The 55,114-nt window shown below is 66.9% G+C and carries 56 protein-coding genes and 1 riboswitch (1 of these 57 cut by a window edge); of the genes, 33 read left to right on the top strand and 23 right to left on the bottom strand.

Annotation, left to right across the window (positions count from 1 at the left end):
* On the top strand, window positions 1-2,144 hold the 3' portion of the coding sequence (locus tag K225_RS0106615; RefSeq protein WP_026435682.1) for a bifunctional diguanylate cyclase/phosphodiesterase. It extends 289 nt beyond the left edge of the window; only the last 2,144 of its 2,433 coding nucleotides appear in the window; its start codon lies beyond the left edge, outside the window; the stop codon is at window positions 2,142-2,144.
* A gap of 77 nt (window positions 2,145-2,221) precedes the next feature.
* On the opposite strand, the gene K225_RS0106610 is transcribed toward K225_RS0106615, so the two are convergent.
* From K225_RS0106610 to K225_RS0106600, 3 genes are all read right to left on the bottom strand, one after another.
* Window positions 2,222-3,037 (bottom strand): sulfite exporter TauE/SafE family protein, encoded by an 816-nt coding sequence (locus K225_RS0106610; protein WP_026435681.1) that lies wholly within the window; start codon window positions 3,035-3,037, stop codon window positions 2,222-2,224.
* A 336-nt stretch (window positions 3,038-3,373) separates the two neighbouring features.
* A complete protein-coding gene (locus tag K225_RS0106605) occupies window positions 3,374-3,733 on the bottom strand; it encodes a cell division protein ZapA (RefSeq protein ID WP_026435680.1) in 360 nt (119 codons plus the stop codon).
* Window positions 3,730-3,951, bottom strand: a complete 222-nt coding sequence (locus tag K225_RS0106600) for a cell division protein ZapB (RefSeq protein WP_026435679.1) — start codon at window positions 3,949-3,951, stop codon at window positions 3,730-3,732. The genes K225_RS0106605 and K225_RS0106600 overlap by 4 nt, the downstream gene beginning before the upstream one ends.
* Before the next feature lie 35 nt (window positions 3,952-3,986).
* Window positions 3,987-4,224, top strand: a riboswitch (cobalamin riboswitch).
* Window positions 4,225-4,304: 80 nt separating this feature from the next.
* Between K225_RS0106600 and K225_RS0106595 the strand changes: the two genes are divergently transcribed.
* Genes K225_RS0106595 through cobT form a run of 15 tightly spaced genes read left to right on the top strand, consistent with a single transcriptional unit; the run spans window position 4,305 to window position 21,997 of the window.
* Complete coding sequence (locus K225_RS0106595) at window positions 4,305-6,212, top strand: TonB-dependent receptor domain-containing protein (protein WP_026435678.1); 1,908 nt, start codon at window positions 4,305-4,307, stop codon at window positions 6,210-6,212.
* A 12-nt stretch (window positions 6,213-6,224) separates the two neighbouring features.
* Window positions 6,225-7,592 (top strand): cobyrinate a,c-diamide synthase, encoded by a 1,368-nt coding sequence (locus K225_RS0106590; RefSeq protein ID WP_026435677.1) that lies wholly within the window; start codon window positions 6,225-6,227, stop codon window positions 7,590-7,592.
* On the top strand, window positions 7,589-8,182 hold the full coding sequence (locus tag K225_RS0106585) for a bifunctional adenosylcobinamide kinase/adenosylcobinamide-phosphate guanylyltransferase (RefSeq protein ID WP_026435676.1): 594 nt from the start codon (window positions 7,589-7,591) through the stop codon (window positions 8,180-8,182). Before K225_RS0106590 ends, K225_RS0106585 begins: the two co-directional genes overlap by 4 nt.
* A 4-nt stretch (window positions 8,183-8,186) precedes the next feature.
* Entirely contained in the window at window positions 8,187-9,122 is a 936-nt protein-coding gene (locus tag K225_RS0106580; RefSeq protein WP_026435675.1) for an ABC transporter substrate-binding protein, read from the top strand.
* Window positions 9,119-10,204, top strand: a complete 1,086-nt coding sequence (locus K225_RS0106575) for an iron ABC transporter permease (protein ID WP_026435674.1) — start codon at window positions 9,119-9,121, stop codon at window positions 10,202-10,204. Before K225_RS0106580 ends, K225_RS0106575 begins: the two co-directional genes overlap by 4 nt.
* 21 nt (window positions 10,205-10,225) lie before the next feature.
* Entirely contained in the window at window positions 10,226-11,023 is a 798-nt protein-coding gene (locus tag K225_RS0106570; protein WP_369794840.1) for an ABC transporter ATP-binding protein, read from the top strand.
* Window positions 11,020-11,487: a hypothetical protein gene (locus tag K225_RS0106565; protein WP_026435672.1), complete on the top strand. Its 468-nt coding sequence runs from the start codon at window positions 11,020-11,022 to the stop codon at window positions 11,485-11,487. Before K225_RS0106570 ends, K225_RS0106565 begins: the two co-directional genes overlap by 4 nt.
* The gene (locus K225_RS0106560; protein ID WP_026435671.1) at window positions 11,484-11,846 is read left to right on the top strand and encodes a DUF2149 domain-containing protein; all 363 of its coding nucleotides are present in this window, start codon (window positions 11,484-11,486) and stop codon (window positions 11,844-11,846) included. The genes K225_RS0106565 and K225_RS0106560 overlap by 4 nt, the downstream gene beginning before the upstream one ends.
* On the top strand, window positions 11,843-16,048 hold the full coding sequence (gene cobN, locus K225_RS0106555; protein ID WP_026435670.1) for a cobaltochelatase subunit CobN: 4,206 nt from the start codon (window positions 11,843-11,845) through the stop codon (window positions 16,046-16,048). The genes K225_RS0106560 and cobN overlap by 4 nt, the downstream gene beginning before the upstream one ends.
* A 29-nt stretch (window positions 16,049-16,077) precedes the next feature.
* Window positions 16,078-16,647, top strand: a complete 570-nt coding sequence (cobO, locus tag K225_RS0106550; protein WP_026435669.1) for a cob(I)yrinic acid a,c-diamide adenosyltransferase — start codon at window positions 16,078-16,080, stop codon at window positions 16,645-16,647.
* Window positions 16,647-17,369 (top strand): 5,6-dimethylbenzimidazole synthase, encoded by a 723-nt coding sequence (gene bluB / locus K225_RS20460; protein WP_034711947.1) that lies wholly within the window; start codon window positions 16,647-16,649, stop codon window positions 17,367-17,369. Before cobO ends, bluB begins: the two co-directional genes overlap by 1 nt.
* Window positions 17,366-18,352 (top strand): adenosylcobinamide-phosphate synthase CbiB, encoded by a 987-nt coding sequence (cbiB, locus tag K225_RS0106540; RefSeq protein ID WP_155885238.1) that lies wholly within the window; start codon window positions 17,366-17,368, stop codon window positions 18,350-18,352. Before bluB ends, cbiB begins: the two co-directional genes overlap by 4 nt.
* The gene (locus tag K225_RS0106535; protein ID WP_026435667.1) at window positions 18,349-19,404 is read left to right on the top strand and encodes an aminotransferase class I/II-fold pyridoxal phosphate-dependent enzyme; all 1,056 of its coding nucleotides are present in this window, start codon (window positions 18,349-18,351) and stop codon (window positions 19,402-19,404) included. The genes cbiB and K225_RS0106535 overlap by 4 nt, the downstream gene beginning before the upstream one ends.
* A 32-nt stretch (window positions 19,405-19,436) precedes the next feature.
* Complete coding sequence (locus K225_RS0106530; protein WP_026435666.1) at window positions 19,437-20,879, top strand: cobyric acid synthase; 1,443 nt, start codon at window positions 19,437-19,439, stop codon at window positions 20,877-20,879.
* A 44-nt stretch (window positions 20,880-20,923) separates the two neighbouring features.
* Window positions 20,924-21,997: a nicotinate-nucleotide--dimethylbenzimidazole phosphoribosyltransferase gene (gene cobT, locus K225_RS0106525; RefSeq protein ID WP_026435665.1), complete on the top strand. Its 1,074-nt coding sequence runs from the start codon at window positions 20,924-20,926 to the stop codon at window positions 21,995-21,997.
* 140 nt (window positions 21,998-22,137) lie between these two features.
* On the opposite strand, the gene K225_RS22725 is transcribed toward cobT, so the two are convergent.
* The 10 genes from K225_RS22725 to K225_RS0106475 form a co-directional block, all read right to left on the bottom strand.
* On the bottom strand, window positions 22,138-22,311 hold the full coding sequence (locus K225_RS22725; protein WP_255346461.1) for a TPMT family class I SAM-dependent methyltransferase: 174 nt from the start codon (window positions 22,309-22,311) through the stop codon (window positions 22,138-22,140).
* Window positions 22,312-22,377: 66 nt separating this feature from the next.
* On the bottom strand, window positions 22,378-23,718 hold the full coding sequence (locus K225_RS0106515) for a (Fe-S)-binding protein (protein ID WP_026435664.1): 1,341 nt from the start codon (window positions 23,716-23,718) through the stop codon (window positions 22,378-22,380).
* Window positions 23,715-24,392, bottom strand: coding sequence for a hypothetical protein (locus K225_RS20455; protein ID WP_034711940.1), 678 nt, complete (start codon window positions 24,390-24,392; stop codon window positions 23,715-23,717). The genes K225_RS0106515 and K225_RS20455 overlap by 4 nt, the downstream gene beginning before the upstream one ends.
* 424 nt (window positions 24,393-24,816) lie before the next feature.
* Entirely contained in the window at window positions 24,817-25,539 is a 723-nt protein-coding gene (locus tag K225_RS20450; RefSeq protein ID WP_034711937.1) for a DUF1461 domain-containing protein, read from the bottom strand.
* A gap of 51 nt (window positions 25,540-25,590) precedes the next feature.
* The gene (locus K225_RS0106500) at window positions 25,591-27,111 is read right to left on the bottom strand and encodes a DASS family sodium-coupled anion symporter (RefSeq protein WP_026435663.1); all 1,521 of its coding nucleotides are present in this window, start codon (window positions 27,109-27,111) and stop codon (window positions 25,591-25,593) included.
* Between the two features lie 133 nt (window positions 27,112-27,244).
* Entirely contained in the window at window positions 27,245-28,375 is a 1,131-nt protein-coding gene (locus K225_RS0106495; RefSeq protein ID WP_026435662.1) for a GGDEF domain-containing protein, read from the bottom strand.
* A gap of 205 nt (window positions 28,376-28,580) precedes the next feature.
* On the bottom strand, window positions 28,581-29,501 hold the full coding sequence (locus K225_RS0106490) for a dioxygenase (protein ID WP_026435661.1): 921 nt from the start codon (window positions 29,499-29,501) through the stop codon (window positions 28,581-28,583).
* 44 nt (window positions 29,502-29,545) lie between these two features.
* Window positions 29,546-30,535 carry a tripartite tricarboxylate transporter substrate binding protein gene (locus K225_RS0106485; protein ID WP_026435660.1) on the bottom strand — a complete coding sequence of 330 codons (990 nt, stop codon included), beginning with the start codon at window positions 30,533-30,535 and terminating at the stop codon, window positions 29,546-29,548.
* A 32-nt stretch (window positions 30,536-30,567) separates the two neighbouring features.
* Window positions 30,568-30,843 carry a muconolactone Delta-isomerase gene (gene catC, locus K225_RS0106480; RefSeq protein WP_026435659.1) on the bottom strand — a complete coding sequence of 92 codons (276 nt, stop codon included), beginning with the start codon at window positions 30,841-30,843 and terminating at the stop codon, window positions 30,568-30,570.
* Window positions 30,844-30,854: 11 nt separating this feature from the next.
* Window positions 30,855-32,039 carry a muconate cycloisomerase family protein gene (locus K225_RS0106475; RefSeq protein WP_026435658.1) on the bottom strand — a complete coding sequence of 395 codons (1,185 nt, stop codon included), beginning with the start codon at window positions 32,037-32,039 and terminating at the stop codon, window positions 30,855-30,857.
* A 152-nt stretch (window positions 32,040-32,191) separates the two neighbouring features.
* On the opposite strand from K225_RS0106475, the gene cynR reads away from it, so the two are divergent.
* Window positions 32,192-33,094, top strand: coding sequence for a transcriptional regulator CynR (cynR, locus tag K225_RS0106470; RefSeq protein ID WP_026435657.1), 903 nt, complete (start codon window positions 32,192-32,194; stop codon window positions 33,092-33,094).
* A 127-nt stretch (window positions 33,095-33,221) separates the two neighbouring features.
* Here cynR and nth read toward each other — a convergent pair whose 3' ends face one another.
* Window positions 33,222-33,860 carry an endonuclease III gene (gene nth, locus K225_RS0106465; RefSeq protein WP_026435656.1) on the bottom strand — a complete coding sequence of 213 codons (639 nt, stop codon included), beginning with the start codon at window positions 33,858-33,860 and terminating at the stop codon, window positions 33,222-33,224.
* Window positions 33,861-33,974: 114 nt separating this feature from the next.
* Here nth and K225_RS0106460 point away from each other — a divergent pair, with 114 nt between their 5' ends.
* The 5 genes from K225_RS0106460 to K225_RS0106440 all read left to right on the top strand — a co-directional run bounded on the left by K225_RS0106460 (window position 33,975) and on the right by K225_RS0106440 (window position 37,120).
* On the top strand, window positions 33,975-35,165 hold the full coding sequence (locus tag K225_RS0106460) for a PLP-dependent aminotransferase family protein (protein ID WP_026435655.1): 1,191 nt from the start codon (window positions 33,975-33,977) through the stop codon (window positions 35,163-35,165).
* Between the two features lie 11 nt (window positions 35,166-35,176).
* Complete coding sequence (locus K225_RS0106455; RefSeq protein WP_026435654.1) at window positions 35,177-35,395, top strand: SlyX family protein; 219 nt, start codon at window positions 35,177-35,179, stop codon at window positions 35,393-35,395.
* Between the two features lie 15 nt (window positions 35,396-35,410).
* Complete coding sequence (locus tag K225_RS22135; protein ID WP_155885237.1) at window positions 35,411-35,569, top strand: hypothetical protein; 159 nt, start codon at window positions 35,411-35,413, stop codon at window positions 35,567-35,569.
* Between the two features lie 105 nt (window positions 35,570-35,674).
* Entirely contained in the window at window positions 35,675-36,670 is a 996-nt protein-coding gene (locus tag K225_RS0106445; protein WP_026435653.1) for an aldo/keto reductase, read from the top strand.
* Between the two features lie 93 nt (window positions 36,671-36,763).
* A complete protein-coding gene (locus K225_RS0106440) occupies window positions 36,764-37,120 on the top strand; it encodes a DUF6172 family protein (RefSeq protein WP_026435652.1) in 357 nt (118 codons plus the stop codon).
* Window positions 37,121-37,142: 22 nt separating this feature from the next.
* Here the strand turns inward: K225_RS0106440 and K225_RS0106435 are convergent, their stop codons facing one another.
* Entirely contained in the window at window positions 37,143-38,399 is a 1,257-nt protein-coding gene (locus K225_RS0106435; RefSeq protein WP_026435651.1) for a DEAD/DEAH box helicase, read from the bottom strand.
* 168 nt (window positions 38,400-38,567) lie between these two features.
* On the opposite strand from K225_RS0106435, the gene K225_RS0106430 reads away from it, so the two are divergent.
* From K225_RS0106430 to K225_RS20445, 3 genes are read left to right on the top strand one after another with little or no spacing between them, the layout of a single operon-like run.
* The gene (locus K225_RS0106430; protein ID WP_026435650.1) at window positions 38,568-39,047 is read left to right on the top strand and encodes a DUF2721 domain-containing protein; all 480 of its coding nucleotides are present in this window, start codon (window positions 38,568-38,570) and stop codon (window positions 39,045-39,047) included.
* A gap of 10 nt (window positions 39,048-39,057) precedes the next feature.
* On the top strand, window positions 39,058-39,426 hold the full coding sequence (locus tag K225_RS0106425; RefSeq protein ID WP_026435649.1) for a translation initiation factor Sui1: 369 nt from the start codon (window positions 39,058-39,060) through the stop codon (window positions 39,424-39,426).
* A 2-nt stretch (window positions 39,427-39,428) separates the two neighbouring features.
* The gene (locus tag K225_RS20445) at window positions 39,429-39,692 is read left to right on the top strand and encodes a DUF3820 family protein (RefSeq protein WP_051248747.1); all 264 of its coding nucleotides are present in this window, start codon (window positions 39,429-39,431) and stop codon (window positions 39,690-39,692) included.
* Between the two features lie 50 nt (window positions 39,693-39,742).
* Here K225_RS20445 and K225_RS0106415 read toward each other — a convergent pair whose 3' ends face one another.
* Window positions 39,743-40,678, bottom strand: coding sequence for an HTH-type transcriptional regulator ArgP (locus tag K225_RS0106415; RefSeq protein ID WP_026435648.1), 936 nt, complete (start codon window positions 40,676-40,678; stop codon window positions 39,743-39,745).
* A gap of 70 nt (window positions 40,679-40,748) precedes the next feature.
* Here K225_RS0106415 and K225_RS0106410 point away from each other — a divergent pair, with 70 nt between their 5' ends.
* Together K225_RS0106410 and K225_RS0106405 are read left to right on the top strand one after the other, a co-directional pair.
* A complete protein-coding gene (locus tag K225_RS0106410) occupies window positions 40,749-41,384 on the top strand; it encodes a LysE/ArgO family amino acid transporter (RefSeq protein WP_026435647.1) in 636 nt (211 codons plus the stop codon).
* Window positions 41,385-41,430: 46 nt separating this feature from the next.
* The gene (locus K225_RS0106405; RefSeq protein WP_155885236.1) at window positions 41,431-41,613 is read left to right on the top strand and encodes a hypothetical protein; all 183 of its coding nucleotides are present in this window, start codon (window positions 41,431-41,433) and stop codon (window positions 41,611-41,613) included.
* 60 nt (window positions 41,614-41,673) lie between these two features.
* Here the strand turns inward: K225_RS0106405 and K225_RS20440 are convergent, their stop codons facing one another.
* Together K225_RS20440 and ytfE are read right to left on the bottom strand one after the other, a co-directional pair.
* The gene (locus K225_RS20440) at window positions 41,674-42,144 is read right to left on the bottom strand and encodes a group III truncated hemoglobin (RefSeq protein WP_238323199.1); all 471 of its coding nucleotides are present in this window, start codon (window positions 42,142-42,144) and stop codon (window positions 41,674-41,676) included.
* Window positions 42,135-42,872 carry an iron-sulfur cluster repair protein YtfE gene (ytfE, locus tag K225_RS0106395; RefSeq protein WP_026435645.1) on the bottom strand — a complete coding sequence of 246 codons (738 nt, stop codon included), beginning with the start codon at window positions 42,870-42,872 and terminating at the stop codon, window positions 42,135-42,137. The genes K225_RS20440 and ytfE overlap by 10 nt, the downstream gene beginning before the upstream one ends.
* A 91-nt stretch (window positions 42,873-42,963) precedes the next feature.
* Between ytfE and K225_RS0106390 the strand changes: the two genes are divergently transcribed.
* A complete protein-coding gene (locus tag K225_RS0106390; RefSeq protein ID WP_026435644.1) occupies window positions 42,964-43,452 on the top strand; it encodes an Rrf2 family transcriptional regulator in 489 nt (162 codons plus the stop codon).
* A 177-nt stretch (window positions 43,453-43,629) separates the two neighbouring features.
* Here the strand turns inward: K225_RS0106390 and serB are convergent, their stop codons facing one another.
* The 3 genes from serB to mfd form a co-directional block, all read right to left on the bottom strand.
* Window positions 43,630-44,346 carry a phosphoserine phosphatase SerB gene (gene serB / locus K225_RS0106385; protein WP_026435643.1) on the bottom strand — a complete coding sequence of 239 codons (717 nt, stop codon included), beginning with the start codon at window positions 44,344-44,346 and terminating at the stop codon, window positions 43,630-43,632.
* Between the two features lie 131 nt (window positions 44,347-44,477).
* The gene (locus K225_RS0106380; protein ID WP_026435642.1) at window positions 44,478-45,137 is read right to left on the bottom strand and encodes a hypothetical protein; all 660 of its coding nucleotides are present in this window, start codon (window positions 45,135-45,137) and stop codon (window positions 44,478-44,480) included.
* Window positions 45,138-45,206: 69 nt separating this feature from the next.
* Entirely contained in the window at window positions 45,207-48,671 is a 3,465-nt protein-coding gene (mfd, locus tag K225_RS0106375) for a transcription-repair coupling factor (protein ID WP_026435641.1), read from the bottom strand.
* Between the two features lie 94 nt (window positions 48,672-48,765).
* On the opposite strand from mfd, the gene K225_RS0106370 reads away from it, so the two are divergent.
* Together K225_RS0106370 and ispF are read left to right on the top strand one after the other, a co-directional pair.
* Window positions 48,766-49,608, top strand: a complete 843-nt coding sequence (locus K225_RS0106370) for a 2-C-methyl-D-erythritol 4-phosphate cytidylyltransferase (protein WP_026435640.1) — start codon at window positions 48,766-48,768, stop codon at window positions 49,606-49,608.
* 25 nt (window positions 49,609-49,633) lie between these two features.
* On the top strand, window positions 49,634-50,113 hold the full coding sequence (gene ispF, locus K225_RS0106365) for a 2-C-methyl-D-erythritol 2,4-cyclodiphosphate synthase (RefSeq protein WP_026435639.1): 480 nt from the start codon (window positions 49,634-49,636) through the stop codon (window positions 50,111-50,113).
* Between the two features lie 42 nt (window positions 50,114-50,155).
* On the opposite strand, the gene K225_RS0106360 is transcribed toward ispF, so the two are convergent.
* Together K225_RS0106360 and ompR are read right to left on the bottom strand one after the other, a co-directional pair.
* Window positions 50,156-51,685, bottom strand: coding sequence for a sensor histidine kinase (locus tag K225_RS0106360; protein ID WP_051248740.1), 1,530 nt, complete (start codon window positions 51,683-51,685; stop codon window positions 50,156-50,158).
* 7 nt (window positions 51,686-51,692) lie between these two features.
* Window positions 51,693-52,424, bottom strand: a complete 732-nt coding sequence (gene ompR / locus K225_RS0106355; protein ID WP_026435637.1) for a two-component system response regulator OmpR — start codon at window positions 52,422-52,424, stop codon at window positions 51,693-51,695.
* 216 nt (window positions 52,425-52,640) lie between these two features.
* On the opposite strand from ompR, the gene K225_RS0106350 reads away from it, so the two are divergent.
* The 3 genes from K225_RS0106350 to K225_RS20435 form a co-directional block, all read left to right on the top strand.
* A complete protein-coding gene (locus K225_RS0106350) occupies window positions 52,641-53,354 on the top strand; it encodes an SIMPL domain-containing protein (RefSeq protein WP_026435636.1) in 714 nt (237 codons plus the stop codon).
* Window positions 53,355-53,730: 376 nt separating this feature from the next.
* On the top strand, window positions 53,731-54,624 hold the full coding sequence (locus K225_RS0106345; protein WP_026435635.1) for an AraC family transcriptional regulator: 894 nt from the start codon (window positions 53,731-53,733) through the stop codon (window positions 54,622-54,624).
* Between the two features lie 152 nt (window positions 54,625-54,776).
* The coding region (locus tag K225_RS20435; protein ID WP_034711932.1) for an IS110 family transposase at window positions 54,777-55,114 on the top strand (338 nt) is incomplete at its 3' end.

Raw genomic sequence — 55,114 nt, 5'->3', positions numbered from 1 at the left:
TACAGCACGACGGCGCTCCAGCGGTTTTGATGCTGACGATGCTGGACCGCAGTGCCCAGGAGGCTAGCCAGCAGGAACTCGAGGCCCTGCCGTCCGAGTTGCGCTCCACCCTGGATTCCGCAGCCGATGGCATGCTGGTATGTGGGCTTGACGGACGTGTGCGCGCCTTCAACCAGCGGCTGGTGCACATCTGGAGCATCCCCCGCGAACTGCTGTTGCAGCGCAATGACACGGCGGTGCATGACCACCTGGCCTCCCGGGTGGTGGATCGCAAGCACTACCAGGAACGTCTGAGTGCCATTGAGCGCGATCCGCTGCTTGAGAGTACCGACATCTTCCAGTTGCACGGCGGCATGACGGTGGAGCGTCGCGTTGTTCCGCAGCTTCACCAGGGCCACCCCGTGGGGCGCGTTTATTCTTTTCGGGATATCACCCGGCAGGCCGAAGCGCAGGCCAGCTTGCGCCTGGCGGCGCGGGTTTTCGATTCCAGCCTGGATGCCATTTTCATTGCAGACAGCAGGCACCATCTGATGCGCATGAACCCGGGTTGCGAGCGATTGCTGGGCCCTTGCGCAGCCGCTTTGGAGGGGTCCATGGCCGCGTCTCTGTTCGGCAGTGGTTCGGACGCCTCCTTCATGGAGCAGGTGCAGGCGGGATGGGAAAGCGATGGTTTCTGGGAGGGTGAGCTCTGGCTGCCCCGTGACAACGGTGCTTACTGTGCCGTGCATCTGTCGTGGGTGGCCCTGCGCGATGACGAAGGCCGGCTGATACAGAGCATTGGTTTCATGCGTGACCTGACGCAGCAGCACGCGGCCAAAAAACGCATCGAGGAACTGGCGTACAGCGATGTCCTGACCGGTTTGCCCAATCGGCTGCTTCTTTCTCAGAGGGTGGAAACCGCGATCCAGGGTGCTCGCGCCAGCGATACGGGCTTTGCCATCCTTTTCCTGGATCTGGACCGGTTCAAGATCGTCAATGACTCGCTCGGCCATCACTTCGGTGATCGCGTATTGCAACTGGTCGCCGAGCGTCTGCAGGCTTGCCTGCGGCAGACGGACATGCTGTGCCGGCTTGGCGGCGATGAGTTCGTGATTTACCTGCATGGCGCCGACGCTGTCGTGGCCGAAAGCGTGGTGCGCCGGATGCTGGAGGACATGCTGAGCCCCTTCTTGCTGGATGGCATGGGCTTTTCCATCCAGTGCAGCATTGGCATGGCGCTGTATCCGCAGGACGGCACCACCCTGGACGAACTCATCAAGCAGGCTGATACGGCCATGTACCGTGTCAAGGAGCGGGGGCGTGGCAGCTATGGCTTCTACCAACCGCAGATGAACGCCAACCTGCTGTCGCGCATGAAGCTGGAGCACGCCATGCGCCAGGCGCTGGGCGAGCAGCGGATGGCCGTGCACTATCAGCCCCAGGTGAACCTCGCTACCGGCCGGATCGTCGGCGCGGAAGCGCTCATCCGATGGACCGACCCCGAGTTTGGCGTGGTATCTCCCACGCAGTTCGTGCCGCTGGCGGAGGAGTCGGGCTATATCGTGACGCTGGGGGCGTGGGTCATGGAGCAAGCCGTGCGGGAGGCGGCGCAGTGGATGCACGAGGGCATGCCCATTGTGGTGTCCGTCAATGTGTCTGCGCTGGAGTTTCGCCAGGCCGATTTCGTCGAGCGCCTGACGCGCCTGCTGGCTGTGCACCAGTTGCCGCCGACCTTGCTGGAGCTGGAGCTGACCGAAACCATCCTGCTGCAGGATGCGCAGGAAATGGAACTGCGATTGTTCTCCCTGGCTGCGCTGGGTGTGGGCCTGGCCATTGACGACTTCGGCACAGGCTACTCCAGCCTGGCCTATCTGAAGAAGCTGCCCATCGACAAGCTCAAGATCGACCAATCCTTCGTGCGGGGATTGCCGGAGGATGACGGCGACCGCGCCATTGTCAGCGCCATCGTCAGCATGGGGCATGCGCTGCATATCGAAGTGGTGGCCGAGGGCGTGGAAACCCTTGGACAGCGCGCCATGCTGCAACAGCTGCAGTGCGGGCATTTTCAGGGATTCCTGTGCTCACCGGGCTTGCCAGGCGCCGAGTTCCGTCAATTGCTGTTCAACTCCAGCCACGGGCTGGCGCAGTTTGCGCCGGTCGAATAACCGGGGTTCACCGGTGGTGTCAGCGGCGGGTGGCACGCTGACCTCGTTTGCCTCGGAGGGGCATCGTAAACAGGCTCTCAGAAAGCCGCCACGCCCTTCCAGAGCATGTAGGCCGCCAGCATCAGCAGCAGGCTGGCAAAAACCCGTTTGAGTTGTTTCACCGGCAGCTGGTGCGCCGCCCGCGCACCCAAGGGCGCGGTCAGCACACTGCAGGTGGCAATGGCGGCCAGCGCAGGCAACCAGATGTACCCCAGCGAGCCCGATGGCAGTCCTGCCACAGACTGACCGCCCACCGCATACCCCACCACATTCGCCAGGGCAATGGGAAAACCCAGCGCGGCGCTGGTGGCAACGGCGTTGTGAATGGCCACGTTGCACCATGTCATGAACGGCACGCTGACAAAACCACCGCCCGCGCCCACCAGGCCAGACAGAAAACCAATCACCCCCCCGGCCGCCAGTTGTCCGCTGGTTCCCGGCATCTGCCGGGACGGCGCAGGCTTCTTGTCCAGAAACATCTGAAAGGCCGAGAAACTCACGAAAAGCCCAAAGAAGATCGCAAGAAACGCCCCCTTGAGCAACGCAAAAACGCCCAGGCTCGCCACCAGCCCGCCGATCACGATGCCTGGTGCCAGCCTGCGCACGATGTCCCAGCGCACGGCACCTCGCTTGTGGTGTGCGCGAACGCTGGAAACGGAGGTGAACATGATGGTGGCCATGGAGGTGGCAATGGCCATCTTGACCGCCAGGTCGGGGGGCACTTGCTGGTGACCCAGAATGTAGGTCATGAAAGGCACCAGCAGCATGCCGCCGCCAATGCCGAGCAGGCCTGCAAGAAAGCCGGTGCCCAGACCGAGGATTGCGAGTTCAACAACCAGAAGGGGTTCGAGCATCATGCCAAGAGGTCCGGGGGGACTGAGTGCGCCGCATCTGCACAGGGCGTGCCCGCGCCGACGGAAGGGAAAAGAGGGTGTCTGCAAGTGCCACCGGACCGGCATCCTGAACCGGGGGTTCAGGTGGGCGAGGGCAGCCAGGCGTTGGGTTCATCTGACGCGAGATGATCACGCTCACCGGGCGATGTACCAAGCCCGTGCTCAGTGAGCATTGGTTCAAGGAAATATAAAGCCCGGCAGCACCGCAGACCCCTCTATTGTAGGCGTTGGCCGCTCGGACTGCCGGCACTGCCCGATGCCAGGGTGGCAACAGAGGGCGCGCTGCACGCCCGTTCCTCAGAGCAGGCGCCCGTCTTCGCCCAAGGCGTCATCCAGGCGCTGCACGAGTGTCTGCAGTCGCAGGGCATCCGCGCCTGCGTTGAAGGGCTGGCTGGCGGGTTCGCTGGGGTGGGGCAGGGTGGCTGGATGCATGTGCGCAGCCGCCAGGTCGGCAGCTTCCCGATCGGCAATATCAAATGCCAGGTTCAGCGCCGCCAGCACGGCAATGCGTTCGCGTGCCCGCACCTTGCCGGCATCGCGGATGCGCGTCATGGCGGTGTCCACGCGCTCCACCGCTTCCAGCAATCGCGACTCGTGCCCCTCGGGGCAGGACAGCAGATAACTTTGCTGCAGTATCTGCACCTCGATTTGCTTCATTCGACGTCCTTGGGAGGGGGGGATGGGGGCAGGCGTTCGAGCAATGCGTCCACCCTGGCGCGGGCGGCGCTCAGGCGCGATTTGAGGGAGTCGCGCTCCTGCGTGAGGGCTGACACTTGGCTTGCCAGCAGGGCATTGGTGCGTTGGAGTTCCGCGTGGCGCAAGAGCAGGCGTTCAACGCGGTCGGCGATCTGGTCGATGGTGGAGGGGGCGTCCATACAGCGCACGATTGTAGAGGGCCGCACAGAAACCCCCTTAAAATCCTGCTGTTGGTGCTCGCGGTGTGGTTCACATACCGCAGTTCAACGGGAAGCAGGGAGGTTGCACCAGCCATGGTGCGCCCAGCCTGCGCTGCCCCCGCAACGGTCAGCGGACGAATCACTTGATTCCCTCTCCATTCACAAGCCACTGGGCGCCTTGAACAAGCACCTGGGAAGGCATTGGAGGGCGCTCCGCCAGCCCGGATACCGGCCAACACGGTGGTTTTGCGCGCCTATGGAGGCGTGCCATGCCTTGTCTCCCACATGCTGGCGGGGAAGCCGGCTCGGGTAGTTTGTTGACGATGATTCCTATGAAAATCCGTACCCCTAGTGCGCGCCGTGTGCGTCATATCGCGCCGCTGTGCCTGCGCCCCTGCGTGCTGGCTGTCCTTTCCTTCGTGTCCGCCCATGCGGCGCAGGCGCAGCCACTCGCAGCGCCCGTGCTGCTGGCACAAAACACACGCATGCCTTCGCTGCAAGAAACGGTGGTGACCGCCACGCGCACCGAGCAGCCCCTGGCCGATCTGGTGGCCGACGTGTCGATCGTGGACCGCGAAACCATTGAAGGCAGTGGTGCCACGGGCCTGGCTGATGTGCTGGCGCGCCTGCCGGGTGTCGAGATTTCTCGCAACGGGGGGGTGGGCAATGCCAGCAGCGTTTTTCTGCGGGGCGCCGAGTCGCGCTTCACGGCGGTCTATATCGACGGCGTGCGCATTGACTCGCAATCCACCGGTGGTGCGCAGTGGGAACAGATTCCGCTGTCGCAGATCGACCGCATCGAAGTGCTGCGCGGCCCCGCCGCTGCGGTGTACGGCTCCGACGCCATCGGCGGCGTGATCCAGCTTTTCACCCGCCGGGGCGAAGGCGCGGCCAAGCCGTATGTGGGCGTGGGCGTGGGCAGCCAGGGCACCCGCAAGATCGAGGCCGGCGTGAGCGGCGCGGCTGGACAAGACGGTGCGTTCGATTACTCGCTGGGCATTGCGCGCGAAATCAGCGACGGCTTTGATGCCAAGGTCAGCGGTTCCCACAACCCCGACCGCGACAACTACCGCAGCACCTCGGGCAATGCCCGGCTGGGTTTTCGCATCAATGCCCGGCACCGCCTGGACGCCACGCTGCTGGCCAGCCGCATGAACGCGGGCTATGACAACTCCTCGTACAAAGCGGCCAAGCCGGTGGATGACCGCAGCCTGAACCGCCTGCGCACGGCAGGGCTCACCTGGGCGGCGCAATGGTCGGATGCCTACAGCACGCGCGTGTCGGTCACCGACTCGGTCAATCGCTACGAAACCACGCCATCGCCTTACCTGACCGAGACAAAGCTGCGCGGTTACCTCTGGCAGAACGATTTCCGCTGGGGAGACCATCGCTTCAGCGCGGCCCTGGAGCGCCGTGAAGACGCATTGCAGAACAAACCCATTGATCGCGACCGGTCGCAGGATGCGCTGGCGCTGGGCTATGGTTACCACGCCGGTCGCCATACCCTGCAGCTCAACGTTCGCCATGATTCCGACAGCGAGTTCGGTGGTAAGGACACCGGCAGTGCGTCCTACGGCTACGCCTTCGCTCCGCACTGGCGCGCCACGGCATCGGTGGGCACGGCGTTCCGGGCACCCACCTTGTACCACCGGTTCAGTGAGTACGGTGTGGCCACGCTGCAGCCCGAAAGCAGCCGCAACGCCGAGTTGGGCCTGCGCTACGCGCAAGACCGCAGCAGCTTCTCGGTGGTGGCCTACCGCAACCGGGTCTCCAACCTGATCTCATTCGTGGGTGCGGGCACCTGTGCATCGGCCTTCGGCTGCTATGCCAACACCGCCCGCGCGCAGTACGAGGGAGTCACCTTTGCAGGGTCTTACCACCTGTCGGGCGTGCAGCTTCATGGCTCGATCGACCTGCAAAATCCGCGTGACCTGAACACGGGCAAGCAACTTGCCCGCCGCGCCAAGCGCCATGCCACCCTGGGGGCGGACACACGCATCGCGGACTGGACGCTGGGCGCCGAGGTGCAAGCCTCGGGTCGCCGCTTTGACACCGTGGCCAACACCAACGTGCTGGGCGGCTACACGTTAGTCAACCTCTACGCCAGCACCCGTATCGCCCGCGACTACACCTTGCTGGCCCGCGTCGACAACCTGGCCGACAAGGACTACCAGCTGGCCCGCACCTATGCCACGCCCGGCCGGACGCTGTATGTCGGCGTGAAGTGGGCACCGCAGTAAATGCCGGTTGCCATGTCTGCCCCCGCCCGCTGCCCCGCGCTCCTGGTCGCCGCCCCCGCCTCGGGCCAGGGCAAGACCACGGTGACTGCCGCCCTGGCGCGGCTGTATACGCGCAAGGGCCTGAAAGTGCGGGTGTTCAAGTGCGGGCCGGATTTTCTCGACCCGCACTGGCACCAGCTCGCCAGCGGTGCGCCGGTGCACCAGCTCGACCTGTGGATGACCGGCGAGGCTGACTGCACCCAGCGCCTGCACGCGGCAGCGCAGGAGGCTGACCTCCTCCTCATCGAGGGCGTGATGGGCCTGTTCGACGGCGATCCCAGCGCCGCCGACCTGGCCCAGCGCTTCGGTGTGCCGGTGCTGGCGGTGGTGGACGCCTCCGCCATGGCCGGCACCTTTGGTGCACTGGCGTTTGGCCTGCAGCATTACCGCCCGGGTCTGCCCTGGGCGGGCGTGCTGGCCAACCGGGTGGGCAGCGTGCGCCACGCCGACATGCTGCGGTCGGGCCTTCGGGCACCCGAAGACTGGCTGGGTGCGCTGATGCGGGTGACTGCCAGCGCCGATGCGGGCGCTGCCCGGTCTGCAGGGGCCCTGCTGCCCGAGCGGCACTTGGGCCTGGTGGCGGCGCACGAGCTGTCCGACAGCCAGCAGCGCCTCGATGCCGCTGCCGACGCGCTGGAGGCCACGCCGCTGGGGCAGATGACCGCCCAGGAGCTGCAACGCTGGGCGGTGGATTTCCCCGCGCCCGTGCACTTGCCGGCCGTGCCCGCCTTGCTCGCTGGGCGCACGGTGGCCGTGGCGCGCGATGCGGCGTTCTGCTTCATCTACGACGCGAATATCCGGCTGCTTGAGCAGATGGGCGCGCGCGTGGTGTTCTTCTCACCCCTGCAGGACACGGCGTTGCCCGCGTGCGATGCGGTGTGGCTGCCCGGCGGCTACCCCGAGCTGCACACCGCGCAGATCGCGGCCAACACCGGCATGCAGGCCAGCCTGCGCGCGCATGTGGCAGCCGGCAAAGCCCTGTGGGCCGAGTGTGGCGGCATGATGGCGCTGATGGAATCCATCACGCTGGCCGATGGCAGCACGGCACCGCTGTGGGGGCTGCTGCCTGGCCATGTCACCCTGCACAAGCGGCTGGCCGCGCTGGGGCCGCAGCAGGTGGACGTGGCGGGGTACACGCTGCGCGGCCATACCTTCCACTATTCGACCAGCGACAGCAGCGCGCCAGTGGTGGCCCGCACGGCCCGGCCCGGCGAAGCGCCTGCACCGGCGGCTGGCGAGGCGCTGTACCGGCAGGGCAGCTTGCACGCGAGCTACTTCCATGCGTGGTTTCCCTCCAGCCCCGAGGCGGCGGCCCATCTGCTGGGCGGAGTGCCTGCATGACCGTGTCGCCATCGCCCATCGCCACCGAGCTCATCCTCGGCGGCCAGAAAAGCGGCAAGTCGCGTCGCGCCGAGCTGCTGGCGCGCGACTGGCTGGCGCAGTCCGCCGATCACAGCGCGGTGCTGGTGGCCACCGGCCAGGCCTGGGACGACGAGATGCGCGAGCGCATTGCCCGCCATCAGCGTGACCGCGCTGAACGCGTGCCGGGGCTGCGTACCGTGGAAGAGCCGCGCGATCTGGCCGCTGCCTTGGCGCGCCACGGCACGGCGCACACCCTGGTGGTGGTGGACTGCCTGACGCTGTGGCTGACCCACTGGACCATGCCCATGGGTGCGGAAACCATGGATTTTGAACAAAAGCAGGCTCTGGGGCATGGCTGGAAAGCGCAGGCAACTATGTTTCTGGAAGCAGTTCGACAATCCCCGGGCCCTGTGGTTCTGGTGGGCAACGAAATCGGCCTGGGGGTCATACCGCTGGGGCGCGAGGTGCGCGCCTTTGTCGATGCCCTGGGCACCCTGAACCAGCAGGTGGCCCAGGCGTGCCACCGCGTCACCCTGATGGCAGCGGGCCTGCCCTTGACCTTGAAATGAAGCCATGAAACCAACTCCCGTGCGCCGCATCCTGTGGGTGCTCGCCATCCTTGTCGCGCTGGGCCTGCTCATGGCGGGCCTCGCGCAGGCGCAGGCATCCGCCCAGGCTATCCAGGTCACCGACGACCGGGGCCGCACCGTCACGCTGCCCCGGCCGCCCCAGCGCATCGTGAGCCTGCTGCCTTCGCTCACCGAAACCCTCTGTGCGCTCGACCAGTGCCACCGGCTGGTGGGGGTGGACCGCTATTCCAACTGGCCCGAGGCCGTCACGCGGCTGCCCCAGGTGGGCGGCGGGCTCGATCCGAACATCGAAGCCATCGTGGCCCTGCGGCCCGATGTGGTGGTCATGGCTACCTCGTCGCGCGCGTCGGCCCGGCTCGAATCGCTGGGCCTGACCGTGGTGGCGCTGGAACCCAGGAGCCACGCCGACGTGCAGCGCGTGATGGGCAAGCTCGGCCAGGTGCTGGCCGTGCCCGATGCGCTGCGCGTATGGCGCCACATCGATGCGGCGGTCGAGGCGGCGGCGCAGTCGGTCCCGCCTGCCGCGCGCGGCGCACGCGTGTACTTCGAGGTGAACCGCGGGCCGTATGGCGCGGGCACCTCGTCCTTCATCGGCGAGACCCTTGCGCGCCTGGGCGCCCGCAACATCCTGCCGGCATCGCTCGGGCCTTTCCCCAAGCTCAACCCCGAATTCGTGGTGCGGGCCGACCCGGACCTGATCATGGTCGGCGCCCGCAGCCTGGAAGGCCTGGCCGAGCGGCCCGGCTGGAGCAGCCTGCGCGCACTGCGCGAACAGCGGCTGTGCGTGTTCTCCCCCGAAGAGGCGGACATTCTGGTGCGGCCCGGGCCCCGCATGGCCGAGGGCGCGCGCCTCATGGCCCGCTGCCTGGCCAGCAAGGCGGTGCCTGCCGCCCGGGGCACTGCGGCGGTGCGTCCATGAGCCTGTCTGTGGCACGGCGCGGGCGCTGGCTGGGGTGGGCGCTGGTGGCGGCCAGCCTGCTGCTGGTGCCGCTGGGCACGGGCGTAGGCAGCGTGGGGCTGGAAAACCTCTGGCCGGCGCTGTGGGGCGACGGCTCTGACCCTGCCTCCCGCGCTGCCCGTGATATGGCCTGGCAGATCGTGTGGGACATCCGCCTGCCGCGCACGCTGGGCGCCTGGTGCGCCGGGGCCTTGCTGGGCCTGGCGGGCGCCGTGGCGCAGGGGCTGTTTCGCAACCCGCTGGCCGACCCTTACCTGCTGGGCAGTGCCTCGGGCGCCTCGCTGGGCGTGGCCGCGGCGCTGGCGCTCATGGGTGGCGGGGCGGGCATGGTGGGCAGTGCCAAGGGCGCGGCGGTGACCCTGGTGTTTTCCGGCCACTGGCTGGTGCGCCTGGGCCTGACGGGTGCCGCGTTCGCCGGTGCCGTGCTGGCGGTGCTGCTCACGCTGGCGCTGGCGCGCGGGGTGCAGCACACGCTGCGCTTGCTGCTGGCGGGCGTGATCGTGGGCGTGGTGCTGGGGGCGTTCACCTCGCTCATCCTGCTGCTGTCGCCCGATTCGCTGCAGGCCATGCAGGCATTTCTGCTGGGCTCCACCGGCTTCGTGGGCTGGACCTCGTGCCTGCTGATGGCGGGGGTGTGGGTGCTGTGCCTCGTTGCGGCCTGGGCGCTGGCGCGCGTGCTCGACGGGCTGGCGCTGGGCGAATCCACCGCGCACAGCCTGGGCCTGCCGCTGGCGCCGCTGCGCGCCGCGCTGGTGGCGGTGCTGGCGCTGGCCACCGGTACGGCCGTGGCGCAGACGGGGTTGATCGCCTTTGTGGGACTGGCGGCGCCCCACCTGGTGCGCGCGGTGGCCAAGGTGCCGCACGGCCGCCTGATGGGGCTGGCCAGCCTGATGGGGGCGGTGCTGCTGGCGGCGGCCGACCTGCTGGCGCGCGGGCTCATCGCCCCGCAGGAGCTGCCGGTGGGCGTGCTCACCGCCGTGCTCGGTGGTGGCTACCTGCTGTGGCTGATGCACCGGCGCACGGGACCAGGGGGGCTGCTGTAAATGGCATTCGCTCCTCAGAACATGGCTATCGGCGCCGATGGAGTCAGCGCCAGCATTGGAAAAAGTGCCATATTGCACGGCGTGACACTGCAGCTGCCGGCGGGCCGCTGGACCAGTATCGTGGGCCCCAACGGCGCGGGCAAATCCACCCTGTTGCGCACGCTGGCGGGCCTCATGCCCTGCAGCGGCAGCGTGCACCTGCTGGGCCGTCCTCTGGCGCAATGGCAGCGCGGCGATCGGGCACGGGCGTTGTCATGGCTGGGCCAGAACGAGGTGGCCGCCGATGACCTCATGGTGTACGACGTGGCCATGCTGGGGCGCCTGCCGCACCAGCCCTGGCTCTCGCCCCCCAGCGGCGCCGACCACGCCGCGGTAGAGCAGGCCCTGCGCGCCACCCAGGCGTGGGACTGGCGCCACCGCGCGCTGGGCCAGCTGTCGGGCGGCGAGCGCCAGCGCGTGCTGTTGGCCCGGCTGCTGGCGGTGCAGGCCCAGGTGCTGCTGATGGACGAACCCCTGGCCAACCTCGACCCGCCGCACCAGGCCGACTGGCTCTTGCTGGTGCGCGCGCTGGTGGCGCAGGGCCAGACCGTGGTCAGCGTGCTGCACGAGGTGTCGCTGGCGCTGCAGGCTGACGACATGGTGGTGATGGCAGCGGGCCGCGTGCGGCACCACGGAGCCTGCGGCGCCGCCACCACCCATGCCGCGCTGGAGCAGGTGTTCGATCACCGCATCCATGTGCGCCAGCTCGAAGGCATGTGGATGGCGCTGCCATCCCTGCAGCGCAGGAACAACCAAGGAACCAAGGAAGTGCAGGCATGAATATCGAAACGGGTTTTTCGCAGGTCGCGCAGGCGCTGCTGTGGCCGGTGCTGGTGCTGGTGGGGCTGGCCTTCGTCTACGCGCTGTGGTCGGGCGGCGCCACGCTGATGGAGGCCTGGCAGCGCTGGCGCCAGCCGCAGTACCGCTCGCTGCGCGTGGCGCCGGGCCTGTCGATGGAGGAGCTGGAGCTGCAGCTGGTGCGCCAGGTAGAGCCCGTGCGCCTGCTCAGCCGCCTGTCGCCCATGCTGGGGCTGATCGCCACCATGATCCCGCTGGGCCCTGCGCTGCAGAGCGTGGCAGCGGGCAATGGCCAGCAGGCGCTGGCCGTGTTCAGCGGCGCGTTTGCGGGCGTGGTGCTGGCGCTGGCCGCCGCATCGGTGGGCCTGGTGGTGTATTCGGTGCGCCGCCGCTGGCTGCTGGCCGAGCTGCTGGTGGTGCGCAAGGAGCGCGGGGTGGCGCAATGACCTTCAAGCACCTGAGCGTCCTGGCCGAGGACGACGACGACCCGATGCTGTCCGCCGTGAACCTGGTGGACGTGTTTCTGGTGCTGGTGGTGGCGCTGCTCACGGCCGTGGCCGTGCAGAGCCAGACCAGCGCCCATGAAAGCGTGACCCTCATCCGCAACGCGGGCCAGCCCGACATGGAGGTGGTGGTGCGCGAGCAGGGCAAGGAAGTGCGCTTCAAGGGTGCAGGCAGCGCGGCGCAAGGGCAGGGCGTGCGCGCTGGCGTGGCCTACCAACTCGAAGATGGCAACATCGTCTATATCCCTGAAACCGGTGCGGCGCCTGCAGAAGCGGGCGCAGCCGACTCCGCCAAGCCATGACCTGGCGGACCCTGCGCGCGGCGCTGTGGTGCGCAGTGTTGCTGCCGCTGCTGCTGGCTGCGCCACTGGTGCAGGCCGCGCAGTCCGCGCCGGTGCTGCTGTGGCTCACCTCCGACATCACCACCGCCCCGCGCACCGCCATGGTGCAGCGCCTGACCGCCGAGGCGGGCCTGGGCTTTGCCCACATCGACTACCCGCTGGGCGGCCCGGCGGTGCTGGACGCCGCAGGCGCGCAGAAGCTGGAGCGCGCGCTGGCGGGCGCGGCACTGGTGTGGGTGGATGCGCCCCACGCCAGCGTGGAGGCGCGCTTGCGCCGCATGGTGGGGCCGCAGCTGGATGCCCGTGCCGCGCGTTCCCCCGGCCGCGTGGTCTGGGTGCCTGCGGGCATGCCTGCAACCGATCTGGCAGCGCTGGACACGAGCGCCCGCATGGTGGCCTACCTGCAGGCGGGTGGTCCGCGCAACCTCCAGAGCGCCGTCGCCCTGGCGCGCGCCACGGTGGTGGGTGATGCGATGCCCGCCTTGCCCGCGCCCGACATCCTGCCCACCCGTGGCATCTACCACCCCGACGCGCCCCGCCTGCTGCCCCACGCCGCAGCGCTGGAGTCCTGGCGCCAGGGCCAGCCTGCTTTGCGCGGCCTGCCCGCCGTGGCCGTGCTGGTGCACCGCCACCACTTTGTCGATGGCAGCACCGAGTGGCTCGATGCCTGGCTGCGCACGTTTCGCCAGCAGGGTCTGTTCGCCTACGCGGTCTTTGGCCAGCAGGTCACGGCGCAGACGCTGGCCGAAGTGCTGGAGCTGCCCGCCGAAGGAGGCCCCGGCCCCGGCCGCCTGCATGCCTCGGCCCTGGTGCTGCACCAGCTCGTGCCCCAGGCCGCCGCCCTGCAGCCGTTGCTGGCGCGCTGGGGCGTGCCGCTGCTGGGCACGCAGCCTTTCCGTGCAGGCGATGTGGCGGCCTGGGAGGCCAGCGACACCGGCTTGTCGCTGTCCGATGTGCCGTTCTACCTGGCGCAGCCCGAAGCGGCGGGTGCCATCGACCCGGTGCTGGTCGCCGCCCACGGCGCCGAGGGCAAGGACTTTCGCCTCATCGAACGCCAGGCCCAGGCCGTGGCGGCCAAGGCGCGGCGGCTGATTGCGCTGCAAACCCAACCCGCCGCCGACAAGCGCCTGGTGGCCATGGTCTACAACTACCCGCCGGGCGGCACCAACTTTGGCGCCTCGTTCCTCAACGTGCCGCGCAGCCTGGAGCAGGTCTCCGGCGGGCTGGCCCAGGCGGGCTATCGCACGCAGCAGGTGCCCGAGCAGGGCTGGATCGACGGCCTCAAGCCGCTGCTGGCCGCCTACTACCCCGGCGCCGATGTGCGCGCACTGCTGCAAAACGGCCAGGCCGCCGCACTGCCGCTGGCGCACTACGCGCAGCACTTGGCCACGCTGCCCCAGGCCGTGCGCGAGCGCATGAACGCGCACTGGGGCCCGCCCGAGAAAAGCCGCTACGTGGTGGATTGGCAGGGCGAAAAAGTGTTCGCCATCCCGCGCCTGCAGGTGGGCTATCTGTCCGTACTGCCCCAGCCCCCGCGCGAAGAGACGCTGCGCCTGGGCCAGAACCCGTTCATGCATAAAGCCAAGGCGCCGCTGTCGCACCACTACCTGGCGGTGTACCTGTGGGCGCAGCGGGAGGCCGACGCGCTCATCCACTTCGGCACCCACGGCACGCAGGAATGGGCCGGTGGCAAGGCGCGTGCGCTGGATGTGCATGACGACGCCTTGCTACCGCTGGGCGATCTGCCCGTGGTCTACCCCTACATCGTGGACAACCTGGGCGAGGCGCTCACGGCCAAGCGCCGGGGCCGCGCCGTGCTGGTGAGCCACCGCACGCCGGTGTTCGCGCCTGCGGGCTTCGAGGCGCGCATGGCCCACATGCACGAGGTGATGCACGAATGGGAGACCGTGGACGAAGGCCCCACGCGCCGTGCGCTCGAAAAGCAATTGGTCGCGCAGTTCGTGGAGCACCAGCTGCACCGCGACCTGGGCTGGAGCGCAGAGCGCATCGCGGCCGACTTCAGCGGTTTTCTTGAAATCCTGCACCCCTACCTGGACCAGTTGGCGCAAAGCTCTCAGCCCAAGGGCCTGGCCGTGTTTGGCCGTGTGCCCGCACCCGAGCAGCGGCGCGAGACCATCCTGCAGGCGCTGCGCAAGCCGTTGATTGAGGCGCTGGGCGAGGACATCGACGAAGCCTTTTTGATCCAGCACGATGCGGTGCTGGCCGCACGCCCCGCGCGCTGGCTGGAGGTGGCCTTGAAGGATGCACAGGCCGCGAGCGTGTTGGACCTGCGCCCCGCGCTGCCCGCGCAGGCAGCAACGCCGGGCACGGCGGGGGCATCCGACGTGGTACGCGCCGAAGACCATGTGCCCAACCGCGCCGCGCGCCAGCCCATAGCCACACCCGCGCTGCTGCAGCTGGCCCAGCGCGCGCAGGAGCTGGAGCGCCTGCTCGCCACGGAGGGCGAATTGCCCGGCCTGCTGGCCGCGCTGGAAGGCCGCTACCTGAGTGCCGCCTACGGGGGCGACCCCATCCGCAACCCCGACAGCCTGCCCACGGGCCGCAACCTCACGGGGCTGGACCCCAGCCGCCTGCCCACGCGCCAGGCCTATGCCGTGGCGCAGACGCTGTTCAACGACTGGTTCAAGGATTACCAGGCGCGCCATGGCGGCCAGGCGCCGCAGCGCATGGCGCTGTCGCTGTGGGCCGGCGAAACCCTGCGCCACCAGGGCATCATGGAAGCGCAGGCGCTGGTGGCCCTGGGCATGCGCCTGGTGTGGGACGACTCGGGCCGGCCGGTGCGCGTGGAGACCATCGCGGCCGATGAATTGCAACGCCCGCGCGTCGATGTGCTCATGAGCATCACCGGCTCGTACCGCGACCAGTTCCCTGCGCTCATGGCGCTGCTCGACCGCGCGGTGGCCCAGGCCGCCACGGCCGAGCCCGGCAATGTGATTGCGCGCAACACCGAGCAGATTGGCCAGGAACTGCGCAGGCAAGGCGTGCCCCGCGCCCAGGCCGAGCAACTGGCGCGGGTGCGGGCCTTTGGCAATGCGGTGGGCGACTACGGCACCGGCCTGTCGGACGCGGTGCAGAGCGACGGCCTGCAGACCAACGATGCACGCCTGGGCCAGATGTTTTTGGAGCGCATGAGCCAGCCCTATCTGGACGGCGAGCCGGTGACGGGCGTGGCGGGAGGCACGGCCGCCAAGGCGCTGGGGGCGCACCTGCGCCGCACCGATGCGGCGATCCTCTCGCGCAGCTCGCACCTCTACGCGATGGTCAGCTCGGACGATCCGTTCCAGTACCTCGGCGGCTTGTCGGCTGCAGCCCGCGTGGCAGGCCGCCCGCAGGGGCTGGAGCTGCATGTGGCCCAGTTGCAGGACGTGGGTGAGCCCACCACCGAGACTGCGCAGCGCGCGATTGCGCTGGAGATGCAGTCGCGCTACCTGCACCCCGGCTGGCTGCAGGCCCAGAAGGCCGAGGGCTACTCGGGCACGCTGCAGGTGCTCAAGGCCGTGCAGTTCGCCTGGGGCTGGCAGGCCGTGGCGCCCGACACGGTGCGCAGCGACCATTGGCAAAGCTTTTATGACGTGCTGGTGCGCGACAAGCACCAGCTGGGCCTGCCCGAATGGCTCAAGGAACACCCGCAGGCCTACGCCCAGTCGCTGGAGCGCCTGGTGCAGGCGCAGCGCCAGGGCTACTGGCAGGCCGATGCCGACACGCAAAAGCAACTTGCGCAGATGTACCAGGAGCTGACCCGCGCTGCACCGCTGGCGGCCGAGCTGCCCAGCGTGCGCCGCTGGGTGGAGCATGCCGCGCGGGGTGTGCCAGCGGCGGACTCCGCGCCCGTTGGCATGGCTGTTGCCACACCGCAGTCACCTGTGCTGCCTCCGCTGCAGGCCATCTCTCCGGCAGCCGACCTGCCTGCACCACCCGCCCAGGCAGAAACCCCGCCAGCTGCGCCCGCCGTGCCTACGATGGGGGTGCTGCTGGAGCGCCAGCCCGAGCGCGAAACCGCCGTGAGCCCAACCGCACCGGTGGAGCGCATGGCCGGTATCGTGGCGCTGCTGGTCATGGCCCTCGTGGTGCTCGCTGGCGCTGCCTGGCAGGCCGGGCGCCCGTTTTCCCTGTCCCCTCAGCCGCAATTGGCCGGTCTGTGACACCCAACCTGTCCGAGAGAATGCCCCCCATGCAGATCGAAACTCCACCCACCGAAAAACGCTACGAAAAAGCCGAAGGCGAACGCCGGGGCCTCATCATCGTCAACACCGGCGACGGCAAGGGCAAAAGCACGGCGGCCTTTGGCCTGGCGCTGCGCGCGCATGGCCGGGGCAAGGCCGTGAAGATTTTCCAGTTCATGAAGGTGCCCACCGCGCGCTTTGGCGAGCACCGCATGTTCGAGCAGATCGGCCTGCCCATCGAAGGGCTGGGCGACGGTTTCAGCTGGAAGAGCCAGGACCTGGAACATTCCGCGCAGCTGGCGCGCGACGGCTGGGAGAAGGCGCGTGCCGCCATCCTCTCGGGCGAGTATTTCATGGTGGTGCTCGACGAAATCACCTACCCGCTGATCTATGGCTGGCTGCCGCTCGACGGCGTGCTGCAGACCCTGCGTGAGCGCCCCCGTGACGTGCATGTGGTGCTCACGGGTCGCCGCTGCCCCGAAGAGATCATTGAACTGGCCGATACCGTGACCGAGATGAAGCTGGTCAAGCACGCGTTCAAGGCCGGTGTGCCCGCGCAGCGCGGGATCGAGGACTGATGGCGATGGCCGAGCAGGGCGCGGACAGCCCGGCGGGCGCGGACCCATCCCCCCAGGCCTTTGCACCCGGCGACGTTCGGGCCGTGTACCGGGCGATCCATGAGCGGCGCGACATGCGCCACTTCGCTGGTGGCCAGGTGCCAGACGACACACTGCGCCGCCTGTTGGAGGCCGCGCACCACGCGCCCAGCGTGGGCTTCATGCAGCCCTGGCGCTTTGTGCGCGTGACCGACCGTGCCCTGCGCGCGCAACTGCACGGGCTGGTCGAGGAGGAACGCGTGCTCACGGCCCGCGCCCTGGGCGAGCGCGAAGACGAATTCATGCGCCTGAAGGTGCAAGGCCTGCTGGAGGCCGCCGAGGTGCTGGCGGTGTCGCTGGCCGATGGCCGCGAGAAGCACATCTTCGGCCGCCGCACCCTGCCGCAGATGGACCTGGCCTCGGCCGCCTGCGCCATCCAGAACCTGTGGCTGGCGGCGCGTGCCGAGGGCCTGGGCATGGGCTGGGTGTCGCTGTTCGACCCCGCAGCCGTGGCCCGCCTGCTGCAGCTGCCCGAGGGTGCCGAGCCGATCGCCTTGCTGTGCCTGGGGCCGGTACCGGCGTTCTACGCCGAGCCCATGCTGGCCCAGACCCGCTGGGCGCAGCGCCAGCCGCTGCAGGCGCTGGTGTTCGACAATGCCTGGGGCCGGGCGAGCAGCCTGTTTGCAGAAGGGCCGGTGCCATGAATCTGGAGATTGTGGGTTTGCCCCTGTCGGTGGGGGGCGCGTTGTCGGGGGCGTTGGCGTTGTTGCTGGCGGTGTGGCTGGACCGGCTGGTGGGCGAGCCGCCCGAGCGCGCGCACCCGGTGGTGTGGATGGGGCAGGCGCTGCGCTGGTGGGGTGAGCGGCTGGCGCCGTTGTCGCCCAAGGCGCAAGACTGGAAGTGTTTTTGGGCTGCAGCGCTTGTCTGGTGTGTGCTGGCTGCTGTGGTTTTTGTGATTTTCTGGGGTGCCCAATGGGCCGCGCTGCAACTGCACTGGCTGCTGGCGGCGGCCTTGCTGGCGCTGCTGCTCAAGCCGCTGTTTGCCTGGCGCATGCTGTGCGACGAAGTGCTGGCCGTGGAAGCAGCCCTGGCCCGCTCGCTGCCCGAGGGGCGCGCACGCCTGGCGCGCCTGGTGAGCCGCGATGTGGCGCAGCTCGATGCGCTGCAGGTGCGCGAATCGGCCATCGAGTCGCTGGCCGAAAACCTCAACGACTCGGTGGTGGCGCCGCTGTTCTGGTTCGCGCTGCTGGGCCTTCCCGGTGCAGCGCTGTACCGCTTTGCCAACACCGCCGATGCCATGTGGGGCTACCCTGGCATGCGCGGCGGGCGTTACTGGCAATGGGCGGGCAAATGGGCGGCGCGTGCGGACGATGTGCTGTCGTGGCTGCCCGCGCGCCTCACGGCGCTGCTGCTGGCGCTGGCCGCGCGGGGACTGCCGCTGCACGAGCTGGCGCGCCAGGCGCGCAAGACCCCGTCGCCCAACAGTGGCTGGCCCATGGCGGCGATGGCGATGGCGCTCGGCGTGCGGCTGGCCAAGCCGGGCGTGTACGTGCTCAACCGCAAGGGCAGGAATGCGGGGCCGCTGGATACGCGGCGGGCCGAAAAGCTGGTGTCCATGGTAGTGATGGCGCTGGTGCCACTGGCCGCTGTGGTGCATGTCCTGGTGGTGCTGGTGGCCGCTGCATGAGCGTTTTTTCCGCAGCCTTGCCCCCCCACGGCGGCCCCGATGCGGCGGGTGTGCCGCTGCATGATTTTTCAACCAATAGCAACGCCTGCGGCCCTTGCCCCGAGGCGCTGCGCGCCGTGCAGCAGGCCGACGCCACCTGCTACCCCGACCCGGCCTACACCGCGCTGCGCGAAAGCCTGGGTGCCTTTCACGGCGTCGCGCCAGAGCGCATCGTGCTGGCCGGCAGCGCCAGCGAATTCATCCACCGCATCACGGCCCTGGCGGCGCAGCAGGGCGTGCGTGCGGTGGCGCTGCCCGCGCATTGCTATGGCGACTACCCCCAGGCCGCCCAGGCACGGGGCCTGGCATTGCTGCGGCCCCCGGATGCGGGCAGCGCCGGACTGCAATGGGCCTGCGAGCCCGGCAGCCCGCAAGGGCTGGCAGACCCTGCGCTGGGCCGGTGGGCGCAGGCCGTTGCCGGTGTGGACCCCGCTGTTCCCCCGGTCCTGCGCGTGCTCGACTGCGCCTACGCACCGCTGCGGCTGGACGGCGCGGCGTGGCCCGGGCCTTCCGCAACGTCTGCACCCTGCTGGCAGCTGTGGACGCCCAACAAGGCCCTGGGCCTGACGGGGGTGCGGGCTGCTTATGCCGTGGCTCCGCCGGGCAGCGGGGCGCAGGTGCGGGCACTGGCGGCGCTGGCGCCGTCATGGCCCGTGGGGGCCCATGGCGTGGCCATGCTGCAGGCCTGGGTGCAGCCGGACGTGCAGCGCTGGCGGGCGGCCAGCCTGGTCACCCTGGCGGCCTGGAAGCAACGCCAGCTGGCCTTGTGTGAGCGCCTGGGCTGGGCCGTGCAGGGCGGCAGCCTGGCCAACTATTTCTGTGCCTTGCCCCCCCGTGGCATGCAAGAGCGCGATGGGGCGCACCTGCGCGCTGCGGGTATCAAGCTGCGCGAGTGCACCTCGTTCGGCCTGCCGGGCTGGGTGCGGCTGGGGGTGCGGTCCCCGGCTGCGCAGCAGGCGTTGGAGATGGCCTGGCGTGCCCGCGCGCCATCGGCAGAAAAAAAGGACGTATGACACAACCCCCCAAGACATTGGCCCGCTGTGTGATGGTGCTGGGCACCACCAGCGGCGCCGGCAAAAGCTGGCTTACCACTGCGCTGTGCCGCTGGTACAGCAACCAGGGCCTGAAGGTCGCGCCGTTCAAGGCGCAGAACATGAGCAACAACGCCCGTGTGGTCGAAGGCGTGGAGGGCGCCTGGGGCGAGATCGGCAGCGCCCAATACTTTCAGGCCTTGGCCGCACGCGCCGTACCCGATGTGCGCATGAACCCGCTCCTGCTCAAGCCCGAAGCCGACACGCACAGCCAGGTCGTGCTGATGGGGCAGGTGAGCGCCGAGCTGACCGCGCTGCCCTGGCGTGGGCGCAGCGAAAAGGTCTGGCCGCAGATTGCCGCCGCGCTCGATGCGCTGCGCGCCGAAAACGACGTGGTGGTGATCGAGGGCGCGGGCTCGCCCGCCGAGATCAACCTGCACGCCAGCGACATCGTCAACATGCGCGTGGCTCGCCATGCGCAGGCCCGTTGCCTGCTGGTGACCGACATCGATCGCGGTGGCGCCTTTGCCCACCTGTACGGTACCTGGGCGCTGTTGCCCGAGACGGAGCGCGTACTCATCCACGGCTTTGTGCTCAACAAGTTTCGCGGCGATGCCGCGCTGCTCGCGCCCGCGCCGCAGATGCTGCAGGAGCGCACCGGCGTGCCCACCGTGGCCACCATCCCCATGCAGTGGCGCCACGGCCTGCCCGAGGAAGATGGCGTTTTTGACGACCGCAGCACGGCAGCGGGTGCCGTGCACACCACCATCGCTGTGGTGGCCTACCCGCGCATCAGCAATCTCGACGAGTTCCAGCCGCTCAAGAACGTGCCCGGCGTGCGCCTGTTGTGGGCGCGCAACCCGGCCGATGTGGTGGGCGCGGACTGGATCGTCCTGCCCGGCTCCAAGGCCACGGCCGCCGACCTGGCCTGGCTGCGCGCGCAGGGGCTGGATGCAGCCATCGCCGCCCATGCCGCGCGCGGCGGGCGCGTGCTGGGCATCTGCGGCGGCCTGCAGATGCTGGGCGAGGCGTTGATCGACCCGCACGGCGTGGACGGCAACGGCCCGGGCCTGGGGCTGCTGCCGCTGGTCACTGCGTTTGAGCCCGACAAAACAGTGCGCCACACCACGGCCTGTTTTACCGAGCTGACCGGCGCCTGGGCCGGGCTGTCGGGCGTTGAAGTGTCTGGCTACGAAATCCACCACGGCCAGACCGCCCAGCACCCGGCCATGGCCGCCAAGGGCGATGTGGCGCGCGAGGTGGTTGCCGGCCTGGCCTGGCAGAACGCCGCCGGCAACGTGCTCGGGCTGTACCTGCACGGTCTGCTGGAAGACCCTGCTGCGCTGCGCGCGCTGTTCGGGGCCGGTGCGCCCACGCTGGATGCGGTGTTCAACGGCCTGGCCGACGCGGCGCAGGCCCACTTTGCCCCTGGCGTGCTGCATGCGTTGATCCAGTGATTCCTTCCACCATTTTCCAAGCCGATTCTGAAAGCTGTTTTTTCATGCACCACCCGACCCATTTCACCGTTCCCGCCATCGCCGACATTGGCGATGCCACCCTCACCGCGCGGCTGCAGCATGTGCTCGACCACAAGACCAAGCCCCTCGGTTCGCTCGGCCGCCTGGAGCGCCTGGCCCTGCGCATCGGCCAGGTTCTGGGCAGTGAGGCACCACAGCTGGTGCAGCCGCAGATGGTGGTCTTTGCCGGCGACCACGGCCTGGTGGCACGCGGCGTGTCGGCCTACCCGAGTGATGTCACCTGGCAGATGGTCGAGAACTTTCTGGCCGGCGGCGCCGCCGTCAGCGTGCTGGCACGCCAGCACGGCCTGGCGCTGAACGTGGTGGACTGCGGCGTGGCCCGCGACATCGCGCCGCGCGAGGTGGCGCCTGGCCAGCCCCGCCTGTGGCTGCGCAAGGTGGCGCCAGGCACGCAAGACGCCAGCATCGGCCCGGCCATGGGCGCCGCGCAATGCGCGCAGGCGCTGGCCAACGGCATGGAGGTGGTGCGCGGCCTGCCCGGCAATGCGCTGCTGCTGGGTGAGATGGGCATTGGCAACACCTCGGTGGCCTCGCTGCTGCTGGCGCGCTTGTGCGGTGTCTCGCTTCAGGACTGCACCGGCGCCGGCACGGGCCTGGATGCCGCCGGCATTGCCCGCAAGCGCGCCGTGCTGGAGCAGGCACTGGCCGCCAATGCCCACGCCACAGCGCCGCTCGATGCCCTGGCCGCGCTCGGCGGCTTCGAGGTCGCCACCATGGCCGGCGCCGTGCTGCAGGCCGCCGTCGAGCGCCGCGTCATCGTGGTCGATGGCTTCATCACCACCGCCGCCGTGCTGGTGGCCGCGCGCCTGCAGCCCGCCGTGCTGCAGCGCTGCGTGTTTGCCCACAGCTCGGGCGAACCCGGCCACGCCCTCATGCTGGCGCAGCTGCAGGCCGAGCCCCTGCTGGACATGGGCCTGCGCCTGGGTGAGGGCTCGGGTGCAGCGCTGGCCTGGCCGCTGCTGCAATCGGCCTGCGCCGTGCTGCGCGAGATGGCGAGCTTCGAGGCGGCGGGGGTGTCGCAGCGGGGTGTGGCGTGATGTGGTCCCGGTGCTGAACGCGTGGGATGCCTTCGGCCTATGGAAAAGGCTGCGTTGTTGCTACTGAATAGAGAGCTATTGGCGCTGTTTTATGAGCGGCGGCTTCAAGTCCAAGTGCAATAAAAATTTAGTGCTCGGAATCAGGCTGCCACGCCAACCTGGGAGCTGTCCACGGCAGTCACGCGATGGCCTTGCTGCGCAAGCCAGACACCGCTGCGCCCCTCGCCATCACCAGGGACGAGCACATCGCTGGGTACTTCCAGGCGCGCGCCTTGGTCGGCCAGGAAGACGTTGGTGCGAGGCCGTATTGGCAACCCGGTGCCGAGAAACTTTGATCCCAGAAATTCTTGACCTACGCCACTGATCGAAACACATGTGGTTTATTGCTTCTCTGCAGGCAGCTGTCGGGCCACCACTTCGACCAAACTGTCGATGGCGATTGGCCACGCGTCAGCCTGCGCACCCGCCATCAGGTTGAGTCGGCAGCTGCCGCAAGACACGACCACAGACGCAGCTCCTGTGGCTTCGATTTGTGCTTTCTTGATCTCCCATGCCTTGTGACGCAGCCCCGCGGCTCGGTTGATGAGAAAGGCCCCAGCGCCTCCGCCGCAGCACCAGTTGTGCTCAGCAGTGGGAGAGGTGTCGAGCAGATGCACACCAGCGGCTCTCAAGGCAGCGCGAGGTTCTTGCACCACTCCCCCATGACGAGCAAGCTTGCATGCATCGTGGTAAGTGACCAGGCTGCCGTCCTGGCTGGGCTTCAGCGCCAGACGTCCCGCCTGCACTTCCCGACCAATGAATTCGGAGATCGCCAACACATCAAAGGGCAACGGTGAGCCATCGTCCATGACCGCCTCCCATCGCAATGCGGGGTAGGAATGGCCGCACTCGGGAAGAATCACCTCTTTGGCACCTATGGCAATCGCTTCAGTGATGATTCGGCGACTGGCCTCCTTCTGCAGTGCCTCGTTTCCTGAAAGCAAGCCAAAGTTGGCAGCTTCGAAGCCAGCGCTGCGAATGGTCCAGGAACGGCCAAGGTGATTGAGTACACGAGCGGTTGCGGCAAGAGCGTCCTGAAACAACAGCACGTCAATCACGGTGCTCACCACCATGATGTCGGCCTTGGGCTCGTCGAGCGGGACCGGAATGCCCTGGGTGCGCACTTGTTCAATGGCTTGCAGCAGCTCCCGGGTTCCAACACCAAAAACAGTCCCTTGCTCCTGCTGTTCTTGTGCAACTGCGGTCAACTCCAGTGGCGCCAAGCCTGCCTCGTACAGGGCTTCGCGCATGATATTGACGCCCCGCGCAGTATTGATGCCCATGGGGCAAACCATGCTGCAACGTCCGCATTCTGTGCAGCTGTCAAAGCAAAGCTCTTGTGCCTCGAGTAGCTCTTCGTTGGTGATGTCTTTTACAAACAAACGCTTGAGCGGTGCAAACGCCGATGTTTCGCGGGCGTGAACACGGCGCAGTAAATCCAGCTTTCGGCTGGGGGTGTACTTGTCATCGCTAGTGGCCTGATAGAAATGGCAAGCCTCGGAGCAGTAGCCACAGTGCACGCACGATTCAAGATCGAGCGCCAAGCTTCGGTCCATCTTGCGCCGCATGACGGCTTTGGCTCGCTCCACACGTTCGGCATCGGACATGGGCATGGGCTTTGCCATTTCGGGCAAATGGGTGATGGCCTCGCCAAAGGCGCGAAAGACGTTCATGTCAATCATGCGCGGACTCCCCTGCGGCCCAGGAAGGCCGCCAATTGCATCCGTCCGGGAATCGCCAAAAAGGCATGCATCAGCTTTCCGAACGGGAACCAGATAAGTAACAGTTCAACGCTGGCCAAATGCACTGCCAATGGGCCGCGGTAGATCGCGTGGGGGTGTGCCATCTGCTGGATGGAAGGCTCGTACACCACAGCCATACCGGTAAGAAGTGGTGCCATGGTCAACGCCCAGGTGATGATGTCATCAGCGTTTGATATGCGGCGCAGCACAGGGTCTGTTAATCGGAACATCAGGGCCAGCAACAATGAGACGATGCTTACACCTGCTGCCACATACATGACCGCGTCAGGCAGTGCGGGCCAATGCAATCCGGTGAGCCTGCGCACGAAGGCAATGTGCGGCGCATAACCGAAAAATACGAAAAAAAGGCCGATGTGAAAAGCATACGGGTTGATCGTGGCCAGGGTGGCGCTGGCTGGAAACCAGCGAGGAACCCAGAAACGATGCAGCGCTGCGCCTGATGTCATTGCCACGCCCACCTGAACACGGGCTTTGCCGTGTGGTTTCGAACTTGGCAAACGCCACAAGGCAATCAGGCGCCATGCGCAGCCCGCAATAAAAATCACGAGCGCAACCATGAGCAAAGGTCCGCGGACCCAATCCAGTGCATCCATGTCAACCCTCCAAAATGGCAGGAGAAGAGAGGCGAAAGCAAGCCCGAGCCCAAGCTATCCAAGGAACCCAAGAGCCAGAGCTTGATTTTCATTCTTGCATTGATCAACATCGCCATCTTGATGTGGGTCAATTGGTGGCGCGCAATGGAAGATTGCGGAAAAGGATCGCGCCATTTTTATGGCTCGAAGAGTCCGCTCAGAGCCAGTGAAGGGTTTGCCCGAACTTCAAGAAGCGTTGGCTATAGGGCCCTTTGACTTCGCGCCTGAACGGCTGGTGCTGCGTGCCGACGATGTGTCGTGCGTGTTGACCATGCTGGTCGTGGCCTCTGGCGCCCGTACGGTAAGCGCCATGGGCGATCAAAAAAGAGCGACCAGCGCCGGGTCAATCCACGCTGGTAACCCGATTGGAACGCGACGGATGGTTCTATTTTCCGGGGTGGTATTTCAGCAGCCTGGGGAGGCCATACAACGCCGCGCACCAAAGGATCGCCCATACGGCCAGCAGCAGCACGGCGATAAAGGCAAAAATATCAGGCGCTTTCATCAGGGTGGTCATCAGCGAATCCTGGTAATAAAAGAACCACTGGTGGCCGCCTGGGAAGGCATGTTCGTGAAACCAGTAAAACACCACCTTGGGGCCGATGGCGAATACGGCGGCGGTGATCATGGAAAAACCCACCAAAAATCCCCGCAGGAGCTGATGCACGGGGGGCCATGGCATGTGCCGTTGCCACAGGATGAACGTCAAGACGACCCACAGCGCCAGGCTGGCCATTCCCACGCCATACAGCACATCGACCAGATGGGCCACGTCTTGCAGGTGGATGATTTCTGCCTCGTGCAACAGGGCGGTGGGTTGCCCGTTTTTCAGGGGGTAGGTGATTTCTGCCAGGCCTTGGCCGCCCGCATGCACGGCATCGCTGATTTGCCCAAACAGGCGCCAGTGATCCTGGGGCGTGGTGAATTCAAAATCCGCCTTGAAGCGGTTGTGGGGCGCGTATCGGGCAATGGTCTGGTCCAGCCCCAAAAGCCGGTAACCCACCGGGTACGCAAAATGGCACTGCGCCAGCAATACCCAGCTGATCCAGGCCAGGGCGAGAAACTGGCTGGTGAAAAACAGCGGCCAGAAAATGAATCGCTGGGTCATGGCACAGGCGGGTGAATTGCTCTGGTTGCTCTTTTGCTGCTTGCCCGTGGCTCAGCCGGCGGACAGCGTCATGTAGCCCATCATGGGCCAGTAGGTCAGTGCAAACACCACCAGCAGCACCATGGCGACCAAGGTGAGGGCGAAGCCGGTGCGCACGAAGTCGCGCGCGGTGAAGGTGTCGGTGCCGTAGGCAATCATGGCCTGGGGCGAGTTCACGGGCAGGATGAAGCCGATGCTCACCACGAATTGCAGCAGCATGGTCATGCCGATCACGTTGATGCCCGGCGTCTGCACGGCCATGAGCACGCTGATGACGATGGGAATCATGGTCGATGCCAGGGCGGTGGCGCTGGCAAAGCCCAGGTGGATGACGATCAGGAACAGCGACAGCAGCATCAGGATGGCAAAGGCGCTGGCGTTCTGCAGGCCCAGGTTGGCCACGATGAGGTTGGCCAGCCAGCTGGCGGCGTTGGTCTTGAGCAGGGCCGAGCCCACGCTGATGCCCATGGCAAACAGCACCACGGTGCCCCACGGAAAGCCCTTTTGCGAGTCTTTCCAGCTCATCACGCCAATGCGCGGCGCCAGCATGATGGCGATGGCCCCGATGGTGGTCGATGAGGTATCCAGGCTGTGCAGCACCTTCTCGGTGGACCAGAATGCCAGCAGGCCCAGCACCAGCGCCAGGAGCTTCCATTCCTTGGTGCTCATGGGGCCCAGTGCGTCGAGCTGGGCGCGGATGGCGGCCTTGCCACCGGCGATCTCGTCCATCTCGGGACGCATCATGCGCGTCATGATGAAGTAGAGCGCAACCGACAGCACCACCGAGAACGGCGCCCCGGCGATGAACCAGTCGGTCCAGGTGATGTCGTGGCCGAACTGCTTTTCGATGAAGCCGATGGCCACCATGTTCTGCGCGGCGGCGGTCTTGATGCCGATGTTCCACACGCTGGTCGTTTGCGCGGCGGTCAGCACCAGCAGCGCGGCAAAGCGGCTGCGCTTGTCCACCCGGAAGGCCAGCACAAAGCCCATCATGATGGGCATCAGGCAGGCGGCGCGCGCCGTGGCGCTGGGCACGATGAACGACAGCAGGATGCCCACCACCATGGCGCCGATCACGATCTGGTTGGAGCGCGCCTCTACCTTGGACAGCACCGTGAGCGCAATGCGCCTATCGAGCCCCGTGGCCGTCATGGCGGCGGCAATGAAGCAGGCTGCCGCCACCAGCGCCACGGCGCTGCTGGAAAACCCCGACAGCGCCAGGTTCAGTGCCGCGCTGGTGCCCATGTCTCCCTCGGTCTTGCCCACCGCGGGCGCGAAGGCCAGCAAAAAGATCATCAGCGCGCCAATCACCACCGCGCTGACGGCGTAATCCATTGCCTCGGTCATCCAGACGATCACGGCAAAGGCCAGGATGCCCAGCATCACCTGGCCCGCCACCGGCAGGCCCTGCGCAGCGGGCATCAGCACGATGGCGGCCAGCGCCACCAGGGCGGCAATCAGGCCCGCGCGTTGCACCCAGCTTGCGCCGGGCGCCGCCGCAACGGGGGCAGGGGTTGCAGGGGATGTGCTCATGGGTTGTTCCTTGTTGTGATGGCAGTGCCGGGAGCAAGCCTGGGCTCAGACAGCGCTCCTGAAATGATTGTCTCCGCTGTGGGTGCAGCGGTTGTGACAAGGCTGACCGGCTTGCTCGGGCACCGGCGCTGCGTTATCCCGCACAGGTCTGGTTGCGTCCCAGGTCCTTGGCCTGGTAGAGGGCGGCGTCAGCGCGTGTGAGCATGGCTTCCAGGGAGTCCTGCGGGCCTTGCCAGGTGGCGACCCCGATGCTGAGCTGGCAATCGAGCGGGTGCCCTGCCTGGAGCAGGGCATGGATGCGTTGTGCGACATGGCGGGCTGCCGCGGCATCGGTGTCGGGCAGCAGAATCAGAAATTCCTCGCCACCGTAACGACCCAGCCGGTCTCCGCTGCGCAAGACAGACGCCGTGCAGGCTGTGAAATGCACCAGCACGGCATCACCGTGCTGGTGGCCGTGCGTGTCGTTCACCGCCTTGAAGTGGTCCAGGTCGAGCATCATGATCGACGGCCCTCGGCCATGGCGGCGGGCACCCTCCAGTTCCTCTTGGCACAGCTGCATGATGGCGCGGCGGTTGAGCGTCTGTGTCAGCGAGTCGTGCATGGCCAGGTGCTCCAGCTCGGTGCGCAGCCGGTCGGTCGCCAGCAGGACGGCGCCAATGGACAGCATCAGCACCGTCAGCACATAGGCGCCGATGTAGGCCGTCTGGAAATGCGAAGGCTCCATCATGTCGCTGTCGGCCCGGCCCATGACGATCGAAGTGAAGCGCGCTGCCAGTACCAGGATGTGCAACGCCAGCACGACCTGCACCAGCCGCATGGGAAAGCCCTTGCCGCCGTGGCGCCAGAGAAAGCGCAGATGCGCGCCATACAGCACCGCCATCAGCAGCACGAAAATGGCAACCCGCAGTCGATAGCTGGGCGCGACGTAGGTCAGCCATGTCAGCACCAGCAGGGACGCGGCGGCAACGCTGCCCCACAAGATCCACCCTCCGCCATGCCCCAGGAACCGGCGGCTGCCGATGTAATAAACCGTTGCGCCCAGCAGCAGCGCCTGGTTCGCCAGCACGACGGTGAGGAAAGGGGAGAGTTGACCCCGGCCGCTGAAGAGCAGCGTTGCGACCAGCCACAGCACCGGGCTTGCTGCCCAATAGTCCAGCCCGCGGATGCTGGGCGGGTAGTTGCGCCGCATGACCCACAGCACCACCGCCATCATGGCCGACATGAGGCCGCCCAGGGCAATGAGGGAGCGCGGATCGAGTGGCATCTTCCGGCAGGGGGCGATGGGGTGGCGGTGTAAAAAAATGTTTATTTCAGTATAGCCAGACCCTGTTTCCCGGCGGGGTGAATTTGTGGGCTGGCTGCCGGTGCGCAGTGCGGCTGCCGGGGGGGCTGTGCGGGCTGCGGAAAAGCAGGGCGAAAAAAAGCCACCCACGGACCGGGTGGCTTGCCGGGTGCTGGCGCCGGACCGTTCAGGCAGGGGTGGTCACACGTTCCATGCGCGTCAGCGGCAGGGCCTCGTCGGCGCTGGCGGCGTTCTGCATCACGAAGTTGAATTGGGTGCGCGTGAAGGGCGCGCTGATGCCCAGCGACTCGTAGCCCGCGGGTGCCACGTTCCTCTCCAGGCCCACGATCAGGCCATCGCGCGTGGCGAAGGCAAAGTCGTCGTCGATGTAGCTGTCGCCAGGAATGTTGACCTGCGTGGTCAGTGTGCGCATGCCGGGAGCCGCCACCAGGAAGTGGATATGCGCAGGACGGTTGCCATGGCGGCCCAGGGCCTCAAACAGCTCGGACGTGGGGCTGTTCGGGGGAATGGCATAACCCGGCGGCAGGAAGGAGCGGAAGCGGTACTGGCCCTTGGCATCCGTCTCGATGCGGCGGCGCAGTTCGTAGGGTTTCATGCCAGGGAAGAAGTGCGAATAGCCGCCCTGTTCATTGGCATGCCACACGTCCACCGAGGCGTGGGCCACGGGCTGGCCGTTCAGGTCCAGCACCTGGCCTTCCATCACGAACACCTCGCCCTTGGGCTCGCCCTCGTCCAGGCGCACTTCGCCCTGGGACATGGGGGCACCGGCCACAAACAGCGGGCCTTCGATGGCGCGCGGCGTGCCGCCTGTGCGGCCGGCCTTGGCGTCGGCTTCGTCGGCGCGGATGTCGATCAGGCGGTCAAACCCCAGGCCTGCGGTGATCAGGCCCGTCTGGCCCGTAGCACCCAGGCGCGTGAGCCAGCCGGCCGCGGCCCAGAATTCGTCGGGGGTCACATCCAGTTCGTCGATGGTCTTGAACAGGTCGGTGACGATGCGCTCGGTGAGCTGGCGCACGCGTGCGTTGCCGGGGGCGATCTTCCTGGTGTTGACCAGTTCCAGCAGCTGGGCTTGGGTGAGTTCGGACATGGACGTCTTCTCGGTGGGATGGGGTGGAATAAAGGCAGGTGAAATCAGTCGAGCTTGATGCCGCGCTCGGTGATCAGCTTGGTCCAGCGATCGGACTCTCGGGTCAGGTGCTTGGCCAGTTCGTCGGGCGTGGAACCTACGGGCTCGGCACCGATGGATTCAAAGCGTTTGGCCACCTCGGGGTCCTTCATGGCGGCCAGCAGGGCCGCGTTGAGCTTGCTGACGATGGCCTTGGGCGTGGACGCAGGCATGAACACGGCAAACCATGGCGATACTTCGTAGCCGGGCACGCCCGCCTCGGCCAGCGTGGGCACATCGGGCAGGGTGCTGGAGCGCTTGGCCGTGGTCACGCCCAGGGCGCGCAGCTTGCCCGACTGGATGTGCGGGCGTGCCGAGGTGATGCTGTCGAACATGTAGTTGACCTGCCCGCCCAGAAGGTCGGACACGGCCGGGCCGCTGCCCTTGTAGGGGATGTGCAGCATCTCGATCTGCGCCAGCGAGGTGAACACCTCGCCCGCCAGGTGGATGGAGGTGCCGTTGCCGGCCGAGGCGTAGGTGAGCTGGCCGGGGGCCTTGCGCGCGGCGGCGATCACGTCCTTGACGCTCTTCACGTCGGGCTGGGTGGCGTTGGTGACCAGCACGTTGGGCACCACGGCCAGCAGGCTCACGGGGGCGAAGTCCTTGATCGGGTCGTAGCTGAGCTTGCCGTACAGCGGCTTGTTGGTGGCCATGCCGATCGAGGTGATCATCATGGTGTAGCCGTCGCCGGGCTGCTTGGCCACGTAGTCGGCGCCGATGTTGCCGCCCGCACCGGGCTTGTTCTCGATGACGAAAGGCTGGCCCAGCGTCTTGCCGGCCTTCTCGCCCAGCGTGCGGGCGATGGCGTCCATGGCGCCGCCGGGCGGGAAGGGCACCACCCAGCGGATGGGCTTGGCGGGCCAGTTGGCCGCAGGGGCCTGGGCGTGCGCAGTGGGCAAGGCGGCAAGGGCCAGGCCGCAGGCCAGCAGTGCCAGCGTCTGTCGTTTCGTCGTCATGGTGGATGTCTCTTTATGGGGTTGCGAAAGGCTCAGATGGCCGAGGGGTGCTGCGCCAGGGGGGTGACGGAGATCTTCATGAACGGAAACAGCGGCAGCCCTTGCAGCAGCTGGTGCAGTTCGTCGTTGGACGCCACATCGAAGATGCTGTAGTTGGCGTATTCGCCCACCACGCGCCAGATGCTCTTCCAGCGACCATCGCGTTGCAGGTCTTGCGAATAGGCCTTTTCGCGGGCCTTGATCTCGTTGGCTTCTTCCACGGGCAAGTCGCGCGGAATGTTCACATCCATACGTACCAGAAACAGCATCGGTGTTCTCCTCAAGCGGGGGTGGGGGTGTGTGCAGCCATATCGACATGCACGGCGGTAAGACCCTGGCGGGCGCGGTCGAAACGCTCGATCTGGGCCAGCGAAACCGCGACGCCGAAGCCGGGGCCATCGGGCAGCTGCAGCTGGAAATCGACGATGGGCATCTGGCGTTCGACGATGTCGTCCACCAGCAGCTGTGGGCCGAACAGCTCGCAGCCGTGGTGCTGGTTGCCCAGCGTGGCAAACACATGGGCCGATGCGGCGCTGCCCAGCGATGTCTCCAGCATGGTACCGCCATACCAGCCGAGGTCGGCGGCCTCGGCCACGGCCGCCACCTTGCGCGTGCGGATCAGGCCGCCATGCTTGGCGACCTTGAGCGAGAAGACGTGGCTGGCTTTTTCGCGCGCCAGCATCATGGCGTCCTGCGGCGTGCACACGGTTTCGTCGGCCATGATGAGGGCGCCGTCGAGCGTGGCCGTGAGGTTTTTCAGCGCCTCCACGTTCCACTGCGCCACGGGCTGCTCGATCAACGTCACGCCGGCCTCGACCAGCTGCGGCAGGTAGCGGCGCGCGGTGTTGCCGTCCCAGGCCTGGTTCACGTCCACGGTGAGCGTGGCCTTGCCCTGCAGGCCGCGCGCGATCTGCGACACATGGGCCACGTCGTCCTGCGGCGCGCGGGCGCCGATCTTCATCTTGAAGATGTGGTGGCGCTTTTGTTCCAGGCGCAGGTGGGCTTCCTGCAGGTCACGCTCCACGTCACCGCTGGCCAGCGTCCAGGCCAGGGGCAGGCTCTGGTGCACCTTGCCGCCCAGCAGCTGCCAGGCGGGCAGGCCCAGCGTGCGGGCCGCGGCGTCGATCAGCGCCATCTCCACCGCGCTCTTGGCAAACGCGTTGCCTTTGCAGGCCTTGTCCATGCGTGCCAGGGCGGCTTCAAAACCGCACGCATCCTGGCCGACGAGGGCGGGGGCCAGGTAGTGGTCGATGGCGTGCAGGATGCTTTCGGGCGACTCTTCGTTCCACGAAGGGCCGCCGATGGTGGCGGCCTCGCCAAAGCCCGTGGCGCCGTTCTTGAGCCAGACCTGGACAATGACCGGGCTCTGGCGGCTGATGGCGCCAAACGAGAGCTTGTGCGGGCGGATCGTGGGAATGTCCAGAATCCGCGCCTGCATGCGTTCGATGGTGAAACGGCTGTGCATCGCTGTGTACCTTTTTTGGATGGGCCAGGAAATGACGCTGGCCCACCGGTGGGCCAAAAAATGCAAGATTAGGTTTAATTCGTATGACGTTCCAATGATTTATTTGCGACTTATCATTCGACTGAATCGAACGAATGAATGGGAGTGTCTTGATGGAAATCCGGCAACTGCGCTACTTTCTCGACATCGCCCAGACCGAGCACCTCACGCAGTCGGCGCAGAACCTGTTTGTCACGCAGTCCACCTTGTCGCACGGGCTGCGCCAGCTGGAGCAGGAACTGGAGATACCGCTCTTTGACCGGCTGGGCCGGGGCTTGCGGCTGTCGCAGGCGGGGGCGGTGTTCAGGGTGCATGCCGCCCGCGCCCTGCAGGAAATCGAGTCCGGGCGCATGGCGCTGGCCGACATGACGGGGTTGCAGGCGGGCATCCTCACCGTGGGTGTCATCCCCACCTTCCTGCACACCCTGGTGCCGGCCACGGTGGCGGCCTTCAGCATGGCCTATCCCAAGGTGAACATCGTGGTGCGCGACCTGCGTGCCGGGCCCATCGAGGAGCAACTGGTCGAAGGCCTGCTGGATGTGGGCATCGCCTTTCACCCCACGCAGCGCGAGGAGATAGAGACCGAGCCCCTGTTCGAGGAGCGCATGCAGCTGGTGGTGAACCGTGCCCACCCGTTGGCGCGCCGCCGCACCCTGGCCGTCAAGGCCCTGGCCGCGGTGCCGCTGGCCATGCTGCCGCGCGCCTTTGCCACGCGCCGCCTGATCGACGACAGCCTGCGCGAGGCGGGGGTGCAACCCTGGGTGCGGGTGGAGATGGAGTCGGTGGAGGGCCTGATCGACGTGTGCCGCTGGGGTGAGCTGGCCTGCATCGTGCCCGAGCGTGCCGCGCGCCAGGCGCCGGACATGCAGGCCATCCCGCTGCATTCGCCGCAGATGGTGCGCCACGCCGGCATCCTGTGGCGGCGCGGCGCCTCGCGCAGCCGGGCTGCCGTGGAGTTTACGGCCTTGCTGCGGCCACGGCATCGGCTGCCCGGTGTGGGGCGGATATTGGAATGAAAAGGCCGATTGCGCTGATGGATAAATCACAAGACGCTATATTAATAATAGCAATTGTGGCTGTGTGCAAGGCGCTGTGAACGGCGCTGTTGCAGGCGCGTTGTGCGCCCGCGGCGCCGTCCAGCGGTCAGGGCGCGCCCGTCTTGGGCTGAAAGTCGCAGTAGGGCGCCACCCGGCATTCCCAGCAGCGCGGCTTGCGTGCCTGGCACACGTAGCGGCCCAGCAGGATCAGCCAGTGGTGCGAATCCACGGCGTAGGCGGCGGGCACCCGCTTCATCAGCTGCAACTCCACGGCCAGCGGGTTCTTGCCAGGGGCCAGGCCGGTGCGGTTGCTCACGCGAAAGATGTGCGTATCCACGGCCATGGTGGGCTGGCCGAAAGCCACATTGAGCACCACATTGGCCGTCTTGCGGCCCACGCCGGGCAGGGCTTCGAGCGCCTCGCGCGTGCGCGGCACCACGCCACCGTGCTGCTCGACCAGGATGCGGCAGGTTTCCATCAGATGGCGCGCCTTGCTCTTGTACAGGCCAATCGTCTTGATATAGCCCTCCAGCCCGTCCAGCCCCAGGTCCAGGATGGCCTGCGGCGTGCCCGCCACGGGGAACAGCTTGCGTGTGGCCTTGTTCACGCCCACGTCGGTGGCCTGGGCCGACAGCAGCACGGCGGCCAGCAGCTCGAAAACGGTGGTGTATTCGAGCTCGGTGTTGGGCAGCGGGTTGGCTGCTTTCAGGGTGGCAAAAAAGGGTTCGATCTGCGCGGTTTTCATGGCGGGCAGTGTAGGGGCAGCGTGTCCGCTGCGGCCCATGGATGCCCGTGGGCCGGAAATCTGCATTCCGATTGGCGACAATGTGCGATCTCCTGCCCACTTGAAATCCCAGCCATGCAATTTGCCGACCGCCTGAACAACGTAGAAACCTCTGCCATCCGCGAACTCTTCAAGCTGCTGGGCAAGCCCGGCATCATCAGCTTTGCGGGCGGGTTTCCTGACAGCGCCATGTTTGACGTGGACGGCATCCGCGCCGCCAGCAATGCCGCCCTGGCCGAAGAGCCTGGTGCCGCGCTGCAGTACGGCGCCACCGAGGGCTACAACCCGCTGCGCGAGCAGCTGGCGGCCTTCATGGCCAGCAAGGGCGCCAAGGATGTAGCAGCCGACAACCTGATCGTCACCACCGGCAGCCAGCAGGCGCTGGACCTGCTGGGCAAGACGCTCATCAGCCCCGGCGACAAGGTCATTGTGGAAGGCCCGACCTTTCTGGCCACCATCCAGTGCTTCCGCCTGTACGGCGCTGAACTCATCAGCGCGCCCATCGATGGCAATGGCGTGAAGACCGACGAGCTCGAAAAGCTCATTGCCGAGCACCAACCCAAGTTTGTCTACCTGATTCCCACCTTCGGCAACCCCAGCGGCGCCATGCTGAGCCTGGAGCGCCGCAAGCGGGTGCTGGAGATGGCGGTGAAACACAACACCGTGATCGTCGAGGACGACCCCTACGGCGACCTGTACTTTGGCGAAGCGCCGCCGCCCAGCCTGCTCAACCTGTCGGCCAGCGTGCCCGGCAGCCGCGAGTTGCTGGTGCATTGCGGCAGCTTGAGCAAGGTGCTCTCGCCCGGCCTGCGCGTGGGCTGGATGATTGCCTCGGCCGAGCTGCTGGCCAAGGCCACCATGTGCAAGCAGTTCAGCGATGCGCACACCAGCACCTTCGCCCAAGCCACGGCCGCGCAATACCTCAAGGCCGGCCGCATGCCGGCCACGCTGGCCCATGTGCGCAAGGTGTATGCGGAGCGCGCCCAGGCCATGGGCGACGCGCTGCGGAGCGACCTGGGCGATGCCATCGAGTTCGTGCAGCCCCAGGGCGGCCTGTTCGTGTGGGCGCGCCTCACCGGTGCCGGCGGCAAGGTGGCTGACGGCAATGTGCTGGCCAAGCGTGCCATCGACAAGGGCGTGGCCTTTGTGCCCGGCACGCCGTTCTTCTGCGCCAACCCCGACCACGCCACCTTCCGCCTGTCGTTTGCCACGGCCGATGCGGACAAGATCCGCGAAGGTGTGGCGCGCCTGGCCCAGGCCGTGTGAGCTGTCCATCCATGCCAGATACCAACAAGCTCGGCAACATCCTCCAGCGCCTGGAAAACCTGGAGGTCAAGGCCAGCTTTACCGAAGACCTGCTGGACCAGCTGAACATGACCATCTACCAGCAGCAGCAACGGATCGACCGGCTCACGCAGGAGATCATCGCCCTGCGCCAGCAGGCGCCCGAAGGCGGCCCGCGCAACCTGCGCGACGAGCTGCCACCGCATTACTGAGCGCCAGAACTCCCCATGCCGTTCTCTGTTGCAACCCCGGCGCTGGCGCCCGGCCAGGCGCTGTACCCGCACCTGCTGGCGCCGCTGGATCTCGGCTTCACCGCGCATCGGATGGGCGGTGCGCTGGATGCCCGCGCCATTGACCAGACGGCACGGCTGACGGCACGGCTTTAACGGCAGGCGCTGCCAGGGCGATCACCGAAGTACCATGCGGTGCCGGGCTGCACATGGGGTGCCGGGCCGGTGTTCTCCGCTGTTCCCGTTCTTCAGGTCTGTTCCATGCAATACCGCAATCTTGGCAAAAGCAATCTCCAGGTCTCCCGTCTGTGCCTGGGCACCATGATGTTTGGCGACCAGACTTCCCGTGAGGAAGCTGCCGCCATCGTGTCCGATGCCCATGCCCAGGGCGTCAACTACATCGACACGGCCGACGTGTATACCAAGGGCGCCTCCGAATCCATGCTGGGTGAGCTGTTGCGCGGCCAGCGCCATGGCTGGGTGCTGGCCACCAAGCTGGGCAACCCCATGTCCGCCCGCGTGAACGAGGTGCACTACTCGCGCAGCTGGATGCTGCGCGAGGTCGAAGCCAGCCTGGGGCGGTTGCAGACCGACCATGTGGACATTCTTTACCTGCACCGCGACTACAACGGCATGAACCTGGAGGAGCCGCTGTGGGCGCTCGACGCCCTGCTGCGCGCGGGCAAGATCCGCTACTGGGGCGTTTCCAATTTCCGGGGCTGGCGCATCACGGAACTGGTGCACCTGGCCCGGCAGATGGGCATGCCCGGGCCGGTGGTGTGCCAGCCCTACTACAACCTGCTCAACCGCATGCCGGAGGTCGAGGTGCTGCCGGCCTGTGCCCACCATGGCCTGGGCGTGACACCCTACAGCCCGGTGGCGCGCGGCGTGCTCACAGGCAAATACCTGCCCGGCCAGCCCCCGGTGGAGGGCTCGCGCGCGGCACGGGGTGACAGGCGCATCGCGCAGACCGAGTGGCGCGAAGAGTCGTTGCAGATCGCCCAGACCCTGCAGCAGCATGTCCAGGCGCGCGGCGTGACGCTGGCGCAATTTGCCACGGCCTGGGTGCTGGCCCATCCGGCGGTGAGTTCGGTGATTGCCGGGCCCCGCACGCTGGCGCAGTGGCAGGACTACGCGCCCGCGCTTGGCTACTCCCTGACTCCGGACGACGAAGCGCTGGTGGATTCGCTGGTGGCGCCGGGCCATCCATCCACGCCGGGATACAACGATCCGGCCTATCCGCTGGACGGGCGATAACCGGTTCGTGGGGAGCGCCGCTGCGGCGCCTGTGCCGGCGTCGATTTGTCCCTGGCCGGGGTGAGGCAGTTGCCGCAAGCGGTACGATCGTCCATGAAAAAAACTTTCCAGCTCCACATTGAAGGCAAGAACAGCGACCGCGTCCTGGATGCCATCAAGCATGAAATCCGCAAGTACATCAAGCGTGAGCGCGGCCGCCCCGTGCCGGCTGGCGCGGATTTCTGGGACTTTGACTGCAAGTTCGGCAGCACCGCTGAAACCGCTGCAGTCGCCCACCTTTCTGCCCTGATCAGGCTGATCGACGGCGTGGCCCGCGAAGGCGGAACGCAGTTTTATGTCGAAATCCTGGCCAAGGGCGGGCATCGCCGGGCCCGTTCTGCGCCGGCAGGCGAAAAAGGCGAGGGCGGCGACACCAGCGACGGTGACGGCGACGGCGACGGCGCTGATTAATCCGCCGACGGCTCGCCCGATCTCAATCCTGCCCGGCCGCCGCCTGCGCTGCTGCGGCCGCGGCGCGCAGCTTGTCTTTCTTGCTGGGTCGCTTGCCCTTGATGCCGCCGGTGCCCGCTACCGTGCCCTCTGGCGGCAATTCGGTGGGCTCAAAACCTGGGATCTGTTCGCGCGGCAGGGCGAGGCGCTGGCGCTTCTCGATCAGGTGCCAATGCGCTTCGGTGTTGGCGCTGACAAAGCTCACGGCCACGCCGGACTCGCCGGCACGCCCGGTGCGCCCGATGCGGTGCACGTAGTCCACCGCAGAGCGGGGCAGGTCGTAGTTCACCACGGCGGGCAACTGGGCGATGTCGATGCCGCGCGCCGCCAGGTCGGTGGTCAGCACCACCTGCCAGCGCTCGTCCTTGAATTCCTGCAGCACCTGCTTGCGCGCACCCTGGCTCAGGCCGCCATGGAAAGGCGTGGCAAAGATGCCGGCCTTGTAGAGCTTTTCGGCCACATGCTCGGCGGCATATTGCGTGGCCACGAACACCAGCACGCGGCTCCATTGATGCTCCTGTACCAGGTGGCGCAGCAGCTGCGTGCGGCGGCTGGCGTCCACCGCGATGGCGCGTTGCACGATGGCCGGCTCGCTGCCAGGGCGGTCGGGCACGGCCACGCGCACGGGCGCGTGCAGCAGGTCCTCGGCCAGTGACTGCACCGCGGCGGGGAAGGTGGCCGAAAAGAACAGGTTCTGCCGCTGCGCTGGCAGCAAGGCCAGCACGCGCTGGAGCTCTTCGGCAAAGCCCAGGTCGAGCAGGCGGTCGGCTTCGTCCAGCACCAGCAGCTCCACGCTGCCGAGCTTCAGGGCGTTGTGCTCCACCAGATCGAGCAGGCGGCCGGGCGTGGCCACCACGACATCGGCCCCACCCCGCAGCGCCATCATCTGCGGGTTGATCGAGACGCCGCCAAACACCACGGCCACCTTGGGCGGCTGCGCCAGGTGCCGGCCCAGGCTGCGCACCACTTCACCCACCTGGGCGGCCAGTTCGCGCGTGGGCACCAGGACAAGGGCACGCACCCGCCGCGGGGCGTGGGCTGCGCCGGCTTGCAGCCGCTGCAGCAGGGGCAAGGCAAACGCTGCCGTTTTTCCCGAACCCGTCTGGGCCGAGCCCACGATATCGGCGCCGCGCAGGATGGCCGGGATGGCGGCCTCCTGGATGGGCGTGGGCGCAACGAAACCCATGGCGGTGGCGGCCTGGACGAGGGCGGGAGAGAGACCGAGTGCAGAAAATGGCATGGTGTGGGGCAAAAATTCGGGCCATTGCCCTGGCGCCACTGCGCGCAAGGCCATGGTCCGCAAGACGAGCGGCGCTGCAGTCTGCAGGGCGTGCATTGTGCGCCACCCGCGCGGATGGCGATAATCGCAGCCCGCCCGCACCCGGCGCTGCACAGGCGTTTTGACACCATGAACCTTGCTTTTGATTCATCCACCATCACCCACAGCATCCAGCTGGCCGTGGCCCCGGTGTTCCTGCTCACCGCCGTGGCCGGCATGATCGGCGCGGTGGCCGGGCGCCTGGCGCGCATCATCGACCGGGCCCGCGTGGTGGAAGACCGGGCCCGCCACTCCGATGAGGCCGAGTTTCTGGAGCGCGCCGTGATCGAGCTCGGCTACCTGCGCACCCGCGGGCGCATGGCCAATGGCTGTATCGGCCTGCTCACCCTGTGCGGCTTTCTGATCGGCGTGACCATCATCCTGCTGTTTCTGGGCGAGACCACCGATTTCCGGGGCCACACCTGGGCCCTCGGAAGTTTCCTGAGTGGCGTGCTCTCGTTTTTGCTGGCGCTGGTGCTCTTTTTTGTGGAGACGGTGATGGCCACGCGCATCCTCAATTTCCACATGCTGCGCTCGCCCGTGTCCGTGCCCGCCGCCCGGCAACCCTGAGGCCGGCACCATGAAATCCCTGCGCGATCTGGCAGGCCTGGGCGGCCTGGTCTATTCCACCGACCATGGCCGCATGTGCCCCGGCTGCCGCCAGCCGCAGGCGCAGTGCGTGTGCAAGGCGGCGCCCGCGCCTGCGGGCGATGGCATCGTGCGCGTTGCGCGCGAGACCAAGGGGCGCGGCGGCAAGGCGGTCACGGTGGTCAAGGGCGTGGCGCTGGATGCCGATGCGCTGGTCGCGCTGGGCAAGCAGCTCAAGGCCGCGTGCGGAAGCGGCGGCACGGTGAAGGACGGCGTGATCGAGGTGCAGGGCGACCATGTGGAGCGCGTGATCGAGGCGCTGAAAAAACGCGGCCACCAGGTCAAGCGCGTGGGCGGCTGATGATGGACCCCGCCCAGCTGCAGCGCCTGGTCACGGTGACCATGCCCTATGGCAAGTACAAGGGCCGCGTGCTGGCAGACCTGCCCGGCAACTACCTCCACTGGTTTGCCCGCGAGGGCTTTCCGCGCAGCGACCTGGGGCGGCTGCTGGCACTCATGCACGAGATCGACCACAACGGCCTGTCGCCATTGCTCGAACCCCTGCGAGATCGTCAACAGGCTCTTGCAGCCCGCGGCCGCAAAGCCCCGGCGCAGTCGGTGGAGTGAAAATATTCTGTAAAAACGGGCGCAAGCTTAATTTCTATAAGCGCAAACAGCTATTTTTTTGATAGCTTACCCGCTGATGCTTTCTCTGTCGGCGCCAGCCATTGGCGGGCCGCCGCCATCACGCAATCGGTCAATCGCGCGAGGCCTGCCTGGGCCGAGCGGGCGTGCACCCAGTACAGTGGCATGGCCATGCCGGTGCCGGGCAGCAGCTCCACCAGGGTGCCGGCCCCGAGCTGGCGCTGGACCAGCAAATGGGGGTGCATGCCCCAGCCCATGCCTGCCTCGCAGCCGCGCACAAAGCCATCGTTGGACGGCACAAAGTGCTTGGGCGGGCTCTGGCGCGAGGCCAGGCCCTGCCGTTGCAGCCACTGTTCCTGCAGGCGGTCCTTGCGATCGTAGGTCATCATCGGTGCGTGGGCGATGGCCTCGGTGGTGACGCCGTGCGCGAAATGCTGCGCCACAAAGGCAGGGCTGGACGCTGCCACGTAGCGCACCGATCCCAGCGGCCAGGTGTTGCAGCCCGCAATGGAGCCCGCGCTGGCCGTGACGGCGGCCAGCACGTCGCCTTCCTTGAGGCGCTGGGCCGTATGGTCCTGGTCGTCGATGCGGATGTCCAGCAGCTCGTTGCCGCCGCCCGTGAAAGCGGCCATGGCATCCATGAACCAGGTGGAAAGCGAATCGGCATTCACCGCCAGCTTCAGCGTGGGGGGCGTGGCGTGGCCATCGGGCATCAGCGTGGGGTTGGCGCGGCGCAGTTCGTTTTCGAGCAGCGCCACCTGCTCCACATGCAGGCACAGCCGCCGACCGGCCTCGGTGCCGGTGCAGGGCGTGCCGCGCAGCACCAGCACCTGGCCCGTGCGTTCTTCGAGCTGCTTGATGCGCTGCGATACCGCCGAGGGCGTGACATGCAGCCTGCGGGCTGCGCGCTCGAAGCTGCCTTCGCGCACCACGGCGGCCAGGGCCTGCAGTCCGGTGTAGTCAAGCATGAAGATTTTCTAAATATGATTCAGATAAGTTAATTTTACTTAACCAATGGCGGCGCCCAGAATCGGCGGCATGTGGACTGCCTCTGTTTCTTCTTCCTGGCTTGCCGGTTTCACCGTCTGCCTTTCGCTGATCGTGTCGATCGGTGCCCAGAACCTGTATGTGCTGCGCCAGGCCGTCAGCGGCCAGCATGTGCGCGCCTGCGTGGCATGGTGCGTGGCCAGTGATGCGCTGCTGATCGGCGTGGGGGTGGCCGGCATGGCGCAATTGCTGGGGCGCTCGCCCGCGCTGGCTTACTACCTCACCGTGGGCGGTGCCATCTTTCTGCTGGCCTATGGCCTGTTTGCCTGGTGGCGCGCGCTGGCTGCGCCGGATGCCAGCCTGGGTGCTCCGCAGGACGTGGCCCCGCGGGGTCTGCTGGGTGTGCTGGGCACCCTGGCGGTGATCACGCTGTTCAACCCCCATGTCTACCTGGACACCGTGGTGCTGGTGGGTTCGATTGGTGCGCGCCAGGACGGCGGCCTCAAATGGGTGTTTGTGGCGGGGGCGGCCTCGGCCAGCCTGGTGTGGTTTGCGGCTTTGGCACTGGCCGGGCGGCGGCTGCAGCGCCTGTTTGCCAATCCCCGCGCCTGGCGGGTGCTGGATGCGCTCACGGGCTGCATGATGCTGGCGCTGGCGTGGTGGGTGTGGCAAGGGGTGGCGGGCTGAGGCCGGCTGGCAATGCCACGGGTGAGTTTGTCGGAGATGCTGCCTTGTGTTGCTGCTCTGCGGCGGCTGGGCCGCGCAGGTAAGCCCGTCCCATTTTTTGTTCATCCGCCCTTTCGTGGTCACGGGTTCGGGCAAGCAGTACCACCATGGCAACGTCATGAACAGCCGCGCGAGCGGCGGGGCCATGGTTTTTTGCCAGGGCTGGGCGGTGAAGCTGGCCACGGCGTAGAGCCGCAGCGACGTGGGCAAGGGCACCCCGCTGCTGGTGCGGTTGGCGCGGCCCTATGGTTCAGTGGTCGGCTTGCGGCGAATGATCCCCGGCGCCATCGCCAAACACCGGGTGCGTACCGAAATACCCCAGAAACAGATTGCGGGCAATACCGTGGGCAGTGGCCTGCAGGTCGTGCGCCACCTCGGGGGCGAACAGCCGGGTGGTCTGTTCGCCCCACAGGCGCACCCACACGGCGAAATGCGCGGGTGTCACGCCCTGCAATGCCATGTGCTTGCCAAAGACGTTGCCACGAAAGCGCTTGCTGCCCAGCGCAACGGTGCTCCAGAAGTCCACCATGCGCGCCAGATGGGGCTCCCATTGGTCGCGCAGGGCCTCCTCGAACACGGGGCCCAGCAGGGCGTCGGCCCGGACCGCGGCATAAAAGCGGTGCACCAGCTCGGTCAGGCTTTCCACGCTGGGTGTGCGCCACCCGCCGGTGTCGTTCTCTCCGTCCGGCGTCTGGCTGGGCGCGGAGGGACTCAGCGGCATCCGCAGCCCGAGGAGCCGCAGCCGGCAGCCGCAGCAGGCGCTGCCTCGAACTGCGGAAACAGCACGTTGTTTTCGAGGTGGATGTGGTTGACCAGGTCGTCGCCAAACTGGGCGATGCCGGCGTACAGCGCGCGCCAGGTGTTGCAGGCACCGGCGGGCGGCGTGGCGTCGTGGGTGAGGGCGTTCAGTTGGTCAAGGGCCGCGCCATGGTCCGTATGCTCGGCACGCATCATGCCGATGGGCTGGCCCACGAACGGGTTGCCGCCCGACTTGAGCATGGGAAACAGGATGGCTTCTTCCTTTTGCATGTGCGACAGCAGTTCTTGCTGGATTTCTTCGAGCAGGTCGCCCAGCCCGGCGGGCACATCGGGGTTGGCGCGGTGCACGGCTTCCACGCGGTGCGCCATGCGGATCAACTCGGGCAACTGCACGCGATGCACGTCATGGTAGCGCGCGAGGATGTGGTCGATCAACGCGCCGGGTTCTTCCACCCCGGGCAGGGCGCTGGGGCGCTGCAGGGCTGCCAGCTCGGCCAGCACGGCATTCACGTCCAGGCCTTTCTCGGCCGCGGCCGTTGCCAGGGGGACCTGGCCGCCGCAGCAAAAATCGAGTTTCAGGCGGCGGAACACGGCGGTGGCGCCGGGCAGCTGGACCGCAATCTGGCCGATTTGCTGATCGGCACTCAGGGCGGCAGTGGCGGAGGCGGTGGATTCCAGACGGGCATTCATGGCGAGGTCCTTTTAAGATTCATGCAATGTGAATATTTTATGACATAAAATTCATATCCACTACCTCTTTTAATTGACCTGTGGCAATCCAATGCGTCTGACCCAATGGACCGATTACACGCTGCGCGTGCTGATGTATTGCGCGGCGACTGAAGGGCGTGTGCAACCCGTCACCATCAGCGAGGTGGCGGAAAGCTATGACATTTCACGCAGCCACCTCACCAAGATTGTCCAGGAGCTGTCTGCCCAGGGCCTGCTGGAAACCACGCGCGGGCGCGGCGGCGGCATGCGCCTGATGAAACCCGCCGCAGAGATCAACATCGGTGCCGTGGTGCGTGCCACCGAAACCGATTTCAACCTGGTCGAATGCTTTGACCCCGCGCAAAACCAGTGCCGGCTGAGCAGCCACTGCTACCTCAAGGGCGTGCTGGGCCAGGCCATGCTGGCCTTTCTCGCCGTGCTGGACAAGGTGACGCTGGCCGATTTGCTGGCCGAACCCCAGAACGTGGTGGCGATGCCGCAGTCGCGCCGCCGCGCTGCGGCTCAGCCGGTGCCGGGATTGCCGGATGCGGTGGATTAGAGCCTGACAGCGGGTTTCTGGCAGGGGTCGAGCACGGCTGGAGTATCAGTTTTTGAGGGTGTGCTGTACCACCTGCGACCCATGAAACTGGTGCGGCCCAGGCCAGGGCAGCCAGGCAAGGGCCGCCCCGCAGCGAGAGCGGGGGAGGCGGCAAAGCCGCTCGGGGGGTGTTTCCATTCAGGTCCGCAGCACTTCGAGAAGCCGGTCCAGTCCCCCCTGGTTGATGGCAATCTTGGCTTGCGCACGCACGGCCGGCTTGGCGTGGTAGGCCACCGACAGGCCGGCGGCACCCATCATGGGCAGGTCATTCGCCCCATCGCCCACGGCAATCGCCTGCGCTGGCGAAATACCCATGAGCGAGGCCACTTCCAGCAGCGTGCGGCGTTTTTCTGCACCGTCGCAGATATCGCCCCAGGCCTGGTTCACCATGCGGCCGGTGAGCAGGCCATTGTCCACCTCCAGCAGGTTGGAGCGGGCAAAGTCGATGCCCAGGCCCGCCCGCACGCGATCGGCAAAGAAGGTGAAGCCGCCCGACACCAGCAGCGTGGTGAGGCCGGCGGCCCTGGCGGCGGCGATCAACTCTTTGGCGCCGGGGTTGAAGCGCAGGCGCTCGGTGAACACCTGCTCCATGTGCTGCACGGTCACGCCCTTGAGCAGGGCTACGCGCTGGCGCAGGCTTTCCTTGTAGTCGGTGATGAGGCCTTGCATGGCGGCCTCGGTAATGGCCGCCACTTCGGCCTTGCGGCCGGCGGCATCGGCGATTTCGTCCACGCACTCGATGTTGATGAGGGTGGAGTCCATGTCAAAGGCAATCAGCTTGTAGCTCGACAGGGACAGCGGGGGCTCAATGCCCTGGACAACAAGGCCCGGGGCGAATTCGGTGGCGTGGGTCATGGGAAACGGGGCTGCGTCATGGATGCGAAGGGCGCAATGTTAGCCCGTCGGCTGGTGCACCCGCCACCGCAGGGGCCTGTGGAACCCGGTGCTCAGCGGGAGCGCGGTAACCGTGGGGCGGGTTCTGCCGCCTACTTGGGATGCCCCAGGTAGAGCGGGTCGGACCAGGTGGCCAGCCATTGCGGTTTGAAGGCCACGAAAATGGCCGTGAGCATTCCGGTGACAAACGCATCACCCCAGGACATGAGCCAGCGCGCCACCAGTGAGAGCTCGTCGCCCACCCCGGGCAACTGGTGGCCGCTCCATTGCGACAAGGCGCCCGAGGCAAAGAGGCACAGCACCGTGCCCAGAAAGGCGCGGCCCAGCACATAGACAAAGAGGTGGGTTCCGAGAAACCGCCGAATCAGTGCCCCCACCATCAGCGCAAGGGTGGCAGGCACCACGCCTTGCCAGGCGATGGCTCCCAGCGCCTCGGGCCAGCCCATGGCGGGCGACAGCAGGCAGGCGATCACACCCACGCCGATGAGTACCGGTATGGCCAGCGGCCAGCCCAGCATCAGCACCACCATGCATGCACCCGACCACTGCAGTTGCAGCGGCATGGCATGCAGCGTGGGCAGGGCCCACATCCAGGGCAGCAGGACCAGCGTGGCGAGCAGCGGAGTCCACAACGCGGACGCAGCGCCATGGGTTTCGTGCGCCAGCGGCTTTCGGCTGGCCAGCATGCGCCAGGGCCGTGCGGCCAGGGCGGCAGCCAGGGCAAGGAGGGTGAGGGTGGCTTCCAGCCACATGATCTGTTGCTATTTTTTGATAGCTCTGACGCTCTATGGATAAGAACCGGGGGCTATTTTTATGAAGATTCAGGCAGCGACCAGCGGCTGCCCCAGGCTGCGCAAGATGTCGCGCACCATCTGCGCGCGGTCCTTGGGCTCTTTCAGTTCGCGCTCGATGCGCAGCTTCTCGTTGCCCGCCAGCTTGATGTGCTTGTTCTTCTGGATCAGCTCGATGATGCGCATCGGGTCGATAGGGGGCTGGGGCTTGAAGGTGATATTGATCACGCCGGGCGCGGCATCCACCTTCACCACACCGTAGGGCTGGCTCAGCACGCGCAGGCGGTGCACGTCGATGAGCGTTTGCGCCTGCGGCGGCAGCTTGCCGAAGCGGTCCACGATCTCTTCGAGCAGGCCGTCGATCTGGTCGGGGTTCTTGGCCGTGGCCAGCTTCTTGTAGAACGACAGGCGCAGGTGCACGTCGCCGCAGTAGTCGTCGGGCAGCAGGGCGGGGGCGTGCAGGTTGATGTCGGTGGTGACCGACAGGGGCGAGAGCAAATCCGGCTCCTTGCCGGCCTTGAGCGCCTTGACGGCCTCGGCCAGCATCTCGTTGTAGAGCTGGAAGCCCACCTCCAGCATGTTGCCGCTCTGGTTTTCGCCCAGCACCTCGCCGGCGCCGCGGATCTCCAGGTCGTGCATGGCCAGGTAGAAGCCGCTGCCCAGTTCCTCCATCTGCTGGATGGCGTCGAGCCGCTGCTGCGCCTGCTTGGTGAGGCCGTCCACGTCCGGCACCATGAGGTAGGCATACGCCTGGTGGTGGCTGCGGCCCACGCGCCCGCGCAGCTGGTGCAGCTGCGCCAGGCCGAACTTGTCGGCGCGGCTCATGATGATGGTGTTGGCTGTGGGCACGTCGATGCCGGTCTCGATGATGGTCGAGCACAAGAGGATGTTGAAGCGCTGGGCCACGAAGTCGCGCATCACGCGCTCCAGCTCGCGCTCGGGCATCTGGCCGTGGGCCACGGCGATGCGCGCCTCGGGCAGGATCTCTTCCAGCTTCTGGCGCCGGTTCTCGATGGTCTCCACTTCGTTGTGCAGGAAGTAGCACTGCCCGCCGCGCTTCAATTCGCGCAGCACGGCCTCGCGGATCACGCCCGTGCCCTCGGTGCGCACAAAGGTCTTGATCGCCAGGCGCCGCTGCGGCGCGGTGGCGATGACCGACAGGTCGCGCAGGCCTTCAAGTGCCATGCCCATGGTGCGCGGGATGGGCGTGGCCGTGAGGGTGAGCACATCCACCTCGGCACGAAACTGCTTCATGGCCTCCTTGTGGCGCACGCCGAAGCGGTGCTCCTCGTCGATGATGAGCAAACCGAGGTTGTGGAACTTGGTGGATTCGGAGAGCAGCTTGTGCGTGCCCACCACGATGTCCACCGTGCCGTCGCCGATGCCCTTGATGGCCGCGGTGATCTCCTTGCCCGAGCGGAAGCGCGAGACCTCGGCCACCTTCACCGGCCACTTGCTGAAGCGGTCCACGAGCGTCTGGTAATGCTGCTCGGCCAGCAGCGTGGTGGGCGCGAGGAAGGCCACCTGCTTGCCGCCCGTGACGGCGACGAAGGCCGCGCGCAGCGCCACCTCGGTCTTGCCGAAGCCCACGTCGCCGCAGACCAGGCGGTCCATGGGGCGCGGGCTGATCATGTCCTGGATCACCGCGTGGATGGCGGCGTTCTGGTCGGCCGTTTCCTCGAAGCCGAAGTCGTTGGCGAAGGTCTCGTAGTCCTGCGGGCTGTAGCGGAAGGCGTGGCCCTCGCGTGCGGCGCGGCGGGCGTAGATGTTGAGCAGCTCGGCGGCGCTGTCGCGCACCTGCTCGGCGGCCTTGCGCTTGGCCTTTTCCCACTGGCCGCTGCCCAGCTTGTGCAGCGGCGCCTCGTCGGCGGAGACGCCTGTGTAGCGGCTGATGAGCTGCAGCTGGCTCACGGGCACATAGAGCACGGCCTTATCGGCATATTCAAGGTGCAGGAACTCCTGCATGGCGGGCGTGCCGTCGGGGTTCTTGTTGCCCACGTCCATGTTCACCAGGCCCCGGTAACGGCCAATGCCATGCTGGCTGTGCACCACCGGATCGCCCACGTTGAGCTCGGCCAGGTCCTTGATCAGCGCCTCGACGTCGCTCACCTGCTCCTGCTTCTTGCGCCGGCGCGTGGTGGGGCCGGCGGCGAAGAGCTCGGTCTCGGTGACGAAGTCGATGCCGTCCTCGATCCAGCTGAAGCCCACGGTGAGGCCGGCGGTGGCAATGCCCACCTTCTCGGTGGTGTCGGCCTGGAACGCGGCCAGCGAGTCGAAGGCTGGCGGGTTCAGCTGCGAAGCGCGCAAGAAGTCCAGCAGGCTTTCGCGTCGGCCATCGCTCTCGGCCAGCAGCAGCACGCGGTGCTGGGTATTGCGGATGTGGGCGTGCAGGCGGGCCAGAGGGTCCTCGGCACCGCGCACCACCGACAGGTCACCGAGCTGGTGAAAGTGCGGGTTGTCATCCACGTCCTGCACGCCGGGACGCAGCGACAGCTGGGCGTGTTGATTGGCGCGCGTGTAGAACTGGTCGACGGACAGGAACAGCGACTCGGGCGGCAACGCAGGGCGCTCCGGGTCGCCTTGTATCAGGCGGAACCGGTCTTTCGTGTCCTGCCAGAAGCGCTGGAAGGCGGGCTCCAGGTCGCCGTGCAGCACCACGGTCGCTTCGTCACCCAGGTAGTCGAACACCGTGGCCGTGTCGTCAAAGAACAGCGGCAAGTAGTACTCGATGCCGGCCGTGGCGACGCCGGCGCCCATGTCCTTGTAGATGCGGCTCTTGGTCGGGTCGCCCTCCAGCATCTCGCGCCAGCGGCTCCTGAACTTGGCGCGCGCCTCGTCGTCCATGGGGAACTCGCGGCCGGGCAGCAATCGCACCTCGGGCACGGGGTACAGGCTGCGCTGGCTGTCGGGGTCGAAGGTGCGGATGGAGTCGATCTCGTCATCGAACAGGTCCACGCGGTAGGGCACCAGCGAGCCCATGGGGAACAGGTCGATGAGTCCACCGCGCACCGCGTATTCGCCCGGGCTCACCACCTGGGATACATGGCTGTAGCCGGCCAATGTGAGCTGGGCCTTGAACTTGGCCTCGTCGAGTTTTTGCTTGACCTGGAAGTGGAAGGTGTAGCCGGCCAGGAAGGAGGGCGGCGCCAGGCGGTACAGCGCCGTGGTGGCGGGCACCAGCACCACGTCGGCGTCACCCTGGCTGATGCGCCACAGCGTGGCCAGCCGCTCGCTGATCAGGTCCTGGTGCGGCGAGAAGGTATCGTAGGGCAGCGTCTCCCAGTCCGGGAACAGCGCGCAGCGCAGGCCAGGCGCAAAGAATGCCATTTCCTCGATGAGGCGCTGCGCATCGGTGGCGTCGGCCGCAACGATGGCGGTGGTGCGGCCACTGGCTTTGTCTCGCTCTGCCAAGCGGGCCAACAGCAGGGCATCGGCGCTGCCCACAGGGCGGGGCAGGGTGAAACGTTTTCCGGGGGAGAGTTTGGGCAGTTCCATGCGGACGGTGTCGTCTGGGCCGCCACATCCCCTGGGGCGCGAAACGCGCACGGGCCGGATGGGGGGCAGCCGGAGATTTTAGAATGAGCGACCCATGACCGCTCCGTTGCTGCCACCTCCGCTCGCCCCCCTGTCTGCCCAAGGGCGCTTCTGGGCGCTGGTGCCTTGTGCGGGCATGGGCCTGCGTGCCATACCCTCTGCCGCCACGCCGGTTGTGGCACCGGCTGCGCCGTCCTTGCCCAAGCAATACCATCTGGTGGCAGGGCACCCCATGGTCACGCACACCCTGGCGGCCTTTGCAGGGGTGAGCCGCCTGCTGGGCACGCTGGTGGCGGTGGCGCCGGGGGACCGTTTTCTGGATGCCTACGCCCACCCCGCATTTTTTACCGTGGAATGCGGCGGGCCCACGCGTGCGGATACCGTGCTGGGCGGCCTGCGGGCCCTGACGGAGCGTGGGGCCCGACCCGACGACTGGGTGCTGGTGCATGACGCCGCGCGCTGCCTGGTCACCTCGCAGCAGATTGACACCCTGATCGACACCTGCCAGCACGACGGCGTGGGTGGCCTGCTCGCGCACAAGCTGGCCGACACGCTCAAGACCTCCACGGACGGGCCTGGTGGCGTGCGCGTGGCATCCACCGTGGACCGCAGCGACAAGTGGCTGGCGCAGACGCCCCAGATGTTCCGCATGGGCCCTTTGGTCGCGGCCATCGAGCATGTGGGATCGGGCGCCACCGACGAAGCCAGTGCCATGGAGGCGATGGGCCTGCACCCGCGGCTGGTGCCGGGCGGTGCGCAGAATTTCAAGGTGACCTACCCGGACGACTTCGCCCTGGCGGCCGCCGTGCTGGCGCAACGGGCGCATGGCGCCACGCTGGATCGCATTGGTGGCGCATCCGGGCAGGCGGCGGCCTTGGGCAAAAAGACCATTTTTTGAGTCCCTTGCGGGCGAAAGTGATGCAATGAATTTCAGGATAGGCGAAGGCTGGGATGTGCATGCGCTGGTGCCCGGGCGCCGGCTGGTGATTGGCGGGGTGGAGATCGCCCATTCGATGGGCCTGCTGGGCCATTCGGATGCGGATGTGCTGCTGCATGCCATCACCGATGCCCTGCTGGGGGCCGCCGCGCTGGGCGACATCGGCAGCCATTTTCCGGACACCGACGCGGCATTTCGGGGTGCGGACTCGGGCATGCTGCTGGCGGAGGCGGCGCGGCGGGTGCGCGCAGCCGGTTACGACATCGGCAATATCGACAGCACCGTGGTCGCGCAGGCGCCGCGCCTGGCCGCCCATATTCCGGCCATGCGCGCGTGCATTGCGGCTGCGGTGGGGGTGGGCGAGGGGCAGGTGAACGTCAAGGCCAAAACCGCTGAACGCCTGGGGCCGGTGGGCCAGGGGCTGGCCATGGAGGCCCGGGCCGTGGTGCTGCTGTTCCGGGCCTGACCCACGCGGCCAGCGCGGCCTGGCCAGCCACCCGGCATGCAATCAATTCATATGGTCTTCGGCGCGGCGGCGCGGAAGTTGCCGCTTGACGGAAGGGCGCTGCAGACGCTGCTTGGGGTCCTCGCCATCGGGCATGTGGATGGCCCGCTGCAGCTGGATATGGGCCACCAGGCCGCCGGAACTGGAGTTGGCCAGCGCAAAGATGCCGCCCATGCGTTGCACGGTCTTGTCCACGATCGACAGGCCCAACCCGGCACCTGTGGCAGCGGTACGTGCTGAATCACCGCGAAAGAAGGGCTTGGTCAGGCTGGACAGCTGCTCGGGCGGCACGCCGGTGCCGTGGTCGCGCACCTTGATCAGCACCCAGTTTTCGCGGCCCTTGGCGGCGATGTCCACATGGGTCACGGCCGTGTCCGCCGTCTTGCCGTAGCGGCGTGCATTTTCCAGCAGGTTGGAGATCACGCGCGCCAGCTCCACTTCGTCGGCCAGCACGTTCAGGTCCTCGGGAATCGCCATGGTGATCTGCAGCTCGCGGTGGTCTTGCACCGCATAGACGCAGGACGACACCACCCCGTGCAGGTTGACGGGGGCGAGGGTGGCATGGTCCGGGCGGGCGTAGTCCAGAAACTTGTCGATGGTGGCGTCGAGCTGCACGATGTCCGCCACCATATGTTCGCGGGCGATTTCGTCGTCCACGCTCATCTCGGTTTCGAGCCGCAGGCGCGCCAGGGGGGTGCGCAGGTCGTGCGAAATGCCGGCCAGCATGACGGCACGGTCCTGCTCCAGCTTGGCGAGCTTTTGCGCCATCCGGTTGAAGCCGATGTTCACCTCGCGGATTTCGCTGGTCACGGCTTCTTCATCGAGGCGGCTGGCCGCAAAGTCGCCGTCGCGCACACGGTTGGCGGCATACGACAGCTGCTTGAGCGGCTGGTTGATCAGCCGCGCAATGGCGGCGGCGCCGGCCAGCGACAGGGCGCCTGCCGTGATCAGCCAGATCAGCCAGGTGCGGCCACCGGCCGGGCTGAAGCGCGAACGGTCCATCAGCAGCCAGTTGGGGTCGCCGTTGATGTTGAAACCCACCCACAGGCCGTTTTCACCGTTCACATTCTGGGCCACGATGGTGTCCGGGCCCAGGCGCTGGGTGAGCTCCTCGGTGAGACGGCTGCCCAGCGCGGTGCCGTCGAGCAGAGTGAACTTGTCGCCCGGCTCGCGCGGCAGGATGCGCACCCCTTCCTGGTCGGCCATGGTCTTGATGAGGGACACGCGCGCGATCGCATCGGCGTGCACCAGGGCGGCTCGGCTGAGGTTGACCAGCGAGGCAATCTGCTGGGCCGTGTGCAGCGTGCGGGGCTCGAATTCGAGGGCGCGCAGCGTCTGCAGCCAGGCCAGGATGCTCCCCACCAGCAACAGCGCCAGCAGAAAGAAGGTGCGCCAGAACAGGTTCAACCCTACGCGCGCGCGCTGCTCACGCGCGCGGCGCAAGGATTCCAGGGGGGCCGGGCTGGTGGCGTCGGACGGTGGGGTCACCGTGTGCCCGGGCGTGGGGTCCACCCAGCCTTCAGAGTTGCGCATGAAGGGGTCAGCTTGTTCCGTCCGGTACGAAAACATAGCCCACGCCCCAAACGGTCTGGATATAGCGTGGTGCTGCGGCATCGACCTCCACCAGCTTGCGCAGGCGCGAGACCTGCACATCCAGGCTGCGGTCGAAGGGTTCGAACTCGCGACCGCGTGCCAGCAGCGCCAGCTTTTCGCGCGACAGGGGCTGGCGCGGGTGGCGCACCAGGGCCTTGAGCATGGCGAACTCGCCCGTGGTCAGTGGCAGCTCTTCGCCATTGCGCTGCAGCGCGCGGGTGCCCAGGTCGAAGGTGAAGGGGCCGAAGGTGACCACCTCATTGTCGCCCGATGGCGCGCCCGGCGCCTCCTGGGCGGGGCGGCGGCGCAGCACGGCATGCACGCGCGCCAGCAGCTCGCGGGGGTTGAAGGGCTTGCCCAGGTAATCGTCGGCGCCCACTTCCAGGCCCACGATGCGGTCCACGTCTTCGCCCTTGGCGGTGAGCATGATGATGGGCGTGCGGTCGTTGGCGGCACGCAGGCGGCGGCAAATGGACAGTCCGTCTTCGCCGGGCATCATCAGGTCGAGCACGATGAGGTCGACGGTTTCGCGCAGCAGCAGGCGGTTCAGCGCCTTGCCGTCTTCGGCGACCATGACTTCAAAGCCCTCCTGGGTCAGGTAGCGGCGCAGCAGATCGCGGATGCGGGCATCGTCGTCCACCACCAGAATCTTGTCGGTACGGTTGGTTGTTGTAGCCATGGTGAGTATGGGTCCAATTTGTAACAGAGCCAATTCTGACCAGCTTCAGCCCCGAAGTTCGGTATTCTGCCTGTTTTTTGACCAACTGTTACAAGTTTTGCCCTGGCACGCAGGCCACTTACGCAGGCTTCACCAAGGGTGTCTGCACAGCGGTTACTGTGGGGGCGTGTGCGGTCCGGTGTGGCGCTGTACGTAGATGAAAAGAAGGGTTCTGGCATGAAGAAAGCTATTCGTTTGATAGCTGCTAGCGCATTGATGGCAAGCGCTGGAGCTGTTTTTTCTCAAAACTCCCAAACCACCGAGCCGCGCAATGTGGTGCAGCTGTCGGCGTCTGGCACGGTGGAGGTGCAGCAGGATCTGCTGGTGCTCACCCTCTCGGCCAGCAAGGACGGCCCGGATGCCGCGGGCGTGCAGGCCCAGCTCAAGCAGGCGCTCGATGCGGCACTGGCCGAAGCCAAGCGCAATGCGCAAACGGGGCAGCTGGACGTGCGCACCGGCCCTTTTGGCCTGTACCCGCGCTACGCCAAGGACGGCAAGATCAGTGGCTGGCAGGGCCGGGCCGAGCTGGTGCTGGAGGGGCGTGACTTCGCGCGCATCACCGCCACGGCGGGCAAGATTCCGTCGATGCCGATCAGCCAGGTTGCTTTTGCGCTCTCGCGCGAGGCCCGTGCCAAGGTCGAAACCGAGGCGCAGACCCAGGCCATCGAGCAGTTCAAGGCCCGTGCGGCTGAATTGGCCAAGGGCTTCGGCTTTGCCGGCTACAGCCTGCGCGAGGTGGCGGTGAATAGCAATGAGATGTCGCCCGGACCCCGCCCACGCATGGTGGCGATGGAGGCCAAGGCTGCGCCGTTGTCGGATGCGGCGGTACCGGTGGAGGCGGGCAAGGCGCAGGTGGTGGTGACTGTCTCTGGCTCCGTGCAGATGCGCTGAGCGCCAACATGTGCGGGTCGCCGCCGGGGTGCGCGGCCTTGCTGCCGGCTTGTCTTCGGCCCGCAGTCCGTCACCATGGCCACTGGTGTTGACCAGATGGTCGACGCCGGCGCGCGCTGCCAGGTTTGCTGCAGCACAGCGCGCAGGTGTTCGGTAAAGGCGCCGAAGGTGGTGGTGTTGCCGGTGTCGAACTGCCGTGCCACGGCCCGGTGGCCAGGGTCATGGAGGGTGTGTGCAGGGGGTATGGCGAACTTCGGAGGGTGACGCACTTCAGTGTCCGGCCCATGGCTTGAGCAGCTCGTAGAAACCCTTTCATTCCTTGCCTGATTCTCCAAAATCAATGCCGGGCGGCCTGCAAGGCGGTAGGCTAGGCGGTATGACAGACCTCTTGCTCCAGGCCGTAAGCCGCTATGCCGAAGCCCATGCCCACCACGGCAGTGTGGTGCAGACCCCCATCCCCGGATTGAGCACGGTGCGCGCGACCGAGCCCAGTGGGTTGCTGTACGCGATTGCCCACCCCCTCATCTGCCTGGTGCTGCAGGGCCGCAAGCAGGTGGCCATGGGGTCGCAGACCTTCGGGTTCGCGGCGGGCGAGTCCCTGCTGATCACGGCCGATGTGCCCACGGTGAGCCGGATCACCCGCGCCAGTGCGGCGGCTCCGTATCTCTCGATGGTGTTGCAGCTGAGCCTGCCGGTGATTGCCGACCTGTCGGCCCAGATGGGGGCGGTACCCGGGGGTGACCATGTTCCCGTGCGCGGGGATCCCACCGATACCGAGGTGGCCGATGTGGCACTGCGCCTCATGCGCCTGCTGGAGCGGCCCCAGGCCGTGCCGCTGCTGCACGCCTCGCTGGTGCGCGAGCTGCATTACTGGTTGCTGGCCGGGCGGCACGGTGCCGCCATCCGCCGCCTGGGCTGGCCTGGCAGCCATGCCCAGCGGGTGGCGCGTGCGGTGGCGGTGCTGCGTGCCGACTTTGCGCAGCCCCTGCCGGTGGAGAGCCTGGCTGCGCTGGCAGGCATGAGCCCGTCGTCCTTTCATCAGCATTTCAGGGCGATCACATCGCTTTCGCCGCTGCAGTTCCAGAAGCAGCTGCGTCTGATCGAGGCGCGGCGGTTGATGCTGTCCGAGGGGGCCGGTGCCAGCCGCGCGGCTTTTGCCGTGGGCTATGAGAGCGTTTCCCAGTTCACGCGCGAGTACGGCCGGCTGTTCGGCCTGCCGCCGGTGCGCGACACGCAGGCTGCCAAGGGCCAGGCGCATGCGGCAGCATGAGTGATAGGCCTTGCCTTGCGCAGTCTTTGAGCCTGTTTGCGATCCCCTGCGAGATCGTAGACCAATGGGATGGACGCCCCCACCCTAAACGGCATCGAAAGTGCCACAGTGGAGACGTTAGTTTTCCACTCGAACCAGCAGGAGCGTCCACCATGAAGATTACAACCATTGGCATCGACCTGGCCAAGAATGTGTTTCAGGTTCACGGCGTCGATGAGCACGGCAAGACGGTGTTCAACAAACCGCTCAAGCGCGAGCAGATGGCAAGTTTCTTTGTCAATCTGCCCGCCTGCCTGATTGGCATGGAGGCCTGCGGCAGTGCCCACCACTGGGCCCGCAAGCTCCAGAGCATGGGCCACACCGTGCGCTTGATGGCGCCGCAGTTCGTCAAGCCCTACGTCAAGACCAACAAAAACGATGCGGCCGATGCCCAGGCCATCTGTGAAGCCGTCACGCGCCCGAGCATGCGCTTTGTGCCGATCAAGAATGT

The sequence above is a fragment of the Acidovorax sp. JHL-9 genome (genome assembly GCF_000426205.1).
Lineage (GTDB): Bacteria > Pseudomonadota > Gammaproteobacteria > Burkholderiales > Burkholderiaceae_C > Acidovorax > Acidovorax soli.
Note: the sequence above shows the minus strand (reverse complement) of the source record. Positions and strands in the feature narration are given on the sequence as shown.

Coding starts and splice junctions, on each gene's coding strand:
- K225_RS0106610 (WP_026435681.1), bottom strand. CDS start 3,037: ATGCTCGAACCCCTTCTGGTTGTTGAACTCGCAATCCTCGGTCTGGGC.
- K225_RS0106605 (WP_026435680.1), bottom strand. CDS start 3,733: ATGAAGCAAATCGAGGTGCAGATACTGCAGCAAAGTTATCTGCTGTCC.
- K225_RS0106600 (WP_026435679.1), bottom strand. CDS start 3,951: ATGGACGCCCCCTCCACCATCGACCAGATCGCCGACCGCGTTGAACGC.
- K225_RS0106595 (WP_026435678.1), top strand. CDS start 4,305: ATGAAAATCCGTACCCCTAGTGCGCGCCGTGTGCGTCATATCGCGCCG.
- K225_RS0106590 (WP_026435677.1), top strand. CDS start 6,225: ATGTCTGCCCCCGCCCGCTGCCCCGCGCTCCTGGTCGCCGCCCCCGCC.
- K225_RS0106585 (WP_026435676.1), top strand. CDS start 7,589: ATGACCGTGTCGCCATCGCCCATCGCCACCGAGCTCATCCTCGGCGGC.
- K225_RS0106580 (WP_026435675.1), top strand. CDS start 8,187: ATGAAACCAACTCCCGTGCGCCGCATCCTGTGGGTGCTCGCCATCCTT.
- K225_RS0106575 (WP_026435674.1), top strand. CDS start 9,119: ATGAGCCTGTCTGTGGCACGGCGCGGGCGCTGGCTGGGGTGGGCGCTG.
- K225_RS0106570 (WP_369794840.1), top strand. CDS start 10,226: ATGGCTATCGGCGCCGATGGAGTCAGCGCCAGCATTGGAAAAAGTGCC.
- K225_RS0106565 (WP_026435672.1), top strand. CDS start 11,020: ATGAATATCGAAACGGGTTTTTCGCAGGTCGCGCAGGCGCTGCTGTGG.
- K225_RS0106560 (WP_026435671.1), top strand. CDS start 11,484: ATGACCTTCAAGCACCTGAGCGTCCTGGCCGAGGACGACGACGACCCG.
- cobN (WP_026435670.1), top strand. CDS start 11,843: ATGACCTGGCGGACCCTGCGCGCGGCGCTGTGGTGCGCAGTGTTGCTG.
- cobO (WP_026435669.1), top strand. CDS start 16,078: ATGCAGATCGAAACTCCACCCACCGAAAAACGCTACGAAAAAGCCGAA.
- bluB (WP_034711947.1), top strand. CDS start 16,647: ATGGCGATGGCCGAGCAGGGCGCGGACAGCCCGGCGGGCGCGGACCCA.
- cbiB (WP_155885238.1), top strand. CDS start 17,366: ATGAATCTGGAGATTGTGGGTTTGCCCCTGTCGGTGGGGGGCGCGTTG.
- K225_RS0106535 (WP_026435667.1), top strand. CDS start 18,349: ATGAGCGTTTTTTCCGCAGCCTTGCCCCCCCACGGCGGCCCCGATGCG.
- K225_RS0106530 (WP_026435666.1), top strand. CDS start 19,437: ATGGTGCTGGGCACCACCAGCGGCGCCGGCAAAAGCTGGCTTACCACT.
- cobT (WP_026435665.1), top strand. CDS start 20,924: ATGCACCACCCGACCCATTTCACCGTTCCCGCCATCGCCGACATTGGC.
- K225_RS0106515 (WP_026435664.1), bottom strand. CDS start 23,718: ATGATTGACATGAACGTCTTTCGCGCCTTTGGCGAGGCCATCACCCAT.
- K225_RS20455 (WP_034711940.1), bottom strand. CDS start 24,392: ATGGATGCACTGGATTGGGTCCGCGGACCTTTGCTCATGGTTGCGCTC.
- K225_RS20450 (WP_034711937.1), bottom strand. CDS start 25,539: ATGACCCAGCGATTCATTTTCTGGCCGCTGTTTTTCACCAGCCAGTTT.
- K225_RS0106500 (WP_026435663.1), bottom strand. CDS start 27,111: ATGAGCACATCCCCTGCAACCCCTGCCCCCGTTGCGGCGGCGCCCGGC.
- K225_RS0106495 (WP_026435662.1), bottom strand. CDS start 28,375: ATGCCACTCGATCCGCGCTCCCTCATTGCCCTGGGCGGCCTCATGTCG.
- K225_RS0106490 (WP_026435661.1), bottom strand. CDS start 29,501: ATGTCCGAACTCACCCAAGCCCAGCTGCTGGAACTGGTCAACACCAGG.
- K225_RS0106485 (WP_026435660.1), bottom strand. CDS start 30,535: ATGACGACGAAACGACAGACGCTGGCACTGCTGGCCTGCGGCCTGGCC.
- catC (WP_026435659.1), bottom strand. CDS start 30,843: ATGCTGTTTCTGGTACGTATGGATGTGAACATTCCGCGCGACTTGCCC.
- K225_RS0106475 (WP_026435658.1), bottom strand. CDS start 32,039: ATGCACAGCCGTTTCACCATCGAACGCATGCAGGCGCGGATTCTGGAC.
- cynR (WP_026435657.1), top strand. CDS start 32,192: ATGGAAATCCGGCAACTGCGCTACTTTCTCGACATCGCCCAGACCGAG.
- nth (WP_026435656.1), bottom strand. CDS start 33,860: ATGAAAACCGCGCAGATCGAACCCTTTTTTGCCACCCTGAAAGCAGCC.
- K225_RS0106460 (WP_026435655.1), top strand. CDS start 33,975: ATGCAATTTGCCGACCGCCTGAACAACGTAGAAACCTCTGCCATCCGC.
- K225_RS0106455 (WP_026435654.1), top strand. CDS start 35,177: ATGCCAGATACCAACAAGCTCGGCAACATCCTCCAGCGCCTGGAAAAC.
- K225_RS22135 (WP_155885237.1), top strand. CDS start 35,411: ATGCCGTTCTCTGTTGCAACCCCGGCGCTGGCGCCCGGCCAGGCGCTG.
- K225_RS0106445 (WP_026435653.1), top strand. CDS start 35,675: ATGCAATACCGCAATCTTGGCAAAAGCAATCTCCAGGTCTCCCGTCTG.
- K225_RS0106440 (WP_026435652.1), top strand. CDS start 36,764: ATGAAAAAAACTTTCCAGCTCCACATTGAAGGCAAGAACAGCGACCGC.
- K225_RS0106435 (WP_026435651.1), bottom strand. CDS start 38,399: ATGCCATTTTCTGCACTCGGTCTCTCTCCCGCCCTCGTCCAGGCCGCC.
- K225_RS0106430 (WP_026435650.1), top strand. CDS start 38,568: ATGAACCTTGCTTTTGATTCATCCACCATCACCCACAGCATCCAGCTG.
- K225_RS0106425 (WP_026435649.1), top strand. CDS start 39,058: ATGAAATCCCTGCGCGATCTGGCAGGCCTGGGCGGCCTGGTCTATTCC.
- K225_RS20445 (WP_051248747.1), top strand. CDS start 39,429: ATGGACCCCGCCCAGCTGCAGCGCCTGGTCACGGTGACCATGCCCTAT.
- K225_RS0106415 (WP_026435648.1), bottom strand. CDS start 40,678: ATGCTTGACTACACCGGACTGCAGGCCCTGGCCGCCGTGGTGCGCGAA.
- K225_RS0106410 (WP_026435647.1), top strand. CDS start 40,749: ATGTGGACTGCCTCTGTTTCTTCTTCCTGGCTTGCCGGTTTCACCGTC.
- K225_RS20440 (WP_238323199.1), bottom strand. CDS start 42,144: ATGCCGCTGAGTCCCTCCGCGCCCAGCCAGACGCCGGACGGAGAGAAC.
- ytfE (WP_026435645.1), bottom strand. CDS start 42,872: ATGAATGCCCGTCTGGAATCCACCGCCTCCGCCACTGCCGCCCTGAGT.
- K225_RS0106390 (WP_026435644.1), top strand. CDS start 42,964: ATGCGTCTGACCCAATGGACCGATTACACGCTGCGCGTGCTGATGTAT.
- serB (WP_026435643.1), bottom strand. CDS start 44,346: ATGACCCACGCCACCGAATTCGCCCCGGGCCTTGTTGTCCAGGGCATT.
- K225_RS0106380 (WP_026435642.1), bottom strand. CDS start 45,137: ATGTGGCTGGAAGCCACCCTCACCCTCCTTGCCCTGGCTGCCGCCCTG.
- mfd (WP_026435641.1), bottom strand. CDS start 48,671: ATGGAACTGCCCAAACTCTCCCCCGGAAAACGTTTCACCCTGCCCCGC.
- K225_RS0106370 (WP_026435640.1), top strand. CDS start 48,766: ATGACCGCTCCGTTGCTGCCACCTCCGCTCGCCCCCCTGTCTGCCCAA.
- ispF (WP_026435639.1), top strand. CDS start 49,634: ATGAATTTCAGGATAGGCGAAGGCTGGGATGTGCATGCGCTGGTGCCC.
- K225_RS0106360 (WP_051248740.1), bottom strand. CDS start 51,685: ATGCGCAACTCTGAAGGCTGGGTGGACCCCACGCCCGGGCACACGGTG.
- ompR (WP_026435637.1), bottom strand. CDS start 52,424: ATGGCTACAACAACCAACCGTACCGACAAGATTCTGGTGGTGGACGAC.
- K225_RS0106350 (WP_026435636.1), top strand. CDS start 52,641: ATGAAGAAAGCTATTCGTTTGATAGCTGCTAGCGCATTGATGGCAAGC.
- K225_RS0106345 (WP_026435635.1), top strand. CDS start 53,731: ATGACAGACCTCTTGCTCCAGGCCGTAAGCCGCTATGCCGAAGCCCAT.